A 48,727-nucleotide genomic window follows, 5' to 3' on the forward strand; every position below is an offset into this window, starting at 1 on the left:
TTACGGTTCGGTCCGCCGAACCCGATCGGGTGTGGAATCAGGGGCATGAACCGCTGGACCGCCGCCCTCGTCGGACTGCTCGGCCTGGCCGCCGCCCTCGCGGCCGGTCACCTGGTGGCGGCTCTCGTCGGCCCGTCCGCCTCGCCGTACCTGGCGGTGGGCGACGCCGCGATCGACCTCACGCCGCAGGCGGTGAAGGACTTCGCGATCAGCGCCTTCGGCACCCACGACAAGCTGGTGCTGCTGCTGGGCATGGCGGTGGTCCTGGCCGCGTCGGCGGCCGCCGCCGGGCTGCTGTCGCGCCGCAGCCCCCTGCCGGGCACGGTGGTCGCGGTGGTGCTGGGCGCGCTCGGCGTCGTTGCCGTCCTCAGCCGCCCTGACCTCGGACAACTGGGTGTCCTGGCACCGGCCGCGAGCCTGCTGGTCGGCGTGTTCGCCTTCCGCCTGCTGCACGGCCTGGCCACGCGCGGCAGCACGCCGCCCGACGACGCCCGGCGCGGGTTCCTGATCACCGCCGGCGCCGCCGCGGCGGCCGGGGTGGCGGGCCAACTCGTGGGCGGCCGGGTGGACGTGGAGGCGTCCCGCCGCGCCGTGGGCGAGCTGACCCCCGCGCGACCGGCCCCCGCCATCCCGGCGGGCGCGGACTTCGCCGCCGACGGCACCCCGACGTTCATCACCCCGAACGCCGACTTCTACCGCATCGACACCGCGCTGAGCGTGCCCCGGCTGCGCGCCGAGGACTGGTCGCTGAGGGTGCACGGCATGGTCGAGCGGGAGCTCCGGCTGAGCTACCGGGACCTGCGCGAACGGGACCTGGTCGAGCGCACCGTCACCATGACCTGCGTCTCCAACGAGGTCGGCGGCCCCTACGTCTCCACGGCGGACTTCGTCGGCGTGCCGCTGCGCGACGTGCTGCTGGAGGCGGGTGTGCGGCCCGGCGCCGACCAGCTGCTGTCCACCAGCTCCGACGGCTGGACCGCGGGCACCCCGGTGGACGTGGTGCTGGAGCCGGACCGGGGCGCGCTGATCGCGCTGGGCGTGAACGGCGAGCCGCTGCCGGTGGAGCACGGCTTCCCGGCCCGTCTGGTCGTCCCCGGCCTCTACGGCTACGTCTCGGCCACCAAGTGGGTGGTGGACCTGGAGCTGACCACGTTCGCCGCCCGGCGCGCCTACTGGCTGGAGCGCGGCTGGGCGGAGCGGGCCCCGGTCAAGACCATGTCCCGGATCGACAGCCCGCGCCACCGGTCGACCGTCGGGGCCAGGCCGGTGGTGGCCGGGGTGGCGTGGGCGCAGCCGCACGGGGTGGCCGGGGTGGAGGTCCGCGCGGACGGTGGCCCGTGGCGGGTCGCGGAGCTGTCCGCCGAGGTCAGCGGGTCGACGTGGCGGATGTGGCGGGTCGAGCTGGACCTGCCGCCGGGCGGCCACACCGTCGAGGTGCGGGCCACCGACCGCGCCGGGCGCACGCAGCCGCAGGCCCGGCTGGCGCCCGTGCCGGACGGGGCGACCGGGTGGCACTCGGTGTTCTTCACGGTGGCGTGAACCCGCCGCGTGGCGGGATTCACCCGAAGGTGAGTTCCGTCCCACTGGAGCGCCCCGGTGGAATTCCGCCGACTTTGTGCAAGCGTTCACAAGCGGTACGGTGGGCGCATCACTCCGCTGGTGGCGGCACCCGGCGGTCAAGTGCGGCGAACGTCGAGGAGTACCAGCGTGGCGGCTCAGCGGGGCGAGGGTGACGCGGTGGTGGCCACTCCCAGGAACCCCGCGGACGCGGAGGTCCGGGAGCGCGCCCGCGCCATCCCCGAGGCGGCGGTCGCCCGGCTCGCGGTCTACCTGCGCGTGCTGTCGGGCATGGTCGACCAGGGCGTGACCACCATCTCCAGCGAGGAGCTCTCCAGCGCCGCCGGGGTCAACTCGGCCAAGCTGCGCAAGGACCTGTCCTACATCGGCTCGTACGGCACCAGGGGCGTCGGCTACGACGTCGAGGTGCTCGTGAGCCACATCGAGCGCATCCTCGGGCTCACCCGCAAGCACAGCGTCGCGGTGGTCGGGATCGGTAATCTTGGTCACGCGCTGGCCAACTACGGCGGCTTCCCCAGCCGGGGTTTCCCGGTCGCCGCGCTGTTCGACATCGACCCCGACCTCACCGGAGTGCCGGTAGGCGGCATACCCGTCAACCACATCGACGACATCGCGACCGTCTGCGCCGAGCGCGAGGTCTCCATCGGCGTCATCGCCACGCCCCCGCAGGCGGCGCAGGCCGTCTGCGACCGTTTGGTATCCGCCGGAGTGCAGTGCATCCTGAACTTCGCACCCGTCGTCCTCCAGGTCCCGGACAACGTCGAGGTGCGCAAGGTCGACCTGGCGGTCGAGATGCAGATCCTGTCGTTCCACGTCGCGCGACGGGCTGACGAGGCCGCCGGGGAAGTGGTCAACGGAGTCGGCGTGGACGGGGTGGTGATTCGCCCGTGATCGTGCGGGTAGTGGAGTGGGGCGTGGTGCCGGCATGAGCCTGCTCGCCGTCGGTCTGTCCCACCGCACCACACCGGTCCCCGTGCTGGAGCGCGCCGCCGTCGCCGAGGCCGACCTCGGCAAGGTGCTCGACCAGCTGTTGTCCGCCCCGAGCGTCTCCGAGGCCGTGCTGCTGTCGACCTGCAACCGGGTCGAGGTCTACGCCGTCGTCGAGACCTTCCACGGCGGTGTCAACGAAGTCGTCGAGGTGCTCGCGCGCCAGGCGGGCGCGGAGCCCGCCGAGCTGCACGAGCACCTGTACGTGCACTACGCCGCCGCCGCGGTCGAGCACCTGTTCTCCGTCGCGGGCGGGCTGGACTCGATGGTGGTCGGCGAGGCGCAGATCCTCGGCCAGCTGCGGTCGGCCTACGCCGCCGCGGACGCCGCCGGCGTGGTCGGCCGCACCCTGCACGAGCTGGTCCAGCAGGCGCTGCGGGTCGGCAAGCGGGTGCACACCGACACCGGCATCGACCACGCGGGCGCGTCGGTGGTGTCCGAGGCGCTGGCCGACGCCGAGCGCGCCCTCGGCGGCCTGACCGGCCGCCGCGCGCTGGTCGTCGGCGCGGGCTCGATGGGCGGGCTGGCCGTGGCGCACCTGCGCCGCGCGGGCATCGGCGAGGTGGTGATCGCCAACCGCACCGCGAGCAACGGCGCCCGGCTGGCCGCCGCGCTGCGCGCCGACGGCGTGCCCGCCCGGTCGGTGGGCCTGGACGTGCTGGCCGACGAGGTCGAGCGCGCGGACGTGCTGTTCGCGTGCACCGGCTCGGTGGACACCGTGGTCGGCGCGGAGCTGATCGGCGACCGCGCCCCGGACCGCCCGCTGGTGGTCTGCGACCTGGGCCTGCCCAAGGACGTGGACCCGGCCGCCGCGCTGCTCGCGGGCGTGCGCGTGGTGGACCTGGAGACCCTGCAGCGCAGGCTGTCCGACGCCCCCACCGGGCAGGACGCCGCGCGCGCGGCGGAGATCGTGGCCGAGGAGGTGCGCGGCTACCTGGCCGGGCAGCGCTCGGCCGAGGTCACCCCGACCGTCACCGCGCTGCGCAAGCGCGCCGCCGAGGTGGTGGACACCGAGCTGCTGCGGCTGGACTCGCGGCTGCCCGAGCTGGACGCCGCGGTGCGCGACGAGCTGGCCAACACCGTGCGGCGGGTGGTGGACAAGCTGCTGCACACGCCGACCGTGCGGGTCAAGCAGCTGGCCGCCGCGCCGGGCGGCGCGGGCTACGCCGAGGCGCTGCGCGAGCTGTTCGGCCTCGACCCGCAGGCGCCCACCGCCGTGAGCGCGCCCGCCACCGGCATTCCCCCTCTGACTCAACCCGAAGGTGACAAGCGGTGAACCGCACCCTCAGGATCGGCACCCGCGGCAGCGCGCTGGCGCTGACGCAGACCGGTCACGTGGCCGACGCGCTGCGCGCGGCGGGCGCCGAAGTGGAGATCGTCACGATCGCCACGCCCGGCGACCGCTCGCACGCGCCCATCGCCGAGATCGGGATCGGGGTGTTCACCTCCGCCCTGCGCGACGCGCTGGCAGGCGGCGAGGTGGACGTCGCCGTTCACTCCTACAAGGACCTGCCCACCGCCCCGGACCCGCGGCTGTCGCTGGCCGCGGTGCCGCCGAGGGAGGACCCGCGAGACGCGCTGATCGCCCGCGACGGGCTGACCCTGGGCGAGCTGCCGCCGGGCTCGCGGGTGGGCACCGGCGCGCCGCGCCGGGTGGCGCAGCTGGCGGCGCTCGGGCTGGGCATCGAGCTGGTGCCGCTGCGCGGCAACGTGGACTCCCGCATCCGCAAGGTCCGCGACGGCGAGCTGGACGCGGTGGTGCTGGCCCGCGCGGGCATCGCCCGGCTGGGTCGCACCGAGGAGATCACCGAGACCCTGGACCCGATCCAGATGCTCCCCGCGCCCGCGCAGGGCGCCTTGGCGGTGGAGTGCCGGGTCGACGACGTCGACACCGAGCACCTGCTGCAGTCCGTTCTTGACGACTCGGCCAGTCGGGCCGCGGTAGCCGCCGAGCGCGCCATGCTGGCCGCGCTGGAAGCGGGCTGCAGCGCGCCGGTCGGCGCACTGGCCGATGTGGTGGAAGACCTCGACGACGACGGCGCGGTCGTGCTGCGCCTGTCCCTGCGCGGGGTCATGGCGACGGAGGACGGCGACCTCCTCCGGGCGTCCGCCACCGGTGACTTGACCGCAGCAGAGGAACTCGGCCGCGCGCTGGCCGCCGAGTTGCTCGACCTCTCCGGCCTCGCCCCCGCGCGGTCGGAGGGGCGTAGTTGATGGGGAGTGCCCTGATGACCCGCGTGCGCAAGACCCCCGGCCGCGTCGCCTTCGTGGGCTCCGGCCCCGGTGACACCGGGCTTCTCACGGTCCGGGCTCGCGACCTGCTCGCCAAGGCGGAGCTGGTGGTGACCGACCCGGACGTACCGGCCGAGGTGGTGGCGCTGGTACCCGAAGGGGTCGAGGTGCGCCCCGCTGTCGGCGACCCGGCCGACGTGGCGAAGGACCTGGTGGCCGAGGCCAAGAACGGGGCCGCCGTGGTCCGGCTGGTCGCGGGCGACCCGCTGACCCTGGACTCGGTGGTCAAGGAGGCCCACGCGGTCTCGCGCACCACGATCGCCTTCGACGTGGTGCCCGGCGTGCCCGCGGGCACCGCGGTGCCCGCCTACGCGGGCGTGGCGCTGGGCGCCGTGCACACCGAGGCCGACGTGCGCGGCGCGGTGGACTGGGCGGCGCTGGCCGCCGCGCCGGGCACCCTGGTGCTGCACGCCACCGGCGGCCACCTCGCCGAGGCGGCCTCGTCGCTGGTGGAGCACGGCCTGGCCCCGCAGACGCCGGTCGCGGTGACCGCCGACGGCACCGGCTTCGGCCAGCGCACCGTGGACACCACGCTGGCTTCGCTGGCGCAGGACGCGGGCGAGCTGGGCGGCCCGCTGGTGGTCACCGTCGGCAGCGCCGTCGCGGGCCGGACCAAGCTGTCCTGGTGGGAGTCGCGCGCCCTGTACGGCTGGCGCGTGCTGGTGCCGCGCACCAAGGAGCAGGCGGGCGCGATGAGCGACCGGCTGCACTCGCACGGCGCGATCCCGGTGGAGGTGCCGACCATCTCGGTCGAGCCGCCGCGCAGCCCGGCGCAGATGGAGCGCTCGGTCAAGGGCCTGGTCGACGGCCGCTACCAGTGGGTGGTGTTCACCTCCACCAACGCGGTGCGCGCGGTGTGGGAGAAGTTCCGCGAGTTCGGCCTGGACGCGCGGGCGTTCTCCGGCGTGAAGATCGCCTGCGTCGGCGAGTCGACCGCGGCGAAGGTGCGCGGCTTCGGCATCATCCCGGAGCTGGTGCCCAGCGGCGAGCAGTCCAGCGAGGGCCTGCTGGCCGACTTCCCGCCCTACGACGACATCCTCGACCCGGTGGACCGGGTGCTGCTGCCCCGCGCCGACATCGCCACCGAGACCCTGGCGGCGGGCCTGCGCGAGCGCGGCTGGGAGATCGACGACGTGACCGCCTACCGGACCGTGCGGGCGGCCCCGCCGCCCGCCGACACCCGCGAGATGATCAAGTCGGGCGGGTTCGACGCGGTGTGCTTCACCTCCTCGTCCACCGTGCGCAACCTGGTCGGCATCGCGGGCAAGCCGCACGCCCGGACCCTGGTCGCCTGCATCGGCCCGCAGACCGCGGAGACCGCGCGGGAGTTCGGCCTGCGGGTGGACGTGCAGCCCGAGGACGCCAACGTGCCCGCGCTGGTGGACGCGCTGGCGCAGCACGCGGCGAGGCTGCGCGCGGAGGGCGCGCTGCCGCCTCCCCGCAAGACCAAGCGCCTGCGGCGTTCCTGAGTCGAAAGCCCAGGTCGGGACCACCTCGCGTGGTCCCGACCACGTCAGGGAGTGCATCACCGTGTTTCCCGCCCACCGGCCCCGCCGACTGCGCACCACCCCCGCGATGCGGCGGCTGGTCAGCGAGACCGAGGTCCGGCCGCGCCAGCTCGTGCTGCCGATGTTCGTCAAGGAAGGCGCGTCGTCGCCGGTCGGGATCAAGTCCATGCCGGGCGTGGTCCAGCACACCCGCGACTCGCTGCGCGCGGCCGCCGTCGAGGCGGTGCAGGCGGGCGTGGGCGGCATCATGCTGTTCGGCGTCCCGGCCGAGCGCGACGCCGTGGGCTCCGGGGCCACCGACCCCAAGGGCGTGCTCAACGCCGCGCTGGCCGACCTGCGCGCCGAGCTGGGCGACAGCACCGTGCTGATGGCCGACACCTGCCTGGACGAGTTCACCGACCACGGCCACTGCGGGCTGCTGGCCGCCGACGGCACCGTGGACAACGACGCCACGCTGGAGGTCTACGGCGAGATGGCGGTGGCCCAGGCGCAGGCGGGCGCGCACGTGCTGGGCCCCAGCGGGATGATGGACGGCCAGATCGGGTTCATCCGCGCGGCGCTGGACGAGGCCGGGTTCACCGACACCGGCCTGCTCGCCTACAGCGCCAAGTACGCCAGCGCGCTCTACGGCCCGTTCCGGGAGGCGGTGGAGTCGCAGCTGCAGGGCGACCGCAAGACCTACCAGCAGGACCCGGCCAACGCCCGCGAGGCGCTGCGCGAGGTCCAGCAGGACCTCGCCGAGGGCGCGGACATGGTCATGGTCAAGCCCGCCCTGCCCTACCTGGACGTGCTGCGGGCGGTGGCCGAGATCTCCGACGTGCCGGTGGCCGCCTACCAGATCTCCGGCGAGTACGCGATGGTCGAGGCCGCCGCGGCCAACGGCTGGATCGAGCGCGAGCGCACCATCCTGGAGACGCTGACCTCGATCCGCCGGGCGGGCGCGGACATCGTGCTCACCTACTGGGCGGTCGAGGCCGCGGCGTGGCTGGACCGGGGATGACCCGGCCCACCCGGTCCGGCCCCGGACAGCCGGGGTTCGGACAGCCGAAGCAGCCCCAGCCCGCACCGCCCCGCTGGGTCGACCTGTCCCGGTGGCTGTGGATCACCAGCGCGCTGGTGGGCGCCGCCCGGTTCCTGGTGGAGCTGGCCGACCGGGGCAGGCTGATCGACGAGCTGCGCAGGCAGCAGCCCGGCCTCGGCCAGGACGAGCTGGACGCCGCCGCCACCGGCGGGGTGACCTTCGGCGTGCTGCTGGGCGTCACGATGGTGCTGCTCTACGCGCTGCTGGCGAACCGGATGGCGGGCGGGCGCAACTGGGCGCGGGTGGTGCTGACCGTGCTCGGCGGCGCGGGCATCCTGTTCGGGGTGTTCCGGCTGATCGTCGTCGCCTCCGGGGTCGGGGCGATGTTCGGCCTGGTCGTCAGCCCGGTGGAGGTGCTGTTCGGGATCGCCACGATGCTGCTGGACGCGGTGGCGCTGACCCTGATGTACCTGCCGTCGGTGGCCGGGCACTTCCGCGCGCGGCGATCCGTCAGCGGTCCACCACCACGGGTAGCTAACGGATTGTGATTTCCGGTCGACTGCGGCCCCGCGTCCTCCTACCGTCCGCCGCATGACCACTCCGAACGGTCCCCAGAACCAGCCGCCCGGTGGGTACCCGCAGCAGGGCGGCTATCCGCAGCAGCCCGGCGGGTACCCCCAGCAGGGCGGCTACCCCCAGCAGGGCGGCTACCCCCAGCAAGGTGGCTACCCGCAGCAGGGTGGCTACCCGCAGGGCGGCGGCTACCCGCCCCAGGCCCCGCCGCTGAGCCCCGGCGAGCTCAACCGCCCGCCCCGGCCCAAGTCCGTCGACACCGCCTTCCTGCTGTGGCTGGTGGCCGCGGGCGTCAGCATCGTGTCCAACATCTTCGGGATGCTGACCGCGCAGGCGATCTACGACAAGACCGTCGAGCAGCTCGGCGGCGACCTCGGTCCGGAGTTCCAGCGCGCGCTGGCCGACACCGGCCCCAGCTACACCAGCTACTTCGTCTCCTTCGCGCTGTCCGCGGTGTGGATCGCCGTGGTGTTCATGATGCGCAACGGCGCCAACTGGGCGCGCATCCTGCTCACCGTCCTGGGCGGCCTGGCCGTCCTGCTGGGGCTGTTCGGCCTGCTCGCCATCGGGGTGCTGTTCAGCATCGGCGTGCTGGGCGCGATCCAGGCGCTGCTGAGCCTGGTCGCCCTGGTCGCGGAGATCGGCGCGATCATCTTCATGTTCAAGTCGGACGCCAACTACTACTTCAAGGCGAGCTGACTGCGCCGGGTGCGCTGTCCACGTCCGCCCCGGTGGACAGCGCACCCGCGCGGTTCTAGCGTTTTCGATCGTGACCACGCCACAGGACCCGTACCAGGGCCAGCAGCCTCACGGGCAGCAGCAGCCCTACGTGCCCGCGCCGCCGCCGCTGAGCGAGTCGGAGGTGCGCGGCCTCGACCGCCCGCCCGCCCCCAAAGAGGTGCAGATCTCGTTCTGGATCTGGATCACCGGGGCGGTGCTGTCGGCGCTGGGCTCGCTGCTCGCGCTGACCGAGCGCGACGCGCTGGTGGACCAGCTGCGCAGGACCGGCCAGGGCAACGGGCTGTCCGAGGAGGAGTTGCAGTCGGTGGCCACCGCGAGCCTGATGTTCGCGGTCGTGCTGGGCCTGCTCTTCGCGGGCCTGTACGTGCTGTTCGCGTTCAAGGCGCGGGCGGGCCGCAACTGGGCGCGGCTGGTGCTGACCGTGCTCACCGGCCTGAACCTGCTGGTGCTGCTGCTCGGCGCGTCGTGGCTGGGCCTGCTCACCGCGCTGATCAGCGTCGTCGCCGTGGTCCTGCTCTACACGCCCAACGCCAAGAGCTACTTCGACGCGGTGAAGCGGCAGGGCTGACCGCGACGCGGGTGGTGTCCACCCGGCGGCGCGGTGCGGCAGAGTGGTCGGCGCGGCGGCAACCCCCGCCGCGCCCGCCCCACCGCCGGAGTCCCGATGTCCGAACCCGACCCGTTCGCCTCCCCGTTCCACCCGGTGCACCTGCCGGGGGAGCCCAGCGGGCCCGTCCCGGCGGGCTACGGCTACCCCGCGCCGATGCCCGCCGCCCAGCCGGGGCCGCTGGCGCGGCGACCCGTCACCACCACCGCCTCGTTCTGGTCCTGGATCGCGGGCGCGCTGCTCGCCGTGCTGGTCCTGCCGGGGCTGTACTACCTGAGGCTGGACCTGCTCGGCGCGGACCTGCACGCGGAATCGCAGCTCGACCCGACCCCGCTGACCAGGGCCGAGGCGGACCTGCTCGCGGCGTTCCTGCCGCTGATCTACGGCGCGGGCCTGGCGGTGGCGTCCGTGCCGTTCGTCGTCGCCGCGTTCAAGATCCGCTCCGGCCGCAACTGGGCGCGCGTCACGCTGGCCGTGCTCGGCGGCGTGGCGATCGTGTTCGGCCTGCTCATGCTGGGCCTGTTCGCGTCGGGGACGATCACCTACGTGCCCTGGCTGGTCGGCGTCGCGTGGTCGCTGGCCTTCCTCGCCTCGGTGCTGCTGGGCATCGTGGCCATGTTCCTGCCCGCGTCCAACGCCTACGTGAGATCGGTGTACCCGAGATGACCCAGCCACCGCCCCCGCACGACCCCTACCAGGGCCAGGTGCGGCCCGTGCAGCCCCAGCAGTTCGACCAGCGGTTCGGCGGCCAGTTCCCCGGCTTCCCCGGCCAGATGCGCGGCGTCGACCAGTACACGACCTCGGTGCCCCGGCCGGGCGCGGTCGTGGCGGCGTTCGCGCTGTGGCTGCTGGCCGCCCTGTCCTGGCCGCTGGGCACGGTCGTGCGCGCGCTCGCCGAGGGCGACGCGCTGACCGGCTTCGGCCCGGTGATGACCCTGTTCGGCACCTCCTGCCTGGCCGTGGGCGGCGTCTGGGGCGCGGTCGCCTTCCTCAAGGGCGGCTACCAGGCCCGGCTGGGGCTGTGCGGCGGCGCGCTGGTGATCGGCTTCCTGGGCGTGGGCGCGGTGGTGCTGGCCGCGCGCGACGGGGCCGAGCCGCTGTCCTGGGTGGTGATCGTGCTGCGCCTGGTGCTGCCCGCCGTCGCGGCGGTGCTGAGCTTCCTGCCCGGCACGCGCGCCTACTTCGCGGGGAACCTCGGCTGACGTGGAGCAGCCCACCCTGTACTCCGAACCCGGCGCGTCCTGGTGGCCGCTGCTGTGGGGCCCCGCCTTCGGCCTGGCGGGCTTCCTGCTGGAGGCGCTGACCGGCGCGGCCCACGCGGGGCTGTGGGCGGCGGTCGCCGCGGGCCTGTTCCTGCCCACGCTGCTGTGGGTGCAGGCCCGGCGGCGCCTCTACGAGGTCCGGCTCACCCCGGTGGCCCTGCACCAGGGCCGCGAGGAGCTGCAGCTGCGCGACATCGCCGAGGTCGAGGGCGTCGAGCCGAGGGCGGGTGCGCGCGTCCTGGGCGGCGGCTGGACGCTGCCGCGCGGCCGGGCGGAGGTGCCCATCAAGCTCGTCGACGGCATGGTCGTGGTCGGCTGGGCGCGCGACCCGGAGGCGCTCGGCACCGCCCTGGGAGAGCTGCTGCGGCGACGACCGCGAGCGTGACCGCCGTAAGCTTCACCACCGTGACGACGATCGCCCCGGAACCCGCGCTGCACCGGCCGAAGCGCGCCCTGGTCGCGGCGGGCGAGGTGGCGCTGGCGGTGCTGCTCGGGCTCGCCGCGGCGTGGTGCTGGAACCGGGGCGTGCTGCGGCTGAGCTACCCGGTGCCCGACCACCCGCCGCTGCGGGCCACCCGCTACCTGGGCAACTGGATCGGCACCTCGATCGCGCTGGGCACCGCGGCGGGCGCGCTGCTGATCGACGCGGTGCGGCAGACGGTGCTCGCGGTGCGCGCCCGCGCCAGCGCCCCCGCCGGTGTCCCGGCCGGTGCCCCCGGTCCCGAGGAACCCGCCGAAACGGACGTGTGAGACTGGACGGCGTGACAGCTACGCGATCCCAGGCGCTGTTCGAGCGCGCGGCGGCGGTGACCCCCGGTGGCGTGAACTCCCCGGTCCGGGCCTTCCACTCGGTCGGCGGCACGCCGAGGTTCATGGTGCGCGCCGCCGGGCCGCACCTGTGGGACGCCGACGGCAACCGGTACGTCGACCTGGTCTCCTCGTGGGGGCCGATGATCCTCGGCCACGCCCACCCCGACGTGGTGGAAGCGGTCCGCTCGGCCGCCGTGCACGGCCTGTCCTTCGGCACCCCCACCGAGGGCGAGATCGAGCTGGCCGAGGAGATCATCGACCGGGTCGCCCCGGTCAACCAGGTGCGGCTGGTCAACTCCGGCACCGAGGCCACCATGAGCGCCATCCGGCTGGCCAGGGGCTTCACCGAGCGCCGCAAGGTGGTCAAGTTCGCGGGCTGCTACCACGGCCACGTCGACGCGCTGCTGGCCCAGGCCGGGTCCGGGGTGGCCACCCTGGGCCTGCCCACCACCCCCGGCGTGACCGGCGCGCAGGCCGCGGACACCCTGGTGCTGCCCTACAACGACATCGACGCCGTGCGCGCCGCGTTCGCCGCCAACCCCGGCGAGATCGCCTGCGTGATCACCGAGGCCGCGGCGGGCAACATGGGCGCGGTCGCGCCCAAGCCCGGCTTCAACGCCGCGCTGCGCGACCTGTGCCACGCCGAGGGCGCGCTGCTCGTCGTCGACGAGGTGATGACCGGCTTCCGGGTCTCCCGCGCGGGCTGGTTCGGCCTGGAGAACGTCGCGGGCGACCTGTACACCTTCGGCAAGGTCATGTCCGGCGGCCTGCCCGCGGCGGCGTTCGGCGGGCGCGCCGAGGTGATGGCGAAGCTGGCCCCGTCCGGCCCGGTCTACCAGGCGGGCACGCTGTCCGGGAACCCGGTCGCGGTCGCCGCGGGCCTGGCCACGCTGCGCGCCGCCACCGACGAGGTCTACCGCACCCTGGACGCCAACGCGACCAGGCTGGGCGCGCTGCTCACCACCGCGCTCAGCGAAGCGGACGTGCCGCACCGGGTGCAGTTCGCGGGCAACCTGGTCAGCGTGTTCTTCACCGAGGACGAGGTCACCGACTACGCGGGCGCGCAAGCCGCGCAGACGTGGCGCTTCCCGCCGTTCTTCCACGCGCTGCTGGAGCGCGGCGTGTACCCGCCGCCCAGCGCGTTCGAGGCGTGGTTCGTCAACGCCGCCATGACCGAGGAGGACTTCGACCTGATCGCCGACGCCCTCCCGCACGCCGCCCGCGCCGCCAAGGAGGCGCAGCGGTGAGCCGCACCGTCGTCCACCTGCTGCGGCACGGCGAGGTGCACAACCCCACCGGCATCCTCTACGGCAGGCTCCCCGGCTTCCGGCTGTCCGACCGGGGCAGGCAGCAGGCGCTGGTCGTGGCCGAGCACCTGGCCGACCACGACGTGGTGCACGTGGTGGCCTCCCCGCTGGAGCGCGCCCAGCAGACCGCCACCCCGATCGCCGACTCGCACCGGCTGGACCTGGCCACCGACGCCCGGCTCATCGAGGCGGACAACCAGTTCGAGGGCCTGAGGGTCGCCGTCGGCGACGGCGCGCTGCGCTCGCCCCGGCACTGGCCCAAGCTGGTCAACCCGTTCCGGCCGTCGTGGGGCGAGCCGTACCTGGAGATCGCGCACCGGATGCTGGGCGCGGTGCAGCGGGCCCGCGCCGCCGCCGAGGGCCACGAGGCGGTGTGCGTGTCCCACCAGCTGCCGATCTGGACGCTGCGCCGGTTCCTGGAGGGCAAGCGGATGTGGCACGACCCGCGCCGCCGCGAGTGCTCGCTGGCGTCGCTGACCAGCCTGGTGTTCGACGGCGAGGAGCTGGTCCGGCTGGTCTACACCGAGCCGGTCGGCGCGACCAACCCGAGGGTGACCGGGGCATGAGGACCGTCGCGCTGCTGCTCGCCGGGCTGGCCCTGCTCACGGGGTGCAGCACCGGCTCGGACGCCGTGGTCACCGGCTCGAACTTCGAGTTCGTCGCACCCGCCGGGCAGTTGCGCATCCGCTACGAGGGCGACGACCGCAAGGTGGTGCGCGGGCTGTCCGGGCCGAGCCTGATGGAGGACGGCAAGACCGTCTCGCTGGAGGACTTCGCGGGCAAGGTGGTCGTGGTCAGCGTGTGGGGCTCGTGGTGCCCGCCGTGCCGCACCGAGGCGCCCGAGCTGCAGCGGGTCCAGGACGAGACCGGGCCGCTGGGCGTGCAGGTGCTGGGCGTGGACGTGAAGGACCCGGTGATCGAGGCGCCGCGCGACTTCGTGCGCGACCGGGGGCTGACCTACCCGTCGATCCACGACGACGCGGGGCGGGCGATGCTGGCCTTCCGCGGCTACCCGCCCAACGCCGTGCCGTCCACCATCGTGCTGGACAAGCAGCACCGGGTGGCGGCGGTCTTCCTGGTCTCCGTCATCGCCTCCGACCTGCTCCCCCTGGTCAAGGACCTGGCCGCCGAATCCTGACCCCTCCCCGCGAGTCGAACACCCAGGTACCGCGAGTCGAACGCCCAGGACCCCTGAGTTCAACGCTCAGGTTGGGTTGTCCAGCAAGAGGTGCGCTCGCCGCGCGGCAGGTCGCCAAGGATGGCGGGTCGCGCCGTCTCTGGTGCGTGGGCAAGTACTACCGGACGGGTGTGTGGGGGCCGGTAAGTACCGCCCGAGGTGGGCGAGAGCGGGGGCGGGGTGCGCGAATGTTGAATTCGTGGTGCCTGGAGGTTCGACTCGCGGGGGCGACACGCCCAACACGCCCATAGGTGGGTGACGCTGGGAGCGGGCGTGGTGGGCGTGTCGGGTGGTCAGCGGAGTTCGGGGACCTTGGCCTTGAAGGCGTTGACCATCACGTCGCGGCCGATCGAGTTGAACTCGCGGCCCAGGGTGCGCATGATCGAGTCCTCGGTCGGGCGGTAGAGGCCGTACTTGTAGTACCGGGCGCCCTGGTAGGCGCCGACCACGCCGCCGTCCGGGGACGGCTGCCCCAGGTAGGCCGACCACTTCGCGCCGGTCGGGTCGGCGGTGACGTTGGGCTCGCGCGGCTCGGCGCCGGTGTAGGTCTCGTACGGGTAGTCGTACTCGTCGGCCAGCCCGCCGATGGAGTGGCCCAGCTCGTGCACCGCGATCTGCCCCGCCAGCGCGTTCGCGCCCGCCGCGGTGGCCACGCCGCCGCCCGCGCCGCCGTACTTGGCGGTGTTGCCCAGGGCGATCACCTGGTCGGCCTGCGGGGCCAGCGCGGCGAACTGGTTGGCCTTGGTCTGGTTCACGCACAGCAGGCGCTCGGTCTGGGTGTCCCGGCCCTGGCACCAGAACCCCATGTCCAGGGCGGTGTCGCGGTTGACGCCCAGCGCGGGGTCGTTGTCCACGCCGGACTCGGCGGAGACCACGTTGACCTGCCAGACGTTGAAGTACTGCTTGTAGGACCGGAAGGGCTCCACGGCGGAGAGCTCCTCCCACTTGGACACCACGTGCTGGTGGTAGGAGGCCAGCTCGGCGGAGGTGTAGCCGTCGCCGACGAAGACGAGGTCGAACCGCGCGTCGGGAGCGCCGGTCTCCTGCACGGGGACCACGTCGGCGGCCACCGCTTCCGGGGACGCCTGCGCCTCCACCGTCGTGGGGACGAGGACCTGGGTGATCGTGCCGTCCGGGGAGAAGACCTCGCGCCACTCCGCGGGCGCGTCCCCGACCGCGCCGCCTGCCGGCGGGGCGACCAGGGTGAGGAGCACTGCCAGCACGGGCAGGGTGAGCCGGTGAGCGCGCATGGAGTCACGTAAGCAGCCGTCCGGGGCCCTCACAAGCGTGCTTTCGTCGGTACCGCGTGGGCTTTTCGCCGGTCAGCGGCAGGTCACCCGTCTGGCAACGGTGAATCGCGCCTTCGGGAACGCCGGGTGGCGGATTCGGTGGTGTGACCCCGGTCGCGACTAGGGGAGTCCGGTGGCGAGGTGGTCGGTGGGGGTACCTACCCTGAATTCGTGAACCCGACCGACCTGGCCATCTCGGGACCGCTGGTGCTGGCAGTCGGCGTGGCCGTGCTGGCGGGGGCGATCTCGTTCGCCTCGCCGTGCGTGGTCCCGCTGGTGCCCGGCTACCTCGCCTACCTGGCGGGCCTGGTGGGCGCGGAGGCCCCCGCCGTGGTGGAGGGCGAGGCGCGCCGGGGCGGGCGCTGGCGGGTCGCGGGGGCGGCCGGGCTGTTCGTGCTCGGTTTCACCGTCGTGTTCGCGCTGACCTCGTTCCTGGTGCTGGGCCTGAGCGACGTGTTCCTCTTCAACGCCGACGTGCTCCAGCGCGTCGGCGGGGTCATCACCATCGCGATGGGCCTGGTGTTCCTCGGGCTGGTGCCCGCGCTCCAGCGGGACCTGCGGCTGCACCGCACCCCGCGCGCCGGGCTGGTCGGCGCGCCGCTGCTGGGCGCGGTCTTCGCGCTGGGCTGGACGCCGTGCGTCGGCCCCACGCTCGCGGGCGTGCTGGCGCTGGCGCGCGGCACGGAGGTCGGCTCGGCCACCGCCCGCGGCGTGGTCCTGGTGCTGGCCTACTGCCTCGGCCTCGGCCTGCCGTTCGTGCTGATCGCGCTGGGCGCGCGGTGGGCGGTGCGGGTGACCGGCTGGCTGCGCGCCAACGTCCGCCGGGTGCAGCTGTTCGGCGGCGGGCTGTTGATCGCCGTGGGCATCGCCCTGGTCACCGGGGTCTGGGGCGACTTCGTCGCGTGGATGCAGATCGCCGTGATCAACGACCTAGAACTGCCGTTGTAGTGCGCGCCGCCCTCGCCTTCCTGCGCAACACCTGGCGCGGTCTGACCGCGATGCGCACCGCGCTGACGCTGCTGTTCCTGCTGGCGCTGGGCGCGCTGCCGGGCGCGCTGCTGCCGCAGCGGTCGCTGAACCAGCAGAAGGTCGTCGAGTACATCGAGGAGCACGGCTGGTGGGGTCGGCTGCTGAACCGGCTGCAGTTCTTCGACGTCTACGCCAGCACCTGGTTCGCCGCGATCTACGTGCTGCTGTTCGTGTCACTGGTGGGCTGCCTGCTGCCGCGCACCTGGGAGTACGCCAAGCAGATGCGGGCCAAGCCCGTGCTCACCCCGCGCAACCTGGCCCGCATGCCGCACCACGGCACCGCCGAGACCGGCGAGTCCGTCGAGGACGTGATGGCGCGGACCCGCGAGCGGCTGCGCGGGTGGCGGCTGGTGGAGCGGGAGGAGGCCGACGGGGCGCGCAGCGTCAGCGCCGAGCGCGGGTTCCTGCGCGAGACCGGCAACCTGGTGTTCCACTTCGCCCTGCTGGGCCTGCTGATCGCGTTCGCGCTGGGCAAGATGTTCGGCTACGAGGGCCAGGTCATCGTGCAGGCGGGCGGCGGCCAGTTCTGCAACTCCGGGGTGTTCAACTACGACTCGTTCCGGCCCGGCCTGCGGGTCGACGGCACGCGGCTGACCCCGTTCTGCGTCAAGGTCGACCGGTTCCACGCCACCTACCTGGACAACGGGCAGGCGGAGAGCTTCCAGGCCGACATCCAGTACCAGTCCGGCGCGGACCTGGAGTCCGGCACCTGGCGGCCGTACCCGCTGCGGGTCAACTCCCCGCTGCGCACCGCGGGCGACCGCCTCTACCTGCTGGGCCACGGCTACACGCCGCTGTTCACGGTCACCTTCCCCAACGGGGAGACGCGCACCGGGGCGACCCAGTGGCAGCCGGTCAACCAGGTCACCCTGGCCTCGGAGGGGGCCACCAAGTTCGACCCGCCGGGGGTCACCGACGCCGAGCGGCGCCGCCGCGAGCAGCTGGCCATCACCGGCCTGCTCGCGCCGACCGCGGCGTTCCACGGCGAGCTGCTGGACTCCGGCTTCCCCGAGGCGCGCGACCCGGCCGTGGCCGTCGACGTCTACCGCGGCGACCTGGGCACCGACTCCGGGCGCGGGCAGTCCATCTTCTCCATCGACCAGGAGCAGGTGCGGGACGGCAAGCTGGTGAAGGTGGCCAGGCAGAACCTGCGCCAAGGCGAGCAGCTGACCCTCGACGACGGCACCGTGATCCGGTTCGACGGGGTGCGCGACTGGGTGTCCCTGCAGGTCTCGCACGACCCCGCGCAGGTGTGGGTGCTGGTGTTCGCCGTGCTGGTCATCCTGGGGTTGCTGGTGTCGCTGAGCGTCAAGCGCCGCCGCGTCTGGGTGCGCGCGAAACCGTCGGGGGACGGGCGTACCGTCATCGAGGTCGGCGGCCTGGCCCGCACCGATCAAGCCGGGTACGGCGCCGAGTTCACCGCGCTGTCCCGAGACCTGCTCGCGCACGAGGAGAAGAGCTGATGCCGGTCAACCAGGCGCTCGCCACCTACAGCGACTGGACCTACGCCGCCGCCGTCGTGGTCTACGTCGTCGCGGCCGTGCTGTACCTGTGCGAGCAGGCGTTCAGCCGGGCCAAGGCGCCACGGCGGGAAGCGGTGGCCGCCGGTGTCGGGGCCGGCGTCGGGGCGGGTGCCGGGGGCGATGTGCGGGTCGCGGGCACCGGCGCGGACGGCACGTGGACGCCGGGCCGGGTCGTCGCCGCGCCCCGGCCGTCGCGCGCGGAGCGGCTGGGCCGCATGGGGTTGGCGCTCAACGTGCTCGGCGCGCTGCTGCACCTGGCGTCGCTGGTGCTGCGCGGGCTGTCCACCGGGCGCGCGCCGTGGGGCAACATGTACGAGTACGGCTCGCTGCTGACGCTGGCGGCCGTGGTGACGTGGCTGATCCTGGTGCGGTCGCTGCCGGTGCGCAGGCTCGGCGGGTTCGTGCTCGTGCCGGTGGTCGTGCTGATGTTCATGGGCGGCACCGTGCTCTACGCCGACGCGGGCCCGGTGACGCCGCCGCTGCAGTCGTACTGGCTGGCCATCCACGTCTCGATCATCGCGGTGGGCAGCGGCGTGCTGCTGGTGCCGGGCGTGGCCAGCGTGCTGTACCTGCTCAAGTCCTCGGGCCGGGCGCGGTTCACCAGGCTGCCCGACGCCGATGCGCTGGACCGGGTGGCCTACCGCAGCACCGTGTTCGCGTTCCCGCTGTTCACCATCGGCATCATCTGCGGCGCGATCTGGGCCGAGGCGGCGTGGGGCCGGTTCTGGGGTTGGGACCCCAAGGAGACGGTGGCGTTCGTGTCCTGGGTGGTCTACGCGGCCTACCTGCACGCGCGGGCGACCGCCGGGTGGCGGGGCAGGCCCGCCGCGTGGATCAACACCCTGGGCTTCGCGCTGACCGTGTTCAACCTGTTCTTCATCAACCTGGTCACGACGGGGTTGCACTCTTACGCGGGAGTGAGCTGATCCACGACCCAGTGTCGTGGAACCGAGGGTTCCCGGCTACCGTCCCAGCAGGGGGTCGGGGAGGTCTCGATCCGCATCCTCAGGGAGGACCCCAGCGGTGACCGGTCGCTACGAGAACCCCGATCCGTCGTGGCAGCCACAGGCCGGGGCGGAGGGGCAGCCGCAGCCCAACCCGAACCAGTCCGGCGGCTACCAGGTGGACCCCGGCTCGGGCGGCTACGCCGAGCCGAACACGGTCTACCTCGATCCGACGACCTCGGGGCCGCTGCCGGTCAGCGGCGGCGCCTCGGGTCCGTACCCGGTGAGCGGTGGCCCGTCCGGCCCGTACCCGGTCGGCGGTGGCCCGTCCGGCCCGTACCCGGTCGGCGGTGGTCCGTCCGGCCCGTACCCGGTGGGCGGCGGCCCTTCGGGGCCGTACCCGGTCGCGGGCCAGCCGCAGTACGGCGACCCGGCCGCGTCCGGGCCGCACCAGTACCAGGGCGGTTTCCCCAACAACTTCCCGCAGAGCGTCGTGCCGCAGGCCCCGCAGCCGGGCCCGCAGCCCGGTCCGCAGCAGCGCAACCGGCAGGGCAACGCCAACGAGGTCACCTCGCAGCAGCTGATCAAGCGCGCGAAGCGGCCCCCGCAGTCCGGCTGGCGCAAGACCCTGCACTCGCTCAGCGGTGGCCTGATCAACCTCGGCGAGAGCCCGGCCGACCTGCGCCGCCGCGAGCTGATCACGCGGATCAACCAGCCGCTGCGCGGCTGCTACAAGATCGCCATGCTCAGCCTCAAGGGCGGCGTGGGCAAGACGACCACGACCACCACGCTGGGCTCGACGTTCTCGTCGCTGCGCGGTGACCGGGTGATCGCGGTCGACGCCAACCCCGACCGCGGCACGCTGGCGCTGAAGGTGCCCAGGGAGACCACGGCGACCGTGCGGCACCTGCTGCGCGACGTGGCCAGGATCACCAAGTACAGCGACGTGCGCGCCTACACCTCGCAGTCGCCGAGCAGGCTGGAGATCCTCGCCTCCGAGCAGGACCCGGCGGTGTCCGAGGCGTTCAGCGACCAGGACTACCTGCGCACCGTGACGCTGCTGGAGCACTTCTACAACATCGTGCTCACCGACTGCGGCACCGGCCTGATGCACTCGGCGATGAAGGGCGTGCTGGACACCGCGGACTCGCTGGTGCTGGTGTCCTCCGGCTCGGTGGACGGCGCGCAGACCTCGGCGGCCACGCTGGACTGGCTGGAGGCGCACGGCTACCGCGACCTGGTGGCGCGGTCCGTGGCGGTGATCAACTCGGTGCGACCCGGCTCGGGCAAGGTCGACCTGGACAAGCTGGCCGCGCACTTCGCGCAGCGCTGCCGCTCGGTGGTGCGCATCCCGTTCGACGCGCACCTGGAGGAGGGAGCCGAGATCGAGCTGGACAAGCTCGGCCCGGAAACCCGCCTGGCGCTGCTGGAGCTGGCCGCCACGGTCGCGGACGACTTCCCCAACCACTGACCGGTCCCGGACGAACGCGCGGGGGCCTCCCGACGAGGCCCCCGTCCGCTACCACCCGCCGGGTTACTCGTCCTCCGGGCGCTTCTGCTTGCGCTGCTCACTGAGCTTGCGCAGGAATTCCGGGTCGTCGTCCGGTGCGACGAACCGGCCGCTCGGAGCGGTGCCGACCCGATCTGGCCCGAACGCGCGCCACAGCAGCACGGCGATGGTGAGGGCACCGATCACCGCGAGCACGTACAGCATGGCCGCCACCTCCTTTGCAACGAGATTACCCGTGTCGTGGAGGTGTACGGGCTCACTGCCGCACGGGTTCGGTCGCCTCGGTGGTCAGCTGCGAGAGCAGCGCCTGCACCTCGGACTCGCGGAAGCGGCGGTGACCACCGGGCGTGCGGATGGAACCGATGCGGCCCGCCGTGGCCCAGCGGGTCACGGTCTTCGGGTCGACGCGGAAGAGGCTGGCGACCTCGCCGGGCGTCAACAGCCGTTCGCCCTGGTGTACCTGCGTCACAGTGTGCCTCCCTGGCGATCAGACGTACCGGACGCATCGTGGCATCCCGACCATCGGGTACTCGAACACTTGGCTGATGGTAAAGAGGTAGTAAGGGACGAAGCGGACAGCGTTGGATTGCCGCGCCTGCGGCGCGGCGGGCGAGGCCGCCTCGGAAGTCGGCCCATCGGCACGCGTTTCGCGGAAAATCGAAGAGCGTGATTTCCCGCGAAAGGCATGCCGACAGGCCGACGCGGCCTCGCGTGTGGGTCGCGGGGGAGGCAGGGGCCGACGTGGGGGTTGTGGGCACGGCCTAGGCTTGGGGCGGTGGACGCTCTTGATCGTCAGATCATCGCCGCCCTGCGGGTGAACGGCCGGGCCACCTACGCCGACCTGGGGCGCAAGGTCGGGCTCTCGGCTTCCGCCGTGCACGAGCGGGTCGGCAAGCTCGAAGCCACCGGGGTCATCGTGGGCTACCACGCCGTGGTGGACCCGAGCGCGGTCGGCCTGGGGGTGACGGCGCTGGTGAGCATCCACCCCACCGACACCGCGGACGACGACGAGCTGGCCGACGCGCTGGCCGAGCTGGTCGAGGTCGAGTCGTGCTACCGGGTGGCGGGCGACGAGTCGTTCATCGTCAAGGTCAGGGTGGCGACCGTCGACGACCTGGAGCGGGCGCTGGGCAGGTTGCGGCGCATCGAGGGCGTGGCGCGCACCCGCACCACGGTGGTGCTGTCCACCCGCTTCGAGGGCAGGCCCAACACCGCGGCGGTGGACCCGGCGGACGGCGCGTAACCTGGGTGACCGTGCACTTGGGTCGTGATGTGGCGCTGTACGTCGGAGCGCGGTTGGGCATGGTCGCGGTGGTCACCGCGCTGCTCATGCTGGTGAACGTGCCCCTGCTGGTCGCGCTGGCGGTCGGCGTGGTCGTCGCGCTGCCGCTGTCGCTGTTCGTGCTGCGCGGGCTGCGCACGCGCGTGGCGCGCGGGCTGGAGGAGCGGCAGGCGGCGCGCAACGCCGAGCGGGAGAAGCTGCGCGCGCAGCTGCGCGGCGAGAGCTGACGGTCCGGGTGATCCGGGCGGTCAGGTCACGAACAGCAGCGCGGTGCCGCCCAGCTGGGCGATGAGCAGGACCGCGAACACCGCGCCGACGTGCCTGCTCTCACGCAGCCGCAGGGCCAGGGCGAGCACCCCGACCGGCGGCCAGAGGGGTTTCTTCAGGCGGAACGCGGTGCGGGCCGCGCCGAGGGCCACGCCCAGCGGCGACAGCCCCAGTTCCGCCGCGCCGAGCACGTCGGCGCGCCACTGCTCCAGGTAGCGGGCGCGATCGGCGGGCCACAGCAGCGCGGCGGCGCACCGCACGAGCATCAGGGCGAGGCGGGGCATCAGACCTCCCGTGGTCGCGGCGCCGCCCGGCGCCCGGTCTCCGCAGACTTGCGGGCGCACACCTTGGCCGCTTCCACCGCGCCGTCGGGCGTGAGCCGGTACAACCGCCGCCGGGGGCCGCGGCGCTCGCTGTCGTCGTCCCACGACGAGGTGACCCACCCGGCCCGCTCCAGCCGGTCCAGCAGCGGGTAGACGCTGCCCGACGGCCTGCCGGTGAGCTTGATGACCTCCAGGCCCCAGCGCGGCCGGTCGGCGTCGAGCAGCACCGCCAGCACGTCCGCGGTGGCGCGGCCGATCCTCCCGAGCGGTTCCACGCGCTCAAGCTACCTATGTAGATTAAGCCGGGTCAAGCGGGCCCGACCCGGTTCCCACTACCGGCCGAACACCTCCACGGCCTCGTCGGCCAGCCTGCGCACCACCTCGGCCAGCTCCAGCTCCTCCAGCCAGTGCTCGGGAATGGCCTCGACGCCGTCGCGCGCGCCGAGCAGGTTCCCGCACAGCGCGCCGGTGGAGTCGCTGTCCCCGGAGTGGTTGACCGCCAGCAGCAGCCCGTCCGCCAGGTCGCGCGCGGCCAGCGCGGTCAGCACCGCGATGGCCAGCGCCTCCTCGCCCACCCAGCCGCCGCCCAGCACGGTCTCGATCAGCTCCGGCGTCGGCCGCCGGTCGCTGCCGCCCAGGCCCACCGCCAGGTCCAGCAGCGCCAACTGCTCCTCGTGCCCGTCCCAGCCGACCAGCTCGGCCCGCGCCACCTCCACCGCGGCCACCAGGTCCGCGCCCGCCAGCACCTGCTGCACCAACACCGCCAGCACGCCCGCCGACAGGTAGCCGCTGGGGTGGCCGTGGGTGATCGCGCCCGTCGCCGCCGCCAGCGCGAACACCTCGTGCACGTCGTCGGACCACAGCGCCACGGGCGCGGCGCGCATCACCGCGCCGCAGCCCTTGGAGTCGTTGACCGGGTTCTCCAGCGTCCCCGGACCGCCCGCGTGCAGGGCGGTGAGGCAGGTGTTGCCCGGAGCGCGCTGCGCGTGCAGCTCCGGCACGTCCAGCAGCCACCCGTCCGAGGGAACTTCCGGGCCGCCCTGGGTGCGCAGCCAGCGCCCGTAGGCCGCGCGCACCTCGTCCAGCGGGTCGCTGCCCCGCCGCCGCGCCAGCACCAGCCCTTCGAGGGTGAACAGGGTCATCTGGGTGTCGTCGGTGATGGCGCCCGACCTGCCGTAGGCGGGCGCGTAGTCGGTCAGCCCCGATGGGCCGAACCGGCCGCGGATGCGGTCGATCCGGTCGAACTCGATCGCGGCGCCCAGCGCGTCGCCGACGGCGCCCGCGAGCAAACTGCCCGGAAGTGAGGTCACGGCGCAGAAGTATCGTGCCGGCGTGACCACTTCGGTAGACCGATGTTGCTCCCGCACCAGGGAATGGGTCTGCGAGGCCGTCCGCATCATCGAAGCGGACGCCAATCGCAGCGCCGACACGCACCTGCTGCACTTCCCGCTCCCGCCGGAGTGGGGCATCGACCTGTACCTCAAGGACGAGTCGACCCACCCCACCGGCTCGCTCAAGCACCGCTTGGCGCGCTCGCTGTTCCTCTACGCCATCTGCAACGGCTGGGTGGTCGGCGGCACCCCGGTGATCGAGGCGTCCTCGGGGTCCACGGCGGTCTCCGAGGCGTACTTCGCGCGCCTGCTCGGCCTGCCGTTCATCGCCGTCATGCCCCGATCCACCAGCCGCGAGAAGGTCGCGCTGATCGAGCGGCAGGGCGGCCAGTGCCACTTCGTCGACGAGCCCGGCGCGATCTACGACGAGTCCCGCAGGCTGGCCGCCGAGCTGGGCGGGCACTTCATGGACCAGTTCACCCACGCCGAGCGGGCCACCGACTGGCGCGGCAACAACAACATCGCCGAGTCGATCTTCCAGCAGATGGCGCTGGAGGCCGCGCCCGAACCGGACTGGATCGTGGTCGGCGCGGGCACCGGCGGCACCAGCGCCACCATCGGCCGCTACATCCACTACCGCAAGCTGCGCTCCCGGCTGGCCGTGGTCGACCCCGAGCACTCGGTGTTCTTCGACGCCTGGCGCGCGGGCGACCCCACCCTGGTCGGCACCGAGGGCTCGCGGATCGAGGGCATCGGCAGGCCGCGCGTGGAGCCGTCGTTCATCGGCCAGGTCATCGACCGGATGATCAAGGTGCCCGACGCGGCGTCCGTGGCCACCATCCGGCACGTCGAGCAGCTGCTCGGGCGGCGCGTCGGCGGCTCGACCGGCACCAACCTGTGGGGCGCCTTCCAGCTCATCGCCGAGATGCGGGCCTCCCGCCAGCGCGGCAGCGTGGTCACCCTGCTGTGCGACGGCGGCGAGCGCTACTCCAACACCTACTACGACGACGACTGGGTGGCCGGGCAGGGCATGGACCTGTCGCCGCACCTGGCGACGCTGACCCGGTTCCGCGCCACCGGCACCTGGTCGGGCTGACCGGGAACCCGCGGGAACGCCGACCGGGGCCGCCGCGTCGAACCGGGATCGACGTGTCGGTGTCGGAAGGGGTGGCACGTGAGCGCGTGGCGCACTGCGGAGGTGCTGACCGCGGAGGAGGTGCTGGCCAGGGCCGCCGCGGACGCCGAGCGGTCCGTGCGGGAAGCCGCCCGCCGCCTGGTCCGCGAGCCCTCGGCCGAGGACGTCCGCCGGGTGATGGCGTTCGCCAAGTCCAATGAGGCCTCGCCCGCGTTGCAGGCGTTGCAGCGGCGCATCGCCCGAGGCGAGCTGAGCTGGCGGCAGGTGCTGATGGGCGAGGCGGCGGGCGACCAGGGCGTGCGGGCCGCCCTGGAAGCCGACCGCGACCGGCTGGCCGCGCTGTGCCGGGGCGAGCAGCCCGAGCCCGCGCGGCGACCCGAGCCCCGGCGCGCCGACGACGAGGAGCCGATGTCGTTCACCGAGGACGCCTGGTAGGCGCTACCCCAGCGCCAGGGCGACGGCGACCACGACCGCCCACAGCAGCATCGCCAGCCCGGTGTCGCGCAGCACCGGGATCAGCTCCCGGCCCTTGCCGCCCCTGGCGACCCGGCGCGCCCCCAGCGCGGTCAGCGGCAGGGCCAGCAGGCCCAGCAGCGCCAGCGGCTCGCGCAGGCCGAAGGCCAGCGTGATCAGGAACGGCACGGCCACCAGCGCCAGGTAGAGCCTGCGGGTGTCCCGGTCGCCCAGCACCACGGCCAGCGTGCGCTTGCCCGAGACCGCGTCGGTCGGGATGTCCCGCAGGTTGTTGGCGACCAGCACGGCGGTGGAGAACGCGCCCATCGCGATGGCCCCGCCGATGCCGATGCCGGTGACCTCGCCGGTCTGCACGTAGAGCGTGCCCAGCACGGCGGCGGGACCGAAGAACAGGAACACGGCGACCTCGCCCAGCCCCGCGTACCCGTAGGGCTTGCTGCCGCCGGTGTAGAACCACGCCGCCGCGATGCACACCGCGCCGAACGCGATCAGCCACCAGTACCCCGACAGCGCCACCAGCACCAGGCCCACCACGGCCCCCGCGCCCAGCGCCGCGAACGCCGCGGTGCGCACCGCCTTGGGGTTGGCGGCCCCCGACCCGACCAGCCGGAACGGGCCCACCCGGTCGGCGTCGGTGCCGCGGATTCCGTCGGAGTAGTCGTTGGCGTAGTTCACGCCGATCTGGAGCGCGACCGACACCAGCAGCGCCAGCGCGGACCGGAGCGGGTCGAACTCGTCGATGTGGTGCGCGGCGGCCGCGCCGACCAGCACGGGGGCGATGGAGTTGGGCAGGGTGCGCGGGCGGGTCCCCGAGATCCACTGGGCGAGCGTGGCCATGCCGCTCATCCTCCGACATGGCCCGCGACGCCCCGCCCGCAGGTGGGGTCAGGGCTGGGGGTGGTGGGCGGTGGCCGGGGTGGTGGTCAGGGCGGTGGCCAGGGCGGTGGCCACGGCCGTGCGGTCGACCTTGCCGGGGCCGCGCAGCGGCAGGCGCGGCAGGAACGCCACGGACTTGGGCGCGGCGGAGCGCCCCACCGCCGCCCGCACGGCCTCCCGCAGCCCGTCCGGGTCCGGCGGCGCGGCCGGGTCGGCGGGCACCACCGCGGCGGCGACCACCTGCCCCCACTCCGGGTGCGGCAACCCGACCACGCAGACCTCCAGCACCCCCGGCTGGGCGGTGAGCACCCGCTCCACCAGCACCGGCGGCACCTTCTCCCCGCCGGTGACGATGACGTCGTCCGCGCGCCCCAACACCTCCAGCGCCCCGTCCGGGCCGAGCCTGCCCAGGTCACCGGTGCGGAACCACTCGCCGAACCGCTCCCCGCCCCGGTAGCCCAGCGCCAGCACCGGACCCGCCAGCTCGACCCGACCCCCGTCCAGGCGCACCCGGACACCGCCCAGCGGCACCCCGTCGTAGACGCAGCCGCCCGCCGTCTCGCTCATGCCGTACGTCGTCACGACGTTCACCCCGAGCCCGCGCGCCCGCGCCAGCAGCGAAGGCGGGGTGGCCGCGCCGCCGATGAGCACCGCGTCGAACCGCCGCAACGCCGCCAGACCCGGCCCGTCGGCGGCGACCAGCCGGGCGAGCTGGGTCGGCACGAGCGCGGTGTAGTGCCTGCCCGGCACGGCCAGCACCGGCCGCGCGGCGGCGGCGAACCCGGTGGCCCGGAAACCGGGGCTCAGGTCCATGACGCCCGGCTCGGTGCCCGCGACCAGCGAGCGGACCAGGACCTGCACGCCCGCGATGTGGGTGGTGGGCAGCGCGAGCAGCCAGGTGCCGGGACCGCCCAGCCTGCGGTGGGTCAGCTCGGCCGAAGCCCGCAAGGCGTCGGCCGAGAGCAGGACCGCCTTGGCCTCCCCGGTGGAGCCGGAGGTCGGCACGGCCAAGGCGGCGTGCCGTTCCCACTCCCGGTCGCCGGTGGGCTCCCGGTCACCGGTGGGCTCCCGGTCGCCGGTGGGCGGCACCGCCCTGTCCGCCCGCGAGGGCGGGGCGGCCGTGAGGTCCACGACGGTGTGGCCCGCCAGGGCGGCGCGGAGGTCGTCGAGGGTCGCCATGGCGGTCAGTAGTGGTAGGGGTAGTTCGACCAGTCGGGAGCGCGCTTCTCCAGGAATGCGTCCCGCCCTTCGACCGCCTCGTCGGTCATGTACGCCAGCCGCGTTGTTTCGCCCGCGAACAACTGCTGGCCCACCAAACCGTCGTCGATCAGGTTGAAGGCGTACTTCAGCATTCGCTGCGCGGTCGGGGACTTGCCATTGATCTCCTTCGCCCACTGCAGGGCGGTCGATTCGAGTTCGGCGTGGGGCACGACCGCGTTCACCGCGCCCATGCGGTGCATTTCCTCCGCGCTGTAGGTCCGGCCGAGGAAGAAGATCTCCCTGGCGAACTTCTGCCCGACCTGCCGTGCCAGGTACGCGCTGCCGTAACCGCCGTCGAAGCTGCCCACGTCCGCGTCGGTCTGCTTGAACTTGGCGTGCTCCTCACTGGCCAGCGTGAGATCGCACACCACGTGCAGGCTGTGGCCGCCACCCGCCGCCCAGCCCGGCACCACGGCGATGACCACCTTCGGCATGAACCGGATCAGCCGCTGGCACTCCAGGATGTGCAGCCTGCCCGCCCGCGCCGGGTCGATGGTGTCGGCCGTGTCGCCGGAGGCGTACTGGTAGCCGCTGCGACCGCGAATGCGCTGATCGCCGCCCGAGCAGAACGCCCAGCCGCCGTCCCGAGGGGAAGGGCCGTTGCCGGTCAGCAGCACGCACCCCACGTCGGAGCTCATCCGCGCGTGGTCCAGCGCGCGGTAGAGCTCGTCCACGGTGTGCGGGCGGAAGGCGTTGCGCACTTCGGGGCGGTTGAACGCGATGCGCACCGTGCCCTGGTCCACCGCCCGGTGGTAGGTGATGTCGGTGAAGTCGAAGCCCGCCACCGGCTGCCACGCGGACGGGTCGAACAGCTCGGAAACTGCCTGGTCTGCCACGGTACGGACAATATGCCCGCGAAGGCTTCGGAGCGGTCCGAGGGCGCTGTGTCGGTGTCATGAACCCATTCTTCGAACACCTGTTCGAAGGCGCAAGGGAAGTCACCTGGTCGTGTTGGGTGACAATGGCGAGGTGAACCCGTCCACCGCGCAGGCGAGGGTGCTCGTCGACGAGCTGATCCGCAACGACGTCAGGCACGTCGTGCTGAGCCCCGGATCGCGCAACGCCCCGCTGTCCTTCGCCCTGCACGAGGCCGCGGTCGCCGGACGGCTCACCCTGCACGTGCGCGTCGACGAGCGCAGCGCGGGCTTCCTGGCCCTCGGCCTGGCCAGGGGCAGCGGCCAGGTCACCGCCGTGACCTGCACCTCCGGCACCGCCGTGGCCAACCTCCACCCCGCCGTGCTGGAGGCGAGGCACGCGGGCGTCCCGCTCATCGCGCTCACCGCCGACCGCCCCGTCGAGCTGCACCGCACCGGCGCCAGCCAGACCGTGGACCAGCACGGCATCTTCGGCGTGGACACCCTCGACCTGCCCGTCGCCGAGCGCCGCGCGGGCCAGAACGCGCTGTGGCGCTCCCTGGTCTGCCGCGCCGTCGCCGCCGCCCGCGAGAACGCCCCGGTGCACGTCAACGTGCCGCTGAGGGAGCCGCTGGTGCCCGAACCCGGCGACTGGGTGGAACCGCTGGAGGGCCGCCCGTTCGGGATGCCCTGGACGCGCGTGGCCACCCGCGCCACCTCCTCGCTGCACCCCGCCGACCACCTCGGCCCGCGCACCCTGGTCGTGCTGGGCGACACCGACGACCGCGAGGTGGCCGAGCTGGCCGAGCGGGCGGGCTGGCCGGTGGTGGCGGAGCCGACCGCCGCCGTCCGCGGCCTCGCGCACGGCTCGCTGCTGCTCAACGCGGGCGAGCTGCCGGAAAGGCTCAAGCCCGACGCCGTGGTGGTGGTGGGCCGCGCCACCCTCTCCAGGGGCGTGCAGCGCCTGATCGCCGCCACCCCCGTGGTGCACGTCATCTCCCAGGACCCGAACTGGCCGGACCCGCAGTTCGCCGCCACGCACGCCTCCACCGCGCTCGCGCTGGGCGAGCACGAGGTGGACCCGGACTGGCTGGCGGGCTGGCGGCTGGCCGAGAAGACCGCCGTCGCCGCGGTGGCCGACCTGCTGGCCGAGCGGTCGTGGCCGACCGGCCTGCACGTGGCCCGCGACCTGGTGGCGCTCCTGCGGCCGGGCACCAACCTGTTCGTCGGCTCCTCGAACCCCATCCGGGACGTCGACCTCGCCGCCACGGCCGGGCCGCACCTGAGGACCTACGCCAACCGCGGCACCGCGGGCATCGACGGCAGCGTCTCCACCGCCGTGGGCATCGCGCTGACCGCGGGCCCGACCTGCGCGCTGATCGGCGACCTGACGTTCCTGCACGACACCAACGGTCTGCTCATCGGCCCCGACGAGCCGCGCCCCGACCTGACCGTGGTGGTGCTCAATGACGACGGCGGCGGCATCTTCGCGCTGCTGGAGCAGGGCGGCCCCGAGCACGCCGCGAGCTTCGAGCGCGTCTTCGGCACCCCCCACGGCGTCGACCTGGCCGCCTTGTGCGCCGCGCACCACGTGCCGCACGCGCTGGTCGACAACGCCGCCGCATTGGGGCGCGAACTCGCGCACGCGGGCGGAATCAAGGTCGTGGAAATTCGGGCGGAACGTACCGGATTGCGCGATCTCCACGCGCGGTTGAAGTCGGTCGTGTCAAGCGCTTTGTCGGCCGCGTTCCAATAACCAGGAACCTACTGACGGGGGTACAGCGCCGCGCATTCCGTGGTTAGCGTCCCCCCATGTCCCTGAGAGCGAAGCTCACGACCGGCACCGCCGCCGCGGCATCCCTGCTGCTGCTCGCCGGCACCGCCGCAGCCAAGCAGCCCGGAGCGCCGGGGATCGGCGACCCGTACTACCCGAACGCGGGCAACGGCGGGTACGACGTGTCCCACTACGACATCCGGCTGAACTACCAGCCCGCCACCGACAACCTGTCCGGCACGACCACGATCCTGGCCAGGAGCACCCAGGACCTGAACCGGTTCAACCTGGACTTCGTGCTCAAGGCCAGCTCGGTGCGGGTCAACAACAAGGTCGCCTCCTTCACCCAGGCCGACGGCGAGCTGGTCGTCGACCCGAAGGGCACGCTGCGCGAGGGCAGCGACCTGACGATCGTGGTGACCTACTCCGACGTCCCGTCGAGCCGCTCGCTGGGCGGCTTCACCGCTTGGAAGCGCATCCCGGACGGCGCGCTGGCCATCGACGAGCCCGACATCGCGCCGTGGTGGTTCCCGAGCAACAACCACCCGACCGACAAGGCCACCTTCGACGTGTCGGTGGCCGTGCCGGACGGCGTGGAGGTGCTGTCCAACGGCATCTTCAACGGCACCACCAAGCAGATCAACGGCTGGACCCGCTGGTGGTGGCGCAGCCTGAAGCCGCAGACCACCTACCTGGCGTTCATCGCGATCGGCCAGTTCGAGATCCGGCGCTCCACCGCGCCCAACGGGCAGCCGGTGATCAACGCCTACTCCGAGCGGCTGGGCGAGGACGCCGGAGCGGCCAAGGCCAGCGTCGAGCGCACGTCCGAGGTGGTGGAGTTCCTGGAGGAGAAGTTCGGGCCCTACCCGTTCGAGGCGCAGGGCGGCGTGGTCACGCCGGGCATCGGCTTCGCGCTGGAGAACCAGACCCGCTCCACCTACGATCCCGCGTTCTTCCGGCGCGGCACGAACACCTACGTCGTGGCGCACGAGAACGCGCACCAGTGGTTCGGCGACTCGGTGTCGGTGCACGGATGGAAGGACATCTGGCTCAACGAGGGCTTCGCCAGCTACGCGGAATTCCTGTGGTCGGAGCACGTCGGTGAGGGCACCGCGCAGGAGAACGCCGAGTTCATCTACGACCTCTACGCCGCGGATCACCCGTTCTGGACCGTCCTGCCGGGCGACCCCGGTCCGGAGAACCAGTTCGACGGCGCGGTGTACGACCGGGGCGCGCTGGCCGTGCACGCGCTGCGCGTGGCCGTGGGCGACGAGGACTTCTTCTCGATCCTGAAGGGCTGGACCGCCCACAAGCGGTACGGCAACGCCAGCGTCGAGGAGTTCATCGCGTTCGCCGAGAAGGTGTCCGGGGAGCAGTTGGACGAGCTGTTCAAGACCTGGCTGTTCACCCCGAGCAAGCCCGCCGCCGCGCCGGGGCGCGACGGTGAGTTCTCCGCGCGGGCCGCGGTGGCCGAGCCCAAGTCGCGGCAGAAGATCAAGGAGACCCACGAGCTGCTGGCCGCGGGTCACTGAGCGACTGCACGGGGGCCACTTCGCCGCGGCGAAGTGGCCCCCGTGCCCTTTGCGGCTCAGCTGCTCCGCATGGTGCGCAGTGCCTGCTGCGCCGTGCGGACCAGGTCTTCCAGTGCGTCCTCGGTGAAGAGCACTTCCAGCGCGAACGACTGCTCGGAGCCGAACCGGACCTGCGCCCGGCTGTCGCCGACGTCGCAGGTGATCGGGCAGCTCCCGGTCACCGACACCCACGCCTCGACGCTGGTCCCGTTGCTCTTGATCACGTTCGACTCCTCGGCGTCCGGAGCCCTCGCCAGGTCCGGATGGCGGGTGACTATGCTCCACCTGCTGTAGTTGATCGGCTACCGAATGGCAGATGGGCGAAGCCTAAGAGGAAACTTCTCTTTGAGGCAGCCGCCAGATCGAGTGGATCACTTCCCGCAGCACGCGACCACGTGGAGGCTTCGACTCATGGGCGCTCGGCAGACCTTGGAGCGACGACAGCGCGGCTTGTCGCTCAAGCGCTACCGGAGCCTCAAGGGCGTCTCGCAAGCCGAAGTGGGGGCGACGATCGGCCGCAGCGACTCGCGGATCAGCAAGGTCGAAGACGGCGTCGCCACGCTCAGCGCCGACGAGTTGTCGCGCGTCATGGACTACCTCGACGTGCCCGACGCCGAGCGCGCGACCATCCTGGAACTCGGCGCACGAGCGCGGAAGCGCTTGCGCCGCAGCGCGGCCGATCCGCAGCCCTGCACCGACACGCTGCCCGGCTCGTTCCAACGGCTCGCGGACCTGGAAGCGGACGCGGTGGCGATCCGCTCGTACGAGCCGGGTGTAGTGCCGGACTCCTCCAGTCCCCCGGCTGCATCCGGTCCATCATGGCCGGCGGCGCGGGTGTGTTCTGGGAGTCGGAGGTCGAGACGCGAGATCGGTGTGCGTTCCGCGGGGAGCGCCAAACCCGAGTGCTGGGTGCCGACGAACCCAAGCGGTTGGAGTTCGTCACGGCGGGTTGACCGTGCTGGATTTCGGTGGCACCGCACCCGATGTCGCCTTCGCCCCGACCACCTACGGACCGTCGACCTACTTCGACGACAAGGCCGACACGGCGACCCTGTCGCGGGCTTTCAAGAAGGTCCAGGGGCTCGCCCGCGACCACGAGGCTTCACTCGACCTCATTCGAGGCAAACCGGAGGGCTGATCGATGAACGACACCGGTTGGTTCAAGAGCAGCCGCAGCAACGCGGGCGGTGATCAGTGCGTGGAGTGCCGGATCGTCGCCGGACACGGCGTGGGCGTGCGGGATTCGAAGAACCCCGGCGGTGGTGTGCTCCGGGTGGGTCCGGTGGCGTGGTCGTCTTTCGTCACCGCCCTGAAGAACGGGCGGTGACCGGGGCTCACACGCCTTCCAGGGCCTCCCGGACCGGCAGCATCTTGGCGTGCGCCTCGCGCACCTCGGTGTCCGGGTCGGACTCGGCCACCAGGCCGCAGCCCGCGAACAGCCGCGCGGTGCGGCCGTCGACCTGGGCGCAGCGCAGCGCGATGCCGAGTTCGCCGTCGCCGTTGCCGTCGATCCAGCCGACCGGGCCCGCGTAGCGGCCTCGATCCATGCCCTCCAGGGCGCGGATCAGCGCCACGGCTTCGGCGCGCGGTGTGCCGCCGACGGCGGCCGTGGGGTGCAGCGCCTCGCCCAGGCGCAGCAGCGACGGGTCGCCGCGCAGCGTGCCGATCACGTCGCTGGACAGGTGCGACACGTTCGGCAGCCGCAGCACCGACGGGCCGTCGACCGACATGGTGGTGCAGAACGGGCTCAGCGTGTCCACCAGCGACGCCACCGCGTACTCGTGCTCGTCGCGGTTCTTGCCCGACGACAGCAGCGCCCGCGCCAGTTCGTCGTCGCCCACGCCGTCGTGCGGCCAGGTGGTGCCCGCCAGCACGCGCGAGTCGACCATCGGGCCGGTGCGCCGCAGCAGCAGTTCCGGGGTGGCCCCGATCAGCCCGTCCACCGCGTACACCCAGCACTCCGGGTACCGCCTGGCCAGGCCGTTGAGCACGAACCGGTGGTCGATGGCGGTGTCGGCCACGGCCAGCAGGTCGTGCGCCAGCACCACTTTGGCCAGTTCGCCCGCGCGCATCCGGGCCACCGCTTCGCGGACCGCTTCCCGGTAGGCGGTCACCGGCAGCTGCCCGTCGGCGTAGCGGACGGTGGAGGGGCGCGTGACGGGCGACACCACCGGCGTCTCCTCGCCCTCGCCGATGGTGGTCACCCAGGCGCGGCCGTCGCGGCGGCCGACCACCACTCGCGGCACCACCAGCACCGAGCGCCCCGGCTCGTCGGCGAAGGCCATGCTGGCGAACGCGACCGGCCCGCTGCCCGGCACGCCCAGCTCGTCGGTGACGTCCAGCTCGGCGGTGAACTCCCGCCACCAGCGGTCGGCCTCGGCGAACCGGTCGGGGCCGGAGACCTCGAACCGCGCCGCCTCTCCCCAGCCGACCAGCCCTTCGCCGTCGCGGACCCAGGCCAGCGCGCGTTGCGGGTCGGGCAGCCTGCGCAGCAGGCCGCCGCCCGTGACCGGTCGGGTGCGCACGCGCAGCCGCTGGCGAATCCGGGAGGCAGGAGCTGAGGTCACGGGTCGAGGGTATGGAGTCGAGGCTGAGATTCCGCCGCCGGCCAGCCCTAGACTCCTCAGTTGTGGTGGACAACGCAGTGCGGACCGGGGTGGCCGGGCGGGTGCGTCGGCTGGCCGCTCGGGCGCTGCTGGTCGTCGGCGGGGTGATCACGCTCGTCGGCGTGCTGCTGCTGGTGGCCTGCTGGCGGGACGACCAGGCCATCGAGGCGCGGCTGGGCCGGGCCACCGCGGAGGTGGTGTCGGTCTCGCTGCAGCGCACGGTGGTGCGCTTCGCCACGCCGGACGGCGCGGTGCACAGCCCGTCGCAGGGCGTGCTCTACCCGGAGGGGTTGGCTCCGGGACAGCTGGTGCGCATCGAGTACGACACCGACAACACCGAGTTGGCGCGGGTGGCGGGCCGCACGGCGCGGTTGGCGCTGCTGCCGGTGGGGACGTTCCTGCTGGCGGTGTGGGCGGTGCTGGGGCCGCTGGTGTGGTGGCTCCGCCGACGTCCTTTGTGACAGTTATCCCGCGAACGGCGTCTCGGGTGTAACATCGGCCTCATGGACCTGGAGGCCGAGTTCGAGCGCGCCGTCGCCGCCGAGCGGCGCGTCGAGCCGAGGGACTGGATGCCCGACGGCTACCGCAGGACGCTGATCCGGCAGATCGCCCAGCACGCCCACTCCGAGATCATCGGGATGCAGCCGGAGGGCAACTGGATCAGCCGCGCGCCCTCGCTGCGGCGCAAGGCGATCCTGCTGGCCAAGGTCCAGGACGAGGCGGGCCACGGCCTCTACCTCTACGCCGCCGCCGAGACCCTGGGCGCCGACCGCGGCGAGCTGACCGACAAGCTCATCGACGGCAAGCAGAAGTACTCGTCGATCTTCAACTACCCGACGCTGTCCTACGCCGACGTCGGCGTGATCGGCTGGCTGGTCGACGGCGCGGCCATCTGCAACCAGGTGCCGCTGTGCCGGACCTCCTACGGCCCCTACGCGCGGGCCATGATCCGCATCTGCAAGGAGGAGTCCTTCCACCAGCGGCAGGGCTACGAGCTGCTGATGACGATGATGTCCGGCACCGACGCGCAGCGCGCCATGGTGCAGGAGTCGGTGGACCGCTGGTGGTGGCCGTCACTGATGATGTTCGGCCCGCCGGACGCGGAGAGCGCCAACACCGAGCGGTCGATGGCGTGGCGGATCAAGCGCAACACCAACGACGAGCTGCGGCAGAAGTTCGTCGACATGACCGTGCCGCAGGCGGAGAAGCTGGGCGTCACGCTGCCCGACCCCGAGCTGCGGTGGAACGCCGAGCGCGGCCACTACGACTTCGGCCAGCCGGACTGGCGGGAGTTCTGGCAGGTGGTCGGCGGCAACGGGCCGTGCAACGCGCAGCGCCTCGCGCACCGGCGCAAGGCCCACGAGGACGGCGAGTGGGTGCGGCAGGCCGCCGCGGCGCACGCCGCCAAGCAGGCAGGAAGGCGGGAGGAGGTCGCGTGAGCTCTTCATGGCCGCTGTGGGAGGTCTTCGTCCGCGGCAAGCGCGGGCTCAACCACGTGCACGTCGGCTCGCTGCACGCGCCCGACGCCGAGATGGCCCTGCGCAACGCGCGCGACGTCTACACCCGGCGCAACGAGGGCGTGTCGATCTGGGTCGTGCCCGCGGAGGCGATCACCGCGTCGTCACCGGACGAGAAGGACCCGTTCTTCCAGCCCAGCGGCGACAAGGTCTACCGGCACCCCACGTTCTACGCGATCCCCGAGGACGTGCCGCACCTATGAACGCCGACAACGCCACCGACAGCGTTTACGACGGGCTGGTCGACCAGGAGGACGCGCACTGGGCGTTCGGCACGGGCTTCCACGAACCGCTGGCGGGCGTGGACCGCGCCGTCCCCGACGTGGACCGGGCCGATCTCACCGCGTACTGCCTGATGCTGGGCGACGACGCGCTGGTGCTGTCCCAGCGGCTGGCCGAGTGGTGCTCGCGCGCCCCCGAGCTGGAGGAGGACGTGGCGCTGGCCAACATCGCGCTCGACCTGCTCGGGCAGGCGCGGCTGCTGCTGACCCGCGCGGGCGAGGTCGAGGGCGCGGGGCGGGACGAGGACGCCCTGGCCTACCTGCGCGACGAGCGCGAGTTCCGCAACGTGCACCTGGCCGAGATCGAGTGCGGCCCGTTCGCGGGCGGCGACTTCGCCACCACCATCGCGCGGCTGCTGGTGTTCTCGTCGTGGAAGCTCGCCCAGTACTCGCGGCTGCGCGGCAGCGCCGACCCGGTGCTGGCGGCGGTCGCCGCCAAGGGGCTCAAAGAGCTGGCCTACCACCGCGACCACGCGGCGCAGTGGACCGTGCGGCTCGGCGACGGCACGGAGGAGTCGCACCGCCGGATGCGCGCCGGGCTGCACCGGGTGTGGCCGTTCCTGGACGAGCTGTTCACCGCGCACCCCGTGGAGCTGCGGCTGCCGGGCGTGGCCGTGGACCCGGCCGGGTTGCGCTCCGAGGTGGAGGACGTGCTGGCCGAGGTGTGCCGGGCGGCCGGGCTGGAGCTGCCCGACGCCGCGCCCGCCGCGCGGGTGGCGGGCAAGGCCGGGCGCGACGGCGTGCACACCGAGGCGATGGGCTACCTGCTCGCCGAGATGCAGCACCTGCACCGGTCGCTGCCGGGGGCGAAGTGGTGACCGCGCCACCAGGGGTGACGGCGCGGGAGGTCGCGGCGCGGGTGCGCGACCCCGAGCTGCCCGTGCTGACCCTGGCGGACCTGGGTGTGCTGCGCGAGGTGGTGGAGCGGGACGGCCGGGTCGTGGTGACCATCACCCCCACCTACTCCGGCTGCCCGGCGGTCGAGGAGATGGGCGCGGACCTGCGCCGCGCGCTGCGCCGGGCGGGCTTCGCCGAGGTCGAGGTGCGCACGTCGCTGCACCCGGCGTGGACCACCGACTGGATCACCGAGGACGGGCTGCGCAAGCTGCGCGAGGCGGGCATCGCGCCGCCGTCGCGCCTGGGGCCCCGCGCCGCCGGACCGGTGCCGCTGAACCTGGCGCCGCCGTCGCGGCGGGTGCCGTGCCCGCGCTGCGGGTCGCCGCGCACCACCGAGCTGTCCCGGTTCGGCGCCACCGCGTGCAAGGCCCTGCGCCGCTGCGAGGACTGCGCGGAGCCGTTCGAGCACGTCAAGGAGATCTGATGGCGCGCAACGAGTTCCACAAGCTGACCGTGGCCCGCGTCGACCGGCTCTGCGACGACGCCGCGGCGATCACCTTCGACGTGCCGCCCGAGCTGGCCGGGCAGTTCGCGTTCCGGGCGGGCCAGCACGTGACCCTGCGCAGCGGCGACGAGCGCCGGTCGTACTCGATCTGCGCGCCCGTCGGCGCGCCGCTGCGGATCGGCGTGCGGCGGGTGGAGGGCGGGCTGTTCTCGGTGCACCTGGTGGACCGCGTGCAACCCGGCGACGTGCTGGAGGTGCAGCCCCCGCAAGGCCGTTTCACGCCGTCCTCCGGCGACCACCACGGCCTGGTGGTCGCGGGTTCGGGCATCACCCCCGCGCTGTCCATCGCGGGCACCGCGTTGGCCCAGGGGGCGCGCGTGACGCTGCTGTACGGCAACCGGCGCACGGACACGGTGATGTTCGCCGAGGAGCTGGCGGACCTGAAGGACCGCTACCCGGCGCGGTTCCAGCTCGTGCACGTGCTCTCCCGCGAGCCGCGCGACGTGGAGCTGTTCAGCGGTCGCCTGGACGCGGCGAAGCTGTCGACGCTGCTGGACACCGTGGTGCCCGCGGCCGACGTCGAGCAATGGTGGCTGTGCGGGCCGTACGGGCTGGTCCGGGACGCGCAGTCGGTGCTGGCCGCGCGCGGGGTCGACCCGTCGCGCGTGCACCACGAGCTGTTCTACGTCGACGAGCCGCCGCCCCCGCCGCGCAGGCCCGAGCGCGTGCTGGAGGCCGCCTCGCAGGGCACGGTCGTGCTGGACGGCCGCAGCACCCCGGTGCCGCTGCCCGCCGACGTGCCGATCCTCGACGCGGCCCAGCGGGTCCGCTCGGACCTGCCGTTCGCCTGCAAGGGCGGGGTGTGCGGGACGTGCCGGGCGCTGGTCACCGAGGGCGCGGTGGACATGCGGCGCAACTACGCGCTGGAGCCGGGGGAGGTCGCGGCGGGCTTCGTGCTGACCTGCCAGTCGGTGCCCGCCACCCCACGGGTGACGGTCGACTTCGACGCCTGATTGAGCCGAATGGAGTATGTGAATGCTCCTAAGGGATCATCTTCGGCATGTCTTGGCACGCTTTCCTCGACGAGTCCCGTCGGGGCTCCACCTACCTGGTCGCGGTCGTGATCGTTCCGATCAGGAAGCTCGACGTCACGCGGTGCGCGATGCGGCGGCTGACCAAGCCCGGACAACGCCGGGTCCACTTCAACGACGAGGGGGATCGCCGTCGTCGCGAGGTGCTCAGCAGGATCGAGGATTTCGGTTTGCGAGGACTGATCTGGCACTGCCGCGAGAGCAACGACGTGCGGGCGCGACAGGTGTGGCTCACCGACGTGGTGCCCCACCTGGTCGATCGCGGGGTGTCCCGGCTGGTCCTCGAAAGCTGCCAGCATCAGGACGCCGAGGACCGGAGAGTCCTCGCGGGTGCTGTTCGGAAAGCGGGCGGTGGGTTGAGCTACGCGCACTTCAAGCCTGCTGAAGACCCCGTGTTGTGGATCAGCGACGCGCTCGCCTGGTGCTACGGGGCAGGCGGTGATTGGCGGCGTCGGGTGAGCGGCCTGCTCGACGGGGTGATCGACCTGAATCGGTCCTAGACAGCGCGAAACCCGGCAACCGGTCGTCCGGCCGGTGAACCGGGTTCACTTCCAGCCCCTATTGGGGCTGGCGAGGATCACTGTAGTGCATTCGGAGCAGCGCCGTCTACCGGCTCGTCGAGGACTGCCACCAGCCCAGCACCTCCTCGGCCACCTCCGGCATGGCCACCAGCAGCCCGTCCACCGGCAGCGGCGCGTCCGCGCCCCGCCGGTCCAGCACCGTCGCGCCCGACTCCACGGCCAGCGCCACCGCTCCGGCGACGTCCCACTCGTGGTAGGTGTGCAGCACGGCCGCCGCCGCGTGCCCCAGCGCCACCTGCGCCACGGCCAGCGCCTTGGACCCCAGCACGCGCACCCAGGTACCCGCCGCCGCCGCGTGGGAGATGAACTCGCCCATCCCCGGCCACGGCCCGGTGCGCGTCATCTCGGTGCACACGATCGAGCTGCGCGCCCGGTCGGGCAGCTTCACCGGCATCCCGTTGGCGCGCATCCCGCGCCCCCGCGCCGCCGCGTAGATCTGCGCCCGGTACGGGTCGGCCACCACGCCGACCACCGGCCCCCAGCGGTCCACCAGCGCCAGGCTGTAGGCGCACCAGGGCATCCCGGCCACGTAGTTCGCGCCGCCGTCCACCGGGTCGACCACCCAGCGGTACTCGGCGTCCCCGGTCACCCCGGCGTCGGAGTCCTCGCAGAACACCGGGATGGTGGGGAACTCCTTGGCCAGCACGCGCCGGGTGTGCCGCTCCAGGGTGCGGTCGGTGTCGGTGACCCAGTCGAACGGCGAGCCGTCCTCGGCGCCCGGCCTGGCGCCTCGGCCCGCGGTGGCCATGATGACGTCGGAGGCGTCGTTGGCCAGACCTCCCGCGACTTCGAGCGCTATCGACACCAGCGCGGGGTCGACGGGCTGGACGGGTCGGGACGACAAGACGGTCATGCCGCATTAGTGTCACCGCCCTCGGTGTCCGAGACACGTCCTCCAGGTGAAGCGGGGGCCAACGTCGCCCCTGACGCGCGGATTTGGGCGGCCGTTCCCCGAGTTGTCACGCCCGCGTGGACTCATCATCCCGTGAATCGCGCGTTCCGGCACCGATCGGGGACGCGGCTCGCCGTGCTCGGGCGCGTGACGCGCGCGGTGTGCCGGGCTCGCGGGGCGTCACCTAGTCTTCCCCCATGGCGCGTGCAGGTCTGGACAAGAACCCCCGCGAGGTCGCCGAGATGTTCGACGGCGTGGCCAAGGGCTACGACCGGACGAACTCGGTCATGACACTGGGGTTCGACCGGCGCTGGCGGGAGTGGAGCAGGCGGGTGCTGGACACCCGGCCGGGGGAGAAGGTGCTGGACCTGGCGGCGGGCACGGCCGTGTCGACGGTCGAGTACGCGTCCTCGGGCGCGTGGTGCGTGGCCGCTGACTTCTCGCTGGGGATGCTGCGGGGCGGGGCGCACCGGCCGGTGCCGAAGGTGGCCGCCGACGCGCTGCACCTGCCCTTCGCCGACGGCGCGTTCGACGCGGTCACGGTGTCCTTCGGGCTGCGCAACTTCTCCGACACGGAGGCCGCGCTGCGCGAGATGGCCCGCGTGGTGCGGCCCGGCGGGCGGTTGATGATCTGCGAGGTCTCCACGCCCACGTTCCGCCCGTTCCGGTACGTCTACATGCGCTACCTGCTGCGCATCCTGCCCTTCATCGGCCGGTTCGTGTCATCCAACCCGGAGGCGTACCACTACCTGGCCGAGTCGATGCGCGCGTGGCCGGACCAGCGGGCCCTCGGCGAGATCATCGCCAAGGCGGGCTGGGAGGACGTGGCCTGGTTCAACCTCACCGGCGGCATGGTCGCGCTGCACCGCGCCACGAAGCCCTGATCGCCGCGCCGCCGGGGCGGCCTCGCGCGGTGGTCCCGGGGTGCGTCACCTGATCCGGTGGGACGGGTGGGGGTCGGGTGGTGGATAGCGGCCCCCGGAGGGGGTGTCGGGTAGTACTTGCAGGCGCCTTGGAGTGGGCGTGAGCAGGTGGGTGGTGTTATCGGGCGCAAGTAGACTCGCGCCTGGACTTTGTGAACACGTGCACAAGGAGCGGGGATGACGACTCCCAGCCGCCGCAAGGCAGGCGAGGACGCCGAGGTGATCGTGGTGGGCGCGGGCCCGGCGGGCTCCACCGCGGCCACCTACTTGGCTCGCGCGGGCCTGGACGTGCTGCTGCTGGAGAAGGGCAGCTTCCCCCGCGAGAAGGTCTGCGGCGACGGGCTCACCCCGCGCGGCGTCAAGCAGCTCATCGACCTGGGCATCGACACCCGCGAGGAGGCGGGCTGGCTGCACAACCGCGGCCTGCGGGTGGTCGGCGGCGGCGTCACGCTGGAGCTGGACTGGCCGGAGCTGGCCACGTTCCCGCCCTACGGCGTGGTGCGCCCGCGCCAGGACTTCGACGAGATGCTCGCCCGCACCGCGCAGCAGGCGGGCGCCCGGCTGCTGGAGCAGACCAACGTCACCGGCGCGGTGGTCGAGCGCGGCCGGGTGGTCGGCGTCACCGCCAAGGTCGGCCCCGACCGCAAGCCGGTGACCTACCGCGCGCCGCTGGTGCTGGGCTGCGACGGGGTGTCCGCGCGGCTGGCGCTGTCGGTGGGCATCCAGAAGGACGACGCCAAGCCGATGGGCGTGGCGGTCCGCCGCTACTACGCCAGCCCGCGCACCAAGGACGACTACCTGGAGTCGCACCTGGAGCTGTGGGACCGCGCCAACGACGTGCTGCTGCCCGGCTACGGCTGGATCTTCGGCATGGGCGACGGCACGGTCAACGTCGGCCTGGGCATCCTGTCCACGTCCAAGGCGTACGGCACCACCGACTACCGCGCGCTGCTGCGGTCGTGGTTGGACGGCACCCCGGAGGAGTGGGGTTTCCGCGAGGAGAACGCGACCAGCCGGATCGGCGGCGCGGCGCTGCCGATGGGCCTGAACCGCAAGCCGCACTACCGCGACGGCCTGCTGCTGGTGGGCGACGCGGGCGGCATGGTCAACCCGTTCAACGGCGAGGGCATCGGCTACGCGATGGAGTCGGCCAGGATCGCCGCGGAGAGCGTGGTGCAGGCGCTGGCCAGGCCGGAGGGCGCGAGCCGGGAGCGGGCGCTGCACGGCTACCCGGTGCGCATCGAGCAGGCGCTGGGCAGCTACTACCGGCTGGGCAACATCTTCAGCAAGCTGATCGGCAACCCCACCATCATGCGCACCGCCACCAAGTACGGGCTGCCGCGCAAGACGCTGATGCGGCTGGTGCTCAAGCTGCTGGCGGGGCTGTACGACCCGAAGGACGGCGACGCGTTCGACCGCGTCATCACCGCCGCGACGAAGCTGGCCCCCACGGCCTGAGCGGGACCGCGCGACCGGACCGGTGGCCCGCCTGAGCGGACCACCGGTCCGGTCGATCTTTTTTGACCGATCCTCACGTTCCGCAGTCGTTTCGGACGTGTCCCAGGCCACTCGGCGCCGCCTTTGCCCAGGTGATCCGCCGCACCTTCGCGCAGGCCGTTGAGCTGCGCAGACGCGCCCCTCGGCGGCATCGTCCGGGAATTCGCCATTTTCGACAATCACCAGATAAACGGGCTGCGGATACCGCTGCGAAATGAGACGCGGACCGACTGGCGTGCTCACCTGAACGGACTAATGCGGGCGCACTGGTGGTGATCATCATCGTGACCGGCGGGCGGGGGGCGTCCGGGGGCTGCTGTGAGCCCCGTCGCACACCGTTGAACCCGCAGGTCAGGCACATAGCCGGGGGTGTGCGTCAGGCCTCTGTGTGACGTTCTACACTAGCTGGCGGTCTTGTGAATCACTTCACAACCGAGTGGGATGGCTTGTGAAGTGTTTCACAAGCGACCTGCGGATTGTTAGGCCCGCCTAACTTCCGGAGGCGGCAAGAACACCCTTTAGGGTGCGCAACAGTCAGCGGTTCACAGCGCCGTGACAGCGAGGAAAGGACGACGGAGCGTGCTTGACCCCTACCTCCCCCTCGTACTGATGTTCGCCCTCGCCGCGGCGTTCGCGCTGTTCTCGGTGACGGCCGCGCCCTACATCGGCCCCCGCCGCTACAACCGGGCCAAGCTCGACGCCTACGAGTGCGGGATCGAGCCGTCGCCGCAGCCGATCGTGGGCGGCGGCCGGATGCCGGTCGCCTACTACCTGACGGCGATGCTGTTCATCCTGTTCGACATCGAGATGGTGTTCCTCTACCCCTTCGCGGTCTCCGCGAACCGGCTCGGCCTGTTCGGCCTGGTGGAGATCGCCCTGTTCATCGCGACGGTCGGCTTCGCCTACGCCTACGTGTGGCGTCGCGGCGGCCTGGACTGGAACTGAGGGAATCATGGGTCTCGAGGAGAAGCTCCCCAACGGCATCCTGCTGACCAGCGTCGAGAAGCTGGTCAACTGGACCCGCAAGTCCTCGCTGTGGCCTGCCACCTTCGGCCTGGCCTGCTGCGCGATCGAGATGATGACCACCGGCGGCCCGCGCTACGACCTCGCGCGGTTCGGCATGGAGGTCTTCCGCGCCTCGCCGCGCCAGGCCGACCTGATGATCGTCGCGGGCCGGGTGACCAACAAGATGGCGCCGGTGCTGCGCCAGATCTACGACCAGATGCCCGAGCCGCGCTGGGTGCTCGCCATGGGCGTGTGCGCCTCCAGCGGCGGCATGTTCAACAACTACGCGGTCGTGCAGGGCGTGGACCACGTCGTGCCGGTCGACATGTACCTGCCGGGCTGCCCGCCGCGGCCGGAGATGCTGATGGACGCGATCCTCAAGATCCACGCGAAGATCATGGACGAGCCGCTGGGGCCGACCAGGGCCGCGCTGCTGGCCGAGCAGGGCCACCGCACCGAGCTCATCCCGTCCTCCCAGCGCTTTGCGAAGAAGTGAGCGGCATGGCTGACGACGACAACAAGCACCCCGAGGCGCTCAGCTCGGCGAGCATGGGCGAGGCCGAGCACGAGGAGCACCTGGAGCGCGGCGGCGTGGTCGCGGGGCGCAACCGCACCGGCATGTTCGGCGTGTCCGGCAGCGGCGACACCTCCGGCTTCGGCGGCCTGAAGCTGCCCGCGCACGTGGCCGCGCCCTCGGAGCGCCCCTACGGCGGCTGGTTCGACGAGGTCGCCGACGAGCTGCTGGCCGCGATCCGGGAGCGGGGCCTGCCCGCCGACACGGTCCAGCAGATCACCGTCGACCGCGGCGAGATCACCTTCTACCTGCGTCGCGAGCACCTGGTCGAGGTCGCCCGCATCCTGCGCGACGACCCGGCGCTGCGGTTCGAGCTGTGCAGCTCGGTCTCCGGCGTGGACTACGGCCCCGAGGCCCCGCAGCGGCTGCACTCGGTCTACCACCTGACCTCGATGACCTACCGCAGGCGCATCCGGCTGGAGGTCGCGGTCGAGCTGGACGACCCGCACGTGCCCAGCGTGGTCGCGGTCTACCCGACGGCGGACTGGCAGGAGCGCGAGGCCTGGGACATGTTCGGCATCGTCTACGACGGCCACCCTGGGCTGACCCGCATCCTCATGCCGGACGACTGGGACGGCCACCCGCAGCGCAAGGACTACCCGCTCGGCGGCATCCCGGTGGAGTACAAGGGCGCGGAGATCCCCCCGCCAGACCAGAGGCGGTCCTACTCATGAGCGAACGGCTTTCCGACGTCACCACGGGCACCGACACCAGCGGTCCCGGCCGTGACAGCGACTCGTACGACGCCAACCAGGGCGGCGACCCCTACGCCGAGTCCCGCGAGACCACCGAGGGCCGGGTCTACACGGTCACCGGCGGCGACTGGGACGAGGTGCTGGCCGAGGCGGCGGGCGACGAGCGCATCGTCATGAACCTGGGCCCGCAGCACCCGTCCACGCACGGCGTGCTGCGGCTGGTGCTGGAGCTGGAGGGCGAGACCGTCACCCAGGCCCGCAGCGTCATCGGCTACCTGCACACCGGCATCGAGAAGAACTGCGAGTACCGCACCTGGACCCAGGGCGTCACGTTCGTGACGCGCATGGACTACCTGGCGCCGCTGCACAACGAGGCCGCGTACTGCCTGGCGGTGGAGAAGCTGCTGGGCGTGACCGCGCCGCAGCGCGCCCAGGTCATCCGGGTGCTGCTGATGGAGCTCAACCGGATCAGCTCGCACCTGGTGGCGCTGGCCACCGGCGGCATGGAGCTGGGCGCGCTGACCGGCATGACCGCCGGCTTCCGCGAGCGCGAGGAAGTGCTGCACCTGCTGGAGTTCCTGACCGGCCTGCGGATGAACCACGCCTTCATCCGCCCCGGCGGCGTGGCGCAGGACCTGCCGCAGGGCGCCGAGGACCGCATCCGCGAGTTCATCCGGGTGATGGACTCCCGGCTGCCGGACTACGACAAGCTGCTCACCGGCCAGCCGATCTGGCGCAACCGCCTGGCGGGCGTGGGCTACCTGCCGGTGGACGCCTGCCTGGCGCTGGGCGTGACCGGTCCGGTGCTGCGCTCCGCGGGCCTGCCGTGGGACCTGCGCAAGGTCGAGCCGTACTCGGGCTACGAGCAGTACGAGTTCGAGGTGCCCACGGCCACCGAGGCCGACTCGTTCGCCCGCTACCGGCTGCGGGTGGAGGAGATCCACCAGTCGCTCAAGATCATCCGGCAGGCGGTGGACAAGCTGGCCCCCGGCCCGGTCATGGTGGAGGACGCCAAGATCGCCTGGCCCGCGCAGCTGACCATCGGCCCGGACGGCATGGGCAACTCGCTGGAGCACGTGCGCAAGATCATGGGCCAGTCCATGGAGTCCCTGATCCACCACTTCAAGCTGGTCACCGAGGGCTTCCGGGTCCCGCCGGGCCAGGTGTACGTGCCGATCGAGTCGCCGCGCGGCGAGCTGGGCTACCACCTGGTCTCCGACGGCGGCACCCGGCCGATGCGCGTGCACGTGCGCGAACCCAGCTTCGTGAACCTCCAGTCGATGCCCGCGATGTGCGAGGGCGGCATGGTCGCCGACGTCATCGCGTCGGTGGCCTCTATCGACCCGGTGATGGGTGGTTGTGACCGATGAGCACTTCCGAAGAGGTCTACGCGGCCTCGCCGCTGGACCCCGTCGAGACGCAGCGGCTGGTCCAGGAGACCCCCGCCGACACCAGCGTGTTCGACGAGCTGACCGAGCAGCGCGCGCGGGAGATCATCGCGCGCTACCCGGTGCCGCGCTCGGCGCTGCTGCCGATGCTGCACCTGGTGCAGTCGGTGGAGGGCCACGTCAGCCAGGCGGGCATCGCGTTCTGCGCGGACCTGCTGGACCTGACCGCGGCCGAGGTCAGCGCGGTGGCCACCTTCTACACCATGTACAAGCGCCGCCCCTGCGGCGAGCACCTGGTCAGCGTGTGCACCAACACGCTGTGCGCGGCGCTGGGCGGTGACGCCATCTACGCCAAGCTGCGCGAGCACCTGGGCAGCGACGGCAAGCCGCTGGGCCACGAGGAGACCTCGGGCGAGCCGGGCGCGCCCGGCTCGATCACCCTGGAGCACGCCGAGTGCCTGGCCGCGTGCGACCTGGGGCCGGTGCTGCAGGTCAACTACGAGTTCTTCGACAACCAGACGCCGGAGAAGGCGCTGGAGCTGGTCAAGGCGCTGCAGGCGGGGGAGAAGCCGAACCCCACCCGAGGCGCGCCGCTGACCGACTTCCGGCAGGCCGAGCTCCAGCTCGCGGGCTTCTTCGAGGGGCGGGAGGCGGACCTGGACGGCCCGTCGGCCGCGCCGGAGACCGTTCGCGGGGCCAGGATCGCCGCCGAGCGCGGGTGGACCGCCCCGGCCATGCCGGACCACGCGGAGTTCCCGCCGCTGCCGGAGAAGAAGTAGGGGAGGGTGACGTGGTCGACCAACTGACTCCCGTCCTGACCAAGCGCTGGCTGTCGCCGCGCTCGTGGACGCTGAAGACCTACGAGCAGCTGGAGGGGTACACGGCGCTGCGCAAGGCGCTGGCCGCCCACCCCGACCAGATCATCCAGCAGTGCAAGGACTCCGGGCTGCGCGGTCGCGGCGGCGCGGGCTTCCCCACCGGCATGAAGTGGGGCTTCATCCCGCAGGGCGACGGCAAGCCGCACTACCTCGTCATCAACGCCGACGAGGGCGAGCCGGGCACCTGCAAGGACATCCCGCTGATGATGGCCGACCCGCACTCGCTGATCGAGGGCATCATCATCACCTCGTACGCGATCCGGGCGAACTTCGCCGCGATCTACGTGCGCGGCGAGGTGCTGCACTGCATCCGCAGGCTCAACGCGGCGGTCAAGGAGGCCTACGCGGCGGGCTACCTGGGCAAGGACATCCTGGGCAGCGGCTTCGACCTCGACGTGGTGGTGCACGCGGGCGCGGGCGCCTACATCTGCGGCGAGGAGACCGCGCTGCTGGACTCGCTGGAGGGCCGCCGGGGCCAGCCCCGGCTCAAGCCGCCGTTCCCGGCCACCGCGGGCCTGTACGCCTCGCCGACCGTGGTCAACAACGTGGAGACCATCGCCAGCGTCCCCTACATCGTCAACGGCGGCGCGGACTGGTTCCGCACCATGGGCCGCGAGCGCTCGCCCGGACCGAAGATCTACTCGATCTCCGGCCACGTGGAGAAGCCCGGCCAGTACGAGGCGCCGATGGGCACCACGCTGCGGCAGCTGCTGGAGCTGGCGGGCGGCATGAAGGACGGCATCCCGCTGAAGTTCTGGACGCCGGGCGGCTCGTCCACCCCGCTGTTCACCGCCGAGCACCTGGACGTGCCGCTGGACTTCGAGGGCGCGGCCGAGGCGGGCTCGATGCTGGGCACCACCGCCGTGCAGGTGTTCAACGAGACCGTGTCCGTGCCGTGGGCGGTCATGAAGTGGACCGAGTTCTACAAGCACGAGTCGTGCGGCAAGTGCACCCCGTGCCGCGAGGGCACCTACTGGCTGGTGCAGATCCTGCAGCGGATGGTGCGCGGCGAGGGCACCCCCAGCGACATCGACACGCTGCTCGACGTCTGCGACAACATCCTGGGTCGCTCGTTCTGCGCCCTGGGTGACGGCGCGGTCAGCCCGATCACCAGCGGCATCAAGTACTTCAAGGACGAGTTCCTGGCCTTGTGCGACCAGAACGCCAAGTACGAGGCCACCGAACTGGCGGGAGCAAGCGCATGACGATCGCCCCTGACAAGAGCTCGGAGGTCGTGGTCCCCGAGGGCCACGTGAAGCTCGTCATCGACGGCGTGGAGGTCGTCGCGCCCAAGGGCGAGCTGCTCATCCGGACCGCCGAGCGGCTGGGCATCGTGGTGCCGCGGTTCTGCGACCACCCGCTGCTGGACCCGGCGGGCGCGTGCAGGCAGTGCCTGGTCGAGGTGGAGATGGGCGGGCGGCCCATGCCCAAGCCGCAGGCCTCCTGCACCATGACCGTGGCCGACGGCATGGTGGTCAAGACCCAGCTGACCTCGCCGGTGGCGGACAAGGCGCAGCAGGGCGTGATGGAGCTGCTGCTGATCAACCACCCGCTGGACTGCCCGATCTGCGACAAGGGCGGCGAGTGCCCGCTGCAGAACCAGGCGATGAAGCACGGCCGGGCGGACTCCCGCTTCCACGAGCGCAAGCGGACCTTCCCCAAGCCCATCCCGATCTCCACGCAGGTGCTGCTCGACCGCGAGCGGTGCGTGCTGTGCCAGCGCTGCACCCGGTTCTCCGCGCAGGTCGCGGGCGACCCGTTCATCGAGCTGCTGGAGCGCGGCGCGCAGCAGCAGATCGGTGTGGCGCAGGAGAAGCCGTTCCAGAGCTACTTCTCCGGCAACACCATCCAGATCTGCCCGGTGGGCGCGCTGACCAGCGCCGCGTACCGGTTCCGGGCGCGGCCGTTCGACCTGGTGTCCACGCCCAGCGTGTGCGAGCACTGCGCGTCGGGCTGCTCGACCCGCACCGACTGGCGGCGCGGCAAGGTGCAGCGCAGGCTGGCGGGCGACGAGCCCGAGGTCAACGAGGAGTGGACCTGCGACAAGGGCCGCTTCGCGTTCCGCTACGCCACCGCCGCCGACCGGATCACCCGGCCGCTGGTGCGCGACCGGGAGTCCGGCGAGCTGCGCGAGTCGTCCTGGACCGAGGCG

Annotated in this window: 56 protein-coding genes and 1 pseudogene; 45 read left to right on the top strand and 12 right to left on the bottom strand. The window is 72.6% G+C overall.

Translation table 11 applies throughout. The features are described 5' to 3' along the window. Positions 1 to 45: 45 nt before the first annotated feature. The 16 genes from IEZ00_RS15855 to IEZ00_RS15930 all read left to right on the top strand — a co-directional run bounded on the left by IEZ00_RS15855 (position 46) and on the right by IEZ00_RS15930 (position 13,824). Positions 46 to 1,539, top strand: a complete 1,494-nt coding sequence (locus tag IEZ00_RS15855) for a molybdopterin-dependent oxidoreductase (RefSeq protein WP_189224032.1) — start codon at positions 46 to 48, stop codon at positions 1,537 to 1,539. A gap of 198 nt (positions 1,540 to 1,737) precedes the next feature. Further along, entirely contained in the window at positions 1,738 to 2,469 is a 732-nt protein-coding gene (locus IEZ00_RS15860; RefSeq protein WP_229795838.1) for a redox-sensing transcriptional repressor Rex, read from the top strand. Between the two features lie 34 nt (positions 2,470 to 2,503). After that, the gene (locus IEZ00_RS15865; protein ID WP_189224034.1) at positions 2,504 to 3,841 is read left to right on the top strand and encodes a glutamyl-tRNA reductase; all 1,338 of its coding nucleotides are present in this window, start codon (positions 2,504 to 2,506) and stop codon (positions 3,839 to 3,841) included. Continuing rightward, positions 3,838 to 4,779 carry a hydroxymethylbilane synthase gene (gene hemC / locus IEZ00_RS15870; RefSeq protein ID WP_189224035.1) on the top strand — a complete coding sequence of 314 codons (942 nt, stop codon included), beginning with the start codon at positions 3,838 to 3,840 and terminating at the stop codon, positions 4,777 to 4,779. The genes IEZ00_RS15865 and hemC overlap by 4 nt, the downstream gene beginning before the upstream one ends. A 14-nt stretch (positions 4,780 to 4,793) precedes the next feature. Continuing rightward, positions 4,794 to 6,326, top strand: coding sequence for a bifunctional uroporphyrinogen-III C-methyltransferase/uroporphyrinogen-III synthase (locus tag IEZ00_RS15875; protein ID WP_189224036.1), 1,533 nt, complete (start codon positions 4,794 to 4,796; stop codon positions 6,324 to 6,326). Between the two features lie 61 nt (positions 6,327 to 6,387). Continuing rightward, the gene (gene hemB, locus IEZ00_RS15880; RefSeq protein WP_189224037.1) at positions 6,388 to 7,365 is read left to right on the top strand and encodes a porphobilinogen synthase; all 978 of its coding nucleotides are present in this window, start codon (positions 6,388 to 6,390) and stop codon (positions 7,363 to 7,365) included. Continuing rightward, positions 7,362 to 7,934 (top strand): hypothetical protein, encoded by a 573-nt coding sequence (locus IEZ00_RS15885; protein ID WP_189224038.1) that lies wholly within the window; start codon positions 7,362 to 7,364, stop codon positions 7,932 to 7,934. The genes hemB and IEZ00_RS15885 overlap by 4 nt, the downstream gene beginning before the upstream one ends. A gap of 43 nt (positions 7,935 to 7,977) precedes the next feature. Continuing rightward, a complete protein-coding gene (locus tag IEZ00_RS15890) occupies positions 7,978 to 8,658 on the top strand; it encodes a hypothetical protein (protein WP_189224039.1) in 681 nt (226 codons plus the stop codon). Between the two features lie 70 nt (positions 8,659 to 8,728). Continuing rightward, a complete protein-coding gene (locus tag IEZ00_RS15895; RefSeq protein WP_189224040.1) occupies positions 8,729 to 9,268 on the top strand; it encodes a hypothetical protein in 540 nt (179 codons plus the stop codon). 96 nt (positions 9,269 to 9,364) lie between these two features. Next, positions 9,365 to 9,973, top strand: a complete 609-nt coding sequence (locus IEZ00_RS15900) for a hypothetical protein (protein ID WP_189224041.1) — start codon at positions 9,365 to 9,367, stop codon at positions 9,971 to 9,973. Next, positions 9,970 to 10,509, top strand: a complete 540-nt coding sequence (locus tag IEZ00_RS15905; protein ID WP_189224042.1) for a hypothetical protein — start codon at positions 9,970 to 9,972, stop codon at positions 10,507 to 10,509. The genes IEZ00_RS15900 and IEZ00_RS15905 overlap by 4 nt, the downstream gene beginning before the upstream one ends. A 1-nt stretch (position 10,510) precedes the next feature. Continuing rightward, the gene (gene mce1N, locus IEZ00_RS15910) at positions 10,511 to 10,954 is read left to right on the top strand and encodes a transport-regulating membrane protein Mce1N (protein WP_189224043.1); all 444 of its coding nucleotides are present in this window, start codon (positions 10,511 to 10,513) and stop codon (positions 10,952 to 10,954) included. 20 nt (positions 10,955 to 10,974) lie between these two features. Continuing rightward, entirely contained in the window at positions 10,975 to 11,319 is a 345-nt protein-coding gene (locus IEZ00_RS15915; protein ID WP_189224044.1) for a hypothetical protein, read from the top strand. A gap of 11 nt (positions 11,320 to 11,330) precedes the next feature. Beyond that, entirely contained in the window at positions 11,331 to 12,626 is a 1,296-nt protein-coding gene (hemL, locus tag IEZ00_RS15920; protein WP_189224045.1) for a glutamate-1-semialdehyde 2,1-aminomutase, read from the top strand. Continuing rightward, on the top strand, positions 12,623 to 13,252 hold the full coding sequence (locus tag IEZ00_RS15925; protein ID WP_189224046.1) for a histidine phosphatase family protein: 630 nt from the start codon (positions 12,623 to 12,625) through the stop codon (positions 13,250 to 13,252). The genes hemL and IEZ00_RS15925 overlap by 4 nt, the downstream gene beginning before the upstream one ends. Next, positions 13,249 to 13,824 carry a TlpA disulfide reductase family protein gene (locus IEZ00_RS15930; protein WP_189224047.1) on the top strand — a complete coding sequence of 192 codons (576 nt, stop codon included), beginning with the start codon at positions 13,249 to 13,251 and terminating at the stop codon, positions 13,822 to 13,824. Before IEZ00_RS15925 ends, IEZ00_RS15930 begins: the two co-directional genes overlap by 4 nt. Positions 13,825 to 14,156: 332 nt before the next feature. Here IEZ00_RS15930 and IEZ00_RS15935 read toward each other — a convergent pair whose 3' ends face one another. Beyond that, positions 14,157 to 15,113: a M64 family metallopeptidase gene (locus IEZ00_RS15935; RefSeq protein WP_189224048.1), complete on the bottom strand. Its 957-nt coding sequence runs from the start codon at positions 15,111 to 15,113 to the stop codon at positions 14,157 to 14,159. A 210-nt stretch (positions 15,114 to 15,323) separates the two neighbouring features. Here IEZ00_RS15935 and IEZ00_RS15940 point away from each other — a divergent pair, with 210 nt between their 5' ends. The 4 genes from IEZ00_RS15940 (at position 15,324) to IEZ00_RS15955 (ending at position 20,119) form a co-directional block, all read left to right on the top strand. After that, on the top strand, positions 15,324 to 16,100 hold the full coding sequence (locus tag IEZ00_RS15940) for a cytochrome c biogenesis CcdA family protein (protein WP_189224049.1): 777 nt from the start codon (positions 15,324 to 15,326) through the stop codon (positions 16,098 to 16,100). Between the two features lie 50 nt (positions 16,101 to 16,150). Then, the gene (resB, locus tag IEZ00_RS15945; protein WP_189224297.1) at positions 16,151 to 17,644 is read left to right on the top strand and encodes a cytochrome c biogenesis protein ResB; all 1,494 of its coding nucleotides are present in this window, start codon (positions 16,151 to 16,153) and stop codon (positions 17,642 to 17,644) included. Then, positions 17,644 to 18,630, top strand: a complete 987-nt coding sequence (gene ccsB, locus IEZ00_RS15950; protein ID WP_189224050.1) for a c-type cytochrome biogenesis protein CcsB — start codon at positions 17,644 to 17,646, stop codon at positions 18,628 to 18,630. The genes resB and ccsB overlap by 1 nt, the downstream gene beginning before the upstream one ends. Before the next feature lie 97 nt (positions 18,631 to 18,727). Continuing rightward, a complete protein-coding gene (locus tag IEZ00_RS15955; RefSeq protein WP_189224051.1) occupies positions 18,728 to 20,119 on the top strand; it encodes an AAA family ATPase in 1,392 nt (463 codons plus the stop codon). Between the two features lie 63 nt (positions 20,120 to 20,182). On the opposite strand, the gene IEZ00_RS15960 is transcribed toward IEZ00_RS15955, so the two are convergent. Then, positions 20,183 to 20,362, bottom strand: coding sequence for a hypothetical protein (locus tag IEZ00_RS15960; RefSeq protein WP_189224052.1), 180 nt, complete (start codon positions 20,360 to 20,362; stop codon positions 20,183 to 20,185). 52 nt (positions 20,363 to 20,414) lie between these two features. Continuing rightward, the gene (locus IEZ00_RS15965; protein ID WP_189224053.1) at positions 20,415 to 20,627 is read right to left on the bottom strand and encodes a BldC family transcriptional regulator; all 213 of its coding nucleotides are present in this window, start codon (positions 20,625 to 20,627) and stop codon (positions 20,415 to 20,417) included. A gap of 306 nt (positions 20,628 to 20,933) precedes the next feature. Between IEZ00_RS15965 and IEZ00_RS15970 the strand changes: the two genes are divergently transcribed. Together IEZ00_RS15970 and IEZ00_RS15975 are read left to right on the top strand one after the other, a co-directional pair. Beyond that, complete coding sequence (locus IEZ00_RS15970) at positions 20,934 to 21,401, top strand: Lrp/AsnC family transcriptional regulator (protein ID WP_189224054.1); 468 nt, start codon at positions 20,934 to 20,936, stop codon at positions 21,399 to 21,401. Positions 21,402 to 21,406: 5 nt separating this feature from the next. Next, the gene (locus IEZ00_RS15975; protein ID WP_268248732.1) at positions 21,407 to 21,667 is read left to right on the top strand and encodes a DUF4229 domain-containing protein; all 261 of its coding nucleotides are present in this window, start codon (positions 21,407 to 21,409) and stop codon (positions 21,665 to 21,667) included. A gap of 21 nt (positions 21,668 to 21,688) precedes the next feature. On the opposite strand, the gene IEZ00_RS15980 is transcribed toward IEZ00_RS15975, so the two are convergent. The 3 genes from IEZ00_RS15980 to IEZ00_RS15990 are packed head-to-tail and all read right to left on the bottom strand — an operon-like array spanning position 21,689 to position 23,340. Next, positions 21,689 to 21,991: a hypothetical protein gene (locus tag IEZ00_RS15980; RefSeq protein ID WP_189224055.1), complete on the bottom strand. Its 303-nt coding sequence runs from the start codon at positions 21,989 to 21,991 to the stop codon at positions 21,689 to 21,691. Then, complete coding sequence (locus IEZ00_RS15985; protein WP_189224056.1) at positions 21,991 to 22,305, bottom strand: PadR family transcriptional regulator; 315 nt, start codon at positions 22,303 to 22,305, stop codon at positions 21,991 to 21,993. The genes IEZ00_RS15980 and IEZ00_RS15985 overlap by 1 nt, the downstream gene beginning before the upstream one ends. A gap of 57 nt (positions 22,306 to 22,362) precedes the next feature. Then, positions 22,363 to 23,340, bottom strand: a complete 978-nt coding sequence (locus IEZ00_RS15990) for an ADP-ribosylglycohydrolase family protein (protein WP_229795770.1) — start codon at positions 23,338 to 23,340, stop codon at positions 22,363 to 22,365. Between the two features lie 22 nt (positions 23,341 to 23,362). Here IEZ00_RS15990 and cds1 point away from each other — a divergent pair, with 22 nt between their 5' ends. After that, positions 23,363 to 24,457, top strand: coding sequence for an L-cysteine desulfhydrase Cds1 (cds1, locus tag IEZ00_RS15995; protein WP_189224058.1), 1,095 nt, complete (start codon positions 23,363 to 23,365; stop codon positions 24,455 to 24,457). A 78-nt stretch (positions 24,458 to 24,535) separates the two neighbouring features. Beyond that, positions 24,536 to 24,931 (top strand): hypothetical protein, encoded by a 396-nt coding sequence (locus IEZ00_RS16000; protein WP_189224059.1) that lies wholly within the window; start codon positions 24,536 to 24,538, stop codon positions 24,929 to 24,931. Positions 24,932 to 24,934: 3 nt separating this feature from the next. Here IEZ00_RS16000 and IEZ00_RS16005 read toward each other — a convergent pair whose 3' ends face one another. From IEZ00_RS16005 to IEZ00_RS16015, 3 genes are read right to left on the bottom strand one after another with little or no spacing between them, the layout of a single operon-like run. Next, positions 24,935 to 25,807, bottom strand: a complete 873-nt coding sequence (locus tag IEZ00_RS16005; RefSeq protein ID WP_189224060.1) for a 1,4-dihydroxy-2-naphthoate polyprenyltransferase — start codon at positions 25,805 to 25,807, stop codon at positions 24,935 to 24,937. Between the two features lie 48 nt (positions 25,808 to 25,855). Then, entirely contained in the window at positions 25,856 to 27,025 is a 1,170-nt protein-coding gene (menE, locus tag IEZ00_RS16010; protein ID WP_189224061.1) for an o-succinylbenzoate--CoA ligase, read from the bottom strand. Between the two features lie 5 nt (positions 27,026 to 27,030). Continuing rightward, entirely contained in the window at positions 27,031 to 27,942 is a 912-nt protein-coding gene (locus IEZ00_RS16015) for a 1,4-dihydroxy-2-naphthoyl-CoA synthase (protein ID WP_189224062.1), read from the bottom strand. Between the two features lie 133 nt (positions 27,943 to 28,075). Between IEZ00_RS16015 and menD the strand changes: the two genes are divergently transcribed. After that, entirely contained in the window at positions 28,076 to 29,716 is a 1,641-nt protein-coding gene (gene menD / locus IEZ00_RS16020) for a 2-succinyl-5-enolpyruvyl-6-hydroxy-3-cyclohexene-1-carboxylic-acid synthase (protein ID WP_189224063.1), read from the top strand. A gap of 56 nt (positions 29,717 to 29,772) precedes the next feature. Further along, a complete protein-coding gene (locus IEZ00_RS16025; RefSeq protein WP_189224064.1) occupies positions 29,773 to 31,266 on the top strand; it encodes a M1 family metallopeptidase in 1,494 nt (497 codons plus the stop codon). 56 nt (positions 31,267 to 31,322) lie between these two features. On the opposite strand, the gene IEZ00_RS16030 is transcribed toward IEZ00_RS16025, so the two are convergent. Further along, a complete protein-coding gene (locus IEZ00_RS16030; RefSeq protein WP_189224065.1) occupies positions 31,323 to 31,529 on the bottom strand; it encodes a hypothetical protein in 207 nt (68 codons plus the stop codon). Positions 31,530 to 31,716: 187 nt separating this feature from the next. On the opposite strand from IEZ00_RS16030, the pseudogene IEZ00_RS38125 reads away from it, so the two are divergent. The 3 genes and pseudogenes from IEZ00_RS38125 to IEZ00_RS16040 form a co-directional block, all read left to right on the top strand. Further along, positions 31,717 to 31,917 (top strand): annotated as a pseudogene (locus IEZ00_RS38125) (helix-turn-helix domain-containing protein); the annotation flags it as partial. Between the two features lie 259 nt (positions 31,918 to 32,176). After that, on the top strand, positions 32,177 to 32,443 hold the full coding sequence (locus IEZ00_RS36660) for a Scr1 family TA system antitoxin-like transcriptional regulator (protein ID WP_268248733.1): 267 nt from the start codon (positions 32,177 to 32,179) through the stop codon (positions 32,441 to 32,443). Between the two features lie 3 nt (positions 32,444 to 32,446). Further along, positions 32,447 to 32,632, top strand: coding sequence for a DUF397 domain-containing protein (locus IEZ00_RS16040; RefSeq protein WP_189224067.1), 186 nt, complete (start codon positions 32,447 to 32,449; stop codon positions 32,630 to 32,632). Between the two features lie 7 nt (positions 32,633 to 32,639). On the opposite strand, the gene IEZ00_RS16045 is transcribed toward IEZ00_RS16040, so the two are convergent. Continuing rightward, positions 32,640 to 33,872, bottom strand: a complete 1,233-nt coding sequence (locus tag IEZ00_RS16045; protein ID WP_189224068.1) for an isochorismate synthase — start codon at positions 33,870 to 33,872, stop codon at positions 32,640 to 32,642. An 11-nt stretch (positions 33,873 to 33,883) separates the two neighbouring features. Here IEZ00_RS16045 and IEZ00_RS16050 point away from each other — a divergent pair, with 11 nt between their 5' ends. The 7 genes from IEZ00_RS16050 (at position 33,884) to IEZ00_RS16080 (ending at position 38,642) form a co-directional block, all read left to right on the top strand. Then, positions 33,884 to 34,372 (top strand): DUF3592 domain-containing protein, encoded by a 489-nt coding sequence (locus IEZ00_RS16050; RefSeq protein ID WP_229795774.1) that lies wholly within the window; start codon positions 33,884 to 33,886, stop codon positions 34,370 to 34,372. A gap of 42 nt (positions 34,373 to 34,414) precedes the next feature. Next, positions 34,415 to 35,350 (top strand): 1,2-phenylacetyl-CoA epoxidase subunit PaaA, encoded by a 936-nt coding sequence (gene paaA / locus IEZ00_RS16055; protein ID WP_189224069.1) that lies wholly within the window; start codon positions 34,415 to 34,417, stop codon positions 35,348 to 35,350. Next, positions 35,347 to 35,631, top strand: a complete 285-nt coding sequence (paaB, locus tag IEZ00_RS16060; RefSeq protein WP_189224070.1) for a 1,2-phenylacetyl-CoA epoxidase subunit PaaB — start codon at positions 35,347 to 35,349, stop codon at positions 35,629 to 35,631. Before paaA ends, paaB begins: the two co-directional genes overlap by 4 nt. Beyond that, positions 35,628 to 36,527, top strand: coding sequence for a 1,2-phenylacetyl-CoA epoxidase subunit PaaC (gene paaC / locus IEZ00_RS16065; protein WP_189224071.1), 900 nt, complete (start codon positions 35,628 to 35,630; stop codon positions 36,525 to 36,527). Before paaB ends, paaC begins: the two co-directional genes overlap by 4 nt. Continuing rightward, complete coding sequence (gene paaD, locus IEZ00_RS16070; protein ID WP_189224072.1) at positions 36,521 to 37,030, top strand: 1,2-phenylacetyl-CoA epoxidase subunit PaaD; 510 nt, start codon at positions 36,521 to 36,523, stop codon at positions 37,028 to 37,030. The genes paaC and paaD overlap by 7 nt, the downstream gene beginning before the upstream one ends. After that, positions 37,030 to 38,064, top strand: coding sequence for a 1,2-phenylacetyl-CoA epoxidase subunit PaaE (gene paaE, locus IEZ00_RS16075; protein ID WP_189224073.1), 1,035 nt, complete (start codon positions 37,030 to 37,032; stop codon positions 38,062 to 38,064). The genes paaD and paaE overlap by 1 nt, the downstream gene beginning before the upstream one ends. Positions 38,065 to 38,171: 107 nt before the next feature. Then, positions 38,172 to 38,642, top strand: coding sequence for a hypothetical protein (locus tag IEZ00_RS16080; protein ID WP_189224074.1), 471 nt, complete (start codon positions 38,172 to 38,174; stop codon positions 38,640 to 38,642). A gap of 106 nt (positions 38,643 to 38,748) precedes the next feature. Here the strand turns inward: IEZ00_RS16080 and IEZ00_RS16085 are convergent, their stop codons facing one another. Next, complete coding sequence (locus tag IEZ00_RS16085) at positions 38,749 to 39,576, bottom strand: inositol monophosphatase family protein (protein WP_189224075.1); 828 nt, start codon at positions 39,574 to 39,576, stop codon at positions 38,749 to 38,751. Positions 39,577 to 39,812: 236 nt separating this feature from the next. Between IEZ00_RS16085 and IEZ00_RS16090 the strand changes: the two genes are divergently transcribed. The 9 genes from IEZ00_RS16090 to IEZ00_RS36665 form a co-directional block, all read left to right on the top strand. Then, positions 39,813 to 40,499, top strand: a complete 687-nt coding sequence (locus tag IEZ00_RS16090) for a demethylmenaquinone methyltransferase (protein WP_189224076.1) — start codon at positions 39,813 to 39,815, stop codon at positions 40,497 to 40,499. Between the two features lie 216 nt (positions 40,500 to 40,715). Next, the gene (locus IEZ00_RS16095) at positions 40,716 to 41,996 is read left to right on the top strand and encodes a geranylgeranyl reductase family protein (protein ID WP_189224077.1); all 1,281 of its coding nucleotides are present in this window, start codon (positions 40,716 to 40,718) and stop codon (positions 41,994 to 41,996) included. A gap of 618 nt (positions 41,997 to 42,614) precedes the next feature. Next, the gene (locus IEZ00_RS16100; protein ID WP_189224078.1) at positions 42,615 to 42,980 is read left to right on the top strand and encodes an NADH-quinone oxidoreductase subunit A; all 366 of its coding nucleotides are present in this window, start codon (positions 42,615 to 42,617) and stop codon (positions 42,978 to 42,980) included. A gap of 7 nt (positions 42,981 to 42,987) precedes the next feature. After that, positions 42,988 to 43,536: a NuoB/complex I 20 kDa subunit family protein gene (locus tag IEZ00_RS16105; RefSeq protein ID WP_189224079.1), complete on the top strand. Its 549-nt coding sequence runs from the start codon at positions 42,988 to 42,990 to the stop codon at positions 43,534 to 43,536. Positions 43,537 to 43,589: 53 nt separating this feature from the next. Further along, positions 43,590 to 44,288, top strand: a complete 699-nt coding sequence (locus tag IEZ00_RS16110) for an NADH-quinone oxidoreductase subunit C (RefSeq protein ID WP_229795842.1) — start codon at positions 43,590 to 43,592, stop codon at positions 44,286 to 44,288. Continuing rightward, the gene (locus tag IEZ00_RS16115) at positions 44,285 to 45,679 is read left to right on the top strand and encodes an NADH-quinone oxidoreductase subunit D (protein WP_189224081.1); all 1,395 of its coding nucleotides are present in this window, start codon (positions 44,285 to 44,287) and stop codon (positions 45,677 to 45,679) included. The genes IEZ00_RS16110 and IEZ00_RS16115 overlap by 4 nt, the downstream gene beginning before the upstream one ends. Continuing rightward, on the top strand, positions 45,676 to 46,476 hold the full coding sequence (gene nuoE / locus IEZ00_RS16120; protein WP_229795777.1) for an NADH-quinone oxidoreductase subunit NuoE: 801 nt from the start codon (positions 45,676 to 45,678) through the stop codon (positions 46,474 to 46,476). The genes IEZ00_RS16115 and nuoE overlap by 4 nt, the downstream gene beginning before the upstream one ends. Positions 46,477 to 46,487: 11 nt before the next feature. Then, on the top strand, positions 46,488 to 47,780 hold the full coding sequence (gene nuoF / locus IEZ00_RS16125) for an NADH-quinone oxidoreductase subunit NuoF (protein WP_189224082.1): 1,293 nt from the start codon (positions 46,488 to 46,490) through the stop codon (positions 47,778 to 47,780). Next, positions 47,777 to 48,727 (top strand): 2Fe-2S iron-sulfur cluster-binding protein (locus IEZ00_RS36665; protein ID WP_229795780.1); only part of this gene is annotated, 951 nt, incomplete at its 3' end. The genes nuoF and IEZ00_RS36665, both read left to right, overlap by 4 nt.

This window comes from Saccharothrix coeruleofusca (genome assembly GCF_014648515.1).
Taxonomy (GTDB): Bacteria; Actinomycetota; Actinomycetes; order Mycobacteriales; family Pseudonocardiaceae; genus Actinosynnema; species Actinosynnema coeruleofuscum.

Excerpts from the sequence above, each read along its gene's own strand:
- IEZ00_RS15855 (WP_189224032.1), top strand. The coding sequence starts at position 46 with ATGAACCGCTGGACCGCCGCCCTCGTCGGACTGCTCGGCCTGGCCGCC.
- IEZ00_RS15865 (WP_189224034.1), top strand. The coding sequence starts at position 2,504 with ATGAGCCTGCTCGCCGTCGGTCTGTCCCACCGCACCACACCGGTCCCC.
- IEZ00_RS15875 (WP_189224036.1), top strand. The coding sequence starts at position 4,794 with ATGACCCGCGTGCGCAAGACCCCCGGCCGCGTCGCCTTCGTGGGCTCC.
- IEZ00_RS15885 (WP_189224038.1), top strand. The coding sequence starts at position 7,362 with ATGACCCGGCCCACCCGGTCCGGCCCCGGACAGCCGGGGTTCGGACAG.
- IEZ00_RS15890 (WP_189224039.1), top strand. The coding sequence starts at position 7,978 with ATGACCACTCCGAACGGTCCCCAGAACCAGCCGCCCGGTGGGTACCCG.
- IEZ00_RS15900 (WP_189224041.1), top strand. The coding sequence starts at position 9,365 with ATGTCCGAACCCGACCCGTTCGCCTCCCCGTTCCACCCGGTGCACCTG.
- IEZ00_RS15905 (WP_189224042.1), top strand. The coding sequence starts at position 9,970 with ATGACCCAGCCACCGCCCCCGCACGACCCCTACCAGGGCCAGGTGCGG.
- IEZ00_RS15930 (WP_189224047.1), top strand. The coding sequence starts at position 13,249 with ATGAGGACCGTCGCGCTGCTGCTCGCCGGGCTGGCCCTGCTCACGGGG.
- IEZ00_RS15935 (WP_189224048.1), bottom strand. The coding sequence starts at position 15,113 with ATGCGCGCTCACCGGCTCACCCTGCCCGTGCTGGCAGTGCTCCTCACC.
- resB (WP_189224297.1), top strand. The coding sequence starts at position 16,151 with ATGCGCACCGCGCTGACGCTGCTGTTCCTGCTGGCGCTGGGCGCGCTG.
- ccsB (WP_189224050.1), top strand. The coding sequence starts at position 17,644 with ATGCCGGTCAACCAGGCGCTCGCCACCTACAGCGACTGGACCTACGCC.
- IEZ00_RS15960 (WP_189224052.1), bottom strand. The coding sequence starts at position 20,362 with ATGCTGTACGTGCTCGCGGTGATCGGTGCCCTCACCATCGCCGTGCTG.
- IEZ00_RS15980 (WP_189224055.1), bottom strand. The coding sequence starts at position 21,991 with ATGCCCCGCCTCGCCCTGATGCTCGTGCGGTGCGCCGCCGCGCTGCTG.
- IEZ00_RS16005 (WP_189224060.1), bottom strand. The coding sequence starts at position 25,807 with ATGGCCACGCTCGCCCAGTGGATCTCGGGGACCCGCCCGCGCACCCTG.
- menE (WP_189224061.1), bottom strand. The coding sequence starts at position 27,025 with ATGGCGACCCTCGACGACCTCCGCGCCGCCCTGGCGGGCCACACCGTC.
- IEZ00_RS16025 (WP_189224064.1), top strand. The coding sequence starts at position 29,773 with ATGTCCCTGAGAGCGAAGCTCACGACCGGCACCGCCGCCGCGGCATCC.
- IEZ00_RS16040 (WP_189224067.1), top strand. The coding sequence starts at position 32,447 with ATGAACGACACCGGTTGGTTCAAGAGCAGCCGCAGCAACGCGGGCGGT.
- IEZ00_RS16050 (WP_229795774.1), top strand. The coding sequence starts at position 33,884 with ATGGAGTCGAGGCTGAGATTCCGCCGCCGGCCAGCCCTAGACTCCTCA.
- paaA (WP_189224069.1), top strand. The coding sequence starts at position 34,415 with ATGGACCTGGAGGCCGAGTTCGAGCGCGCCGTCGCCGCCGAGCGGCGC.
- paaC (WP_189224071.1), top strand. The coding sequence starts at position 35,628 with ATGAACGCCGACAACGCCACCGACAGCGTTTACGACGGGCTGGTCGAC.
- paaE (WP_189224073.1), top strand. The coding sequence starts at position 37,030 with ATGGCGCGCAACGAGTTCCACAAGCTGACCGTGGCCCGCGTCGACCGG.
- IEZ00_RS16085 (WP_189224075.1), bottom strand. The coding sequence starts at position 39,576 with ATGACCGTCTTGTCGTCCCGACCCGTCCAGCCCGTCGACCCCGCGCTG.
- IEZ00_RS16090 (WP_189224076.1), top strand. The coding sequence starts at position 39,813 with ATGGCGCGTGCAGGTCTGGACAAGAACCCCCGCGAGGTCGCCGAGATG.
- IEZ00_RS16095 (WP_189224077.1), top strand. The coding sequence starts at position 40,716 with ATGACGACTCCCAGCCGCCGCAAGGCAGGCGAGGACGCCGAGGTGATC.
- IEZ00_RS16105 (WP_189224079.1), top strand. The coding sequence starts at position 42,988 with ATGGGTCTCGAGGAGAAGCTCCCCAACGGCATCCTGCTGACCAGCGTC.
- IEZ00_RS16110 (WP_229795842.1), top strand. The coding sequence starts at position 43,590 with ATGGGCGAGGCCGAGCACGAGGAGCACCTGGAGCGCGGCGGCGTGGTC.
- IEZ00_RS16115 (WP_189224081.1), top strand. The coding sequence starts at position 44,285 with ATGAGCGAACGGCTTTCCGACGTCACCACGGGCACCGACACCAGCGGT.
- nuoE (WP_229795777.1), top strand. The coding sequence starts at position 45,676 with ATGAGCACTTCCGAAGAGGTCTACGCGGCCTCGCCGCTGGACCCCGTC.